General features: G+C 45.8%; 63 protein-coding genes and 4 tRNA genes (2 of these 67 only partly in view). 35 read left to right on the top strand and 32 right to left on the bottom strand.

Features of this window, described 5'->3' with window-relative positions:
* A protein-coding gene (locus UM402_RS06585; RefSeq protein ID WP_058579198.1) for a 6-carboxytetrahydropterin synthase crosses the window boundary here: on the bottom strand, nt 1–794 show its 5' portion. The gene continues 88 nt to the left of window position 1, outside the view; 794 of the gene's 882 nt are visible here — the first part of the coding sequence; it begins with the start codon at nt 792–794; its stop codon lies beyond the left edge, outside the window.
* Between the two features lie 60 nt (nt 795–854).
* Nucleotides 855–1,499 carry a LysE family translocator gene (locus UM402_RS06580; protein ID WP_053953613.1) on the bottom strand — a complete coding sequence of 215 codons (645 nt, stop codon included), beginning with the start codon at nt 1,497–1,499 and terminating at the stop codon, nt 855–857.
* Nucleotides 1,500–1,581: 82 nt separating this feature from the next.
* Here UM402_RS06580 and UM402_RS06575 point away from each other — a divergent pair, with 82 nt between their 5' ends.
* The 7 genes from UM402_RS06575 to UM402_RS06545 all read left to right on the top strand — a co-directional run bounded on the left by UM402_RS06575 (nt 1,582) and on the right by UM402_RS06545 (nt 7,357).
* Nucleotides 1,582–2,466 (top strand): LysR family transcriptional regulator, encoded by an 885-nt coding sequence (locus UM402_RS06575; RefSeq protein ID WP_273268574.1) that lies wholly within the window; start codon nt 1,582–1,584, stop codon nt 2,464–2,466.
* A 68-nt stretch (nt 2,467–2,534) separates the two neighbouring features.
* Nucleotides 2,535–3,068 (top strand): acyloxyacyl hydrolase, encoded by a 534-nt coding sequence (locus UM402_RS06570; protein WP_058579200.1) that lies wholly within the window; start codon nt 2,535–2,537, stop codon nt 3,066–3,068.
* A gap of 15 nt (nt 3,069–3,083) precedes the next feature.
* Nucleotides 3,084–3,683, top strand: coding sequence for a GNAT family N-acetyltransferase (locus tag UM402_RS06565; RefSeq protein ID WP_058579201.1), 600 nt, complete (start codon nt 3,084–3,086; stop codon nt 3,681–3,683).
* Between the two features lie 16 nt (nt 3,684–3,699).
* Nucleotides 3,700–4,344: a DNA oxidative demethylase AlkB gene (alkB, locus tag UM402_RS06560; protein ID WP_058579202.1), complete on the top strand. Its 645-nt coding sequence runs from the start codon at nt 3,700–3,702 to the stop codon at nt 4,342–4,344.
* Nucleotides 4,345–4,354: 10 nt separating this feature from the next.
* Nucleotides 4,355–6,775 carry a YdbH domain-containing protein gene (locus tag UM402_RS06555; RefSeq protein ID WP_058579203.1) on the top strand — a complete coding sequence of 807 codons (2,421 nt, stop codon included), beginning with the start codon at nt 4,355–4,357 and terminating at the stop codon, nt 6,773–6,775.
* Nucleotides 6,776–6,787: 12 nt separating this feature from the next.
* Nucleotides 6,788–6,973, top strand: coding sequence for a YnbE family lipoprotein (locus UM402_RS06550; RefSeq protein WP_058579204.1), 186 nt, complete (start codon nt 6,788–6,790; stop codon nt 6,971–6,973).
* Nucleotides 6,974–6,991: 18 nt separating this feature from the next.
* Entirely contained in the window at nt 6,992–7,357 is a 366-nt protein-coding gene (locus UM402_RS06545; RefSeq protein WP_058579205.1) for a YdbL family protein, read from the top strand.
* Between the two features lie 366 nt (nt 7,358–7,723).
* On the opposite strand, the gene UM402_RS06540 is transcribed toward UM402_RS06545, so the two are convergent.
* Together UM402_RS06540 and UM402_RS06535 are read right to left on the bottom strand one after the other, a co-directional pair.
* On the bottom strand, nt 7,724–7,942 hold the full coding sequence (locus UM402_RS06540) for an addiction module protein (protein ID WP_058579207.1): 219 nt from the start codon (nt 7,940–7,942) through the stop codon (nt 7,724–7,726).
* 196 nt (nt 7,943–8,138) lie between these two features.
* Nucleotides 8,139–9,293, bottom strand: a complete 1,155-nt coding sequence (locus UM402_RS06535) for a hypothetical protein (protein ID WP_322295268.1) — start codon at nt 9,291–9,293, stop codon at nt 8,139–8,141.
* A gap of 147 nt (nt 9,294–9,440) precedes the next feature.
* Here UM402_RS06535 and UM402_RS06530 point away from each other — a divergent pair, with 147 nt between their 5' ends.
* Nucleotides 9,441–10,685, top strand: coding sequence for a hypothetical protein (locus UM402_RS06530; protein WP_322295267.1), 1,245 nt, complete (start codon nt 9,441–9,443; stop codon nt 10,683–10,685).
* Here UM402_RS06530 and UM402_RS06525 read toward each other — a convergent pair.
* On the bottom strand, nt 10,680–10,895 hold the full coding sequence (locus tag UM402_RS06525; protein WP_322295266.1) for a hypothetical protein: 216 nt from the start codon (nt 10,893–10,895) through the stop codon (nt 10,680–10,682). The two genes, UM402_RS06530 and UM402_RS06525, sit on opposite strands and share 6 nt — an antisense overlap.
* A gap of 57 nt (nt 10,896–10,952) precedes the next feature.
* Between UM402_RS06525 and UM402_RS06520 the strand changes: the two genes are divergently transcribed.
* Nucleotides 10,953–11,624: a YagK/YfjJ domain-containing protein gene (locus UM402_RS06520; protein ID WP_322295265.1), complete on the top strand. Its 672-nt coding sequence runs from the start codon at nt 10,953–10,955 to the stop codon at nt 11,622–11,624.
* Nucleotides 11,625–11,712: 88 nt separating this feature from the next.
* Here the strand turns inward: UM402_RS06520 and radC are convergent, their stop codons facing one another.
* A complete protein-coding gene (gene radC / locus UM402_RS06515) occupies nt 11,713–12,186 on the bottom strand; it encodes a RadC family protein (protein ID WP_286682648.1) in 474 nt (157 codons plus the stop codon).
* Nucleotides 12,187–12,320: 134 nt separating this feature from the next.
* Between radC and UM402_RS06510 the strand changes: the two genes are divergently transcribed.
* The 7 genes from UM402_RS06510 to UM402_RS06480 all read left to right on the top strand — a co-directional run bounded on the left by UM402_RS06510 (nt 12,321) and on the right by UM402_RS06480 (nt 15,437).
* Complete coding sequence (locus UM402_RS06510; protein WP_322295264.1) at nt 12,321–12,527, top strand: AlpA family transcriptional regulator; 207 nt, start codon at nt 12,321–12,323, stop codon at nt 12,525–12,527.
* 51 nt (nt 12,528–12,578) lie between these two features.
* Complete coding sequence (locus UM402_RS06505; protein WP_322295263.1) at nt 12,579–13,133, top strand: hypothetical protein; 555 nt, start codon at nt 12,579–12,581, stop codon at nt 13,131–13,133.
* Between the two features lie 114 nt (nt 13,134–13,247).
* On the top strand, nt 13,248–13,958 hold the full coding sequence (locus UM402_RS06500) for a hypothetical protein (protein WP_322295262.1): 711 nt from the start codon (nt 13,248–13,250) through the stop codon (nt 13,956–13,958).
* Nucleotides 13,959–14,143: 185 nt separating this feature from the next.
* On the top strand, nt 14,144–14,407 hold the full coding sequence (locus tag UM402_RS06495; RefSeq protein WP_322295261.1) for a hypothetical protein: 264 nt from the start codon (nt 14,144–14,146) through the stop codon (nt 14,405–14,407).
* Between the two features lie 236 nt (nt 14,408–14,643).
* Nucleotides 14,644–14,811 (top strand): hypothetical protein, encoded by a 168-nt coding sequence (locus UM402_RS06490; RefSeq protein ID WP_322295260.1) that lies wholly within the window; start codon nt 14,644–14,646, stop codon nt 14,809–14,811.
* A 46-nt stretch (nt 14,812–14,857) separates the two neighbouring features.
* The gene (locus tag UM402_RS06485) at nt 14,858–15,100 is read left to right on the top strand and encodes a hypothetical protein (RefSeq protein ID WP_322295259.1); all 243 of its coding nucleotides are present in this window, start codon (nt 14,858–14,860) and stop codon (nt 15,098–15,100) included.
* 142 nt (nt 15,101–15,242) lie between these two features.
* Nucleotides 15,243–15,437 (top strand): carbon storage regulator, encoded by a 195-nt coding sequence (locus UM402_RS06480; protein WP_322295258.1) that lies wholly within the window; start codon nt 15,243–15,245, stop codon nt 15,435–15,437.
* Nucleotides 15,438–15,446: 9 nt separating this feature from the next.
* Here the strand turns inward: UM402_RS06480 and UM402_RS06475 are convergent, their stop codons facing one another.
* Nucleotides 15,447–15,779 (bottom strand): LytTR family DNA-binding domain-containing protein, encoded by a 333-nt coding sequence (locus UM402_RS06475; RefSeq protein WP_322295257.1) that lies wholly within the window; start codon nt 15,777–15,779, stop codon nt 15,447–15,449.
* Between the two features lie 11 nt (nt 15,780–15,790).
* A complete protein-coding gene (locus UM402_RS06470) occupies nt 15,791–16,168 on the bottom strand; it encodes a hypothetical protein (protein ID WP_322295256.1) in 378 nt (125 codons plus the stop codon).
* A gap of 196 nt (nt 16,169–16,364) precedes the next feature.
* On the opposite strand from UM402_RS06470, the gene UM402_RS06465 reads away from it, so the two are divergent.
* The 7 genes from UM402_RS06465 to UM402_RS06435 all read left to right on the top strand — a co-directional run bounded on the left by UM402_RS06465 (nt 16,365) and on the right by UM402_RS06435 (nt 25,316).
* Nucleotides 16,365–16,568 (top strand): AlpA family transcriptional regulator, encoded by a 204-nt coding sequence (locus tag UM402_RS06465; protein ID WP_322295255.1) that lies wholly within the window; start codon nt 16,365–16,367, stop codon nt 16,566–16,568.
* Nucleotides 16,569–16,728: 160 nt separating this feature from the next.
* Nucleotides 16,729–18,264 carry a type I restriction-modification system subunit M gene (locus UM402_RS06460; RefSeq protein ID WP_322295254.1) on the top strand — a complete coding sequence of 512 codons (1,536 nt, stop codon included), beginning with the start codon at nt 16,729–16,731 and terminating at the stop codon, nt 18,262–18,264.
* Nucleotides 18,254–19,363, top strand: coding sequence for a restriction endonuclease subunit S (locus UM402_RS06455; RefSeq protein WP_322295253.1), 1,110 nt, complete (start codon nt 18,254–18,256; stop codon nt 19,361–19,363). Before UM402_RS06460 ends, UM402_RS06455 begins: the two co-directional genes overlap by 11 nt.
* Nucleotides 19,360–20,241, top strand: a complete 882-nt coding sequence (locus tag UM402_RS06450) for a GIY-YIG nuclease family protein (protein ID WP_322295252.1) — start codon at nt 19,360–19,362, stop codon at nt 20,239–20,241. Before UM402_RS06455 ends, UM402_RS06450 begins: the two co-directional genes overlap by 4 nt.
* Nucleotides 20,242–20,397: 156 nt before the next feature.
* Entirely contained in the window at nt 20,398–23,679 is a 3,282-nt protein-coding gene (locus UM402_RS06445) for a type I restriction endonuclease subunit R (RefSeq protein WP_322295474.1), read from the top strand.
* Between the two features lie 3 nt (nt 23,680–23,682).
* On the top strand, nt 23,683–24,465 hold the full coding sequence (locus UM402_RS06440; RefSeq protein WP_322295473.1) for a SprT family zinc-dependent metalloprotease: 783 nt from the start codon (nt 23,683–23,685) through the stop codon (nt 24,463–24,465).
* 41 nt (nt 24,466–24,506) lie between these two features.
* Complete coding sequence (locus UM402_RS06435; RefSeq protein WP_322295472.1) at nt 24,507–25,316, top strand: FRG domain-containing protein; 810 nt, start codon at nt 24,507–24,509, stop codon at nt 25,314–25,316.
* A 10-nt stretch (nt 25,317–25,326) separates the two neighbouring features.
* Here the strand turns inward: UM402_RS06435 and UM402_RS06430 are convergent, their stop codons facing one another.
* Nucleotides 25,327–25,758, bottom strand: coding sequence for a hypothetical protein (locus UM402_RS06430; RefSeq protein WP_322295471.1), 432 nt, complete (start codon nt 25,756–25,758; stop codon nt 25,327–25,329).
* Between the two features lie 367 nt (nt 25,759–26,125).
* Nucleotides 26,126–26,686, bottom strand: a complete 561-nt coding sequence (locus tag UM402_RS06425; RefSeq protein ID WP_322295470.1) for a tyrosine-type recombinase/integrase — start codon at nt 26,684–26,686, stop codon at nt 26,126–26,128.
* A 216-nt stretch (nt 26,687–26,902) separates the two neighbouring features.
* Between UM402_RS06425 and UM402_RS06420 the strand changes: the two genes are divergently transcribed.
* Nucleotides 26,903–29,473, top strand: a complete 2,571-nt coding sequence (locus tag UM402_RS06420; RefSeq protein ID WP_322295469.1) for an EAL domain-containing protein — start codon at nt 26,903–26,905, stop codon at nt 29,471–29,473.
* 56 nt (nt 29,474–29,529) lie between these two features.
* On the opposite strand, the gene UM402_RS06415 is transcribed toward UM402_RS06420, so the two are convergent.
* The 13 genes from UM402_RS06415 to UM402_RS06355 form a co-directional block, all read right to left on the bottom strand.
* The gene (locus UM402_RS06415; protein ID WP_322295468.1) at nt 29,530–30,597 is read right to left on the bottom strand and encodes a methyl-accepting chemotaxis protein; all 1,068 of its coding nucleotides are present in this window, start codon (nt 30,595–30,597) and stop codon (nt 29,530–29,532) included.
* A gap of 139 nt (nt 30,598–30,736) precedes the next feature.
* Complete coding sequence (istB, locus tag UM402_RS06410; RefSeq protein WP_416182886.1) at nt 30,737–31,459, bottom strand: IS21-like element helper ATPase IstB; 723 nt, start codon at nt 31,457–31,459, stop codon at nt 30,737–30,739.
* 22 nt (nt 31,460–31,481) lie between these two features.
* On the bottom strand, nt 31,482–32,975 hold the full coding sequence (gene istA, locus UM402_RS06405; protein ID WP_322295311.1) for an IS21 family transposase: 1,494 nt from the start codon (nt 32,973–32,975) through the stop codon (nt 31,482–31,484).
* Between the two features lie 202 nt (nt 32,976–33,177).
* Nucleotides 33,178–34,488 (bottom strand): tyrosine-type recombinase/integrase, encoded by a 1,311-nt coding sequence (locus tag UM402_RS06400; RefSeq protein WP_322295467.1) that lies wholly within the window; start codon nt 34,486–34,488, stop codon nt 33,178–33,180.
* Between the two features lie 161 nt (nt 34,489–34,649).
* A tRNA-Leu gene (locus UM402_RS06395) sits at nt 34,650–34,736 on the bottom strand.
* A gap of 24 nt (nt 34,737–34,760) precedes the next feature.
* Nucleotides 34,761–34,834, bottom strand: a tRNA-Cys gene (locus UM402_RS06390).
* A gap of 6 nt (nt 34,835–34,840) precedes the next feature.
* Nucleotides 34,841–34,916, bottom strand: a tRNA-Gly gene (locus UM402_RS06385).
* Between the two features lie 96 nt (nt 34,917–35,012).
* On the bottom strand, nt 35,013–35,561 hold the full coding sequence (pgsA, locus tag UM402_RS06380) for a CDP-diacylglycerol--glycerol-3-phosphate 3-phosphatidyltransferase (RefSeq protein WP_058579208.1): 549 nt from the start codon (nt 35,559–35,561) through the stop codon (nt 35,013–35,015).
* Nucleotides 35,562–35,585: 24 nt separating this feature from the next.
* The gene (gene uvrC, locus UM402_RS06375; RefSeq protein WP_058579209.1) at nt 35,586–37,421 is read right to left on the bottom strand and encodes an excinuclease ABC subunit UvrC; all 1,836 of its coding nucleotides are present in this window, start codon (nt 37,419–37,421) and stop codon (nt 35,586–35,588) included.
* Nucleotides 37,418–38,068, bottom strand: coding sequence for a LuxR C-terminal-related transcriptional regulator (locus UM402_RS06370; RefSeq protein WP_053953601.1), 651 nt, complete (start codon nt 38,066–38,068; stop codon nt 37,418–37,420). Before UM402_RS06370 ends, uvrC begins: the two co-directional genes overlap by 4 nt.
* A 212-nt stretch (nt 38,069–38,280) precedes the next feature.
* On the bottom strand, nt 38,281–38,874 hold the full coding sequence (locus UM402_RS06365; RefSeq protein WP_058579579.1) for a DNA-3-methyladenine glycosylase family protein: 594 nt from the start codon (nt 38,872–38,874) through the stop codon (nt 38,281–38,283).
* A 4-nt stretch (nt 38,875–38,878) separates the two neighbouring features.
* On the bottom strand, nt 38,879–39,673 hold the full coding sequence (locus tag UM402_RS06360; RefSeq protein ID WP_058579210.1) for a thioesterase family protein: 795 nt from the start codon (nt 39,671–39,673) through the stop codon (nt 38,879–38,881).
* 126 nt (nt 39,674–39,799) lie between these two features.
* Nucleotides 39,800–39,891, bottom strand: a tRNA-Ser gene (locus UM402_RS06355).
* Nucleotides 39,892–40,123: 232 nt separating this feature from the next.
* Between UM402_RS06355 and UM402_RS06350 the strand changes: the two genes are divergently transcribed.
* The 5 genes from UM402_RS06350 (at nt 40,124) to UM402_RS06330 (ending at nt 42,134) form a co-directional block, all read left to right on the top strand.
* Nucleotides 40,124–40,792, top strand: a complete 669-nt coding sequence (locus tag UM402_RS06350; RefSeq protein WP_053953598.1) for a Bax inhibitor-1/YccA family protein — start codon at nt 40,124–40,126, stop codon at nt 40,790–40,792.
* Between the two features lie 77 nt (nt 40,793–40,869).
* A complete protein-coding gene (gene tusD, locus UM402_RS06345) occupies nt 40,870–41,214 on the top strand; it encodes a sulfurtransferase complex subunit TusD (RefSeq protein ID WP_058579211.1) in 345 nt (114 codons plus the stop codon).
* Between the two features lie 4 nt (nt 41,215–41,218).
* Complete coding sequence (locus UM402_RS06340) at nt 41,219–41,536, top strand: DsrE family protein (RefSeq protein WP_058579212.1); 318 nt, start codon at nt 41,219–41,221, stop codon at nt 41,534–41,536.
* Nucleotides 41,533–41,799 carry a hypothetical protein gene (locus tag UM402_RS06335; protein ID WP_058579213.1) on the top strand — a complete coding sequence of 89 codons (267 nt, stop codon included), beginning with the start codon at nt 41,533–41,535 and terminating at the stop codon, nt 41,797–41,799. Before UM402_RS06340 ends, UM402_RS06335 begins: the two co-directional genes overlap by 4 nt.
* A gap of 5 nt (nt 41,800–41,804) precedes the next feature.
* Nucleotides 41,805–42,134 carry a TusE/DsrC/DsvC family sulfur relay protein gene (locus UM402_RS06330; RefSeq protein ID WP_058579214.1) on the top strand — a complete coding sequence of 110 codons (330 nt, stop codon included), beginning with the start codon at nt 41,805–41,807 and terminating at the stop codon, nt 42,132–42,134.
* An 8-nt stretch (nt 42,135–42,142) separates the two neighbouring features.
* Here UM402_RS06330 and serS read toward each other — a convergent pair whose 3' ends face one another.
* The 6 genes from serS to lrp form a co-directional block, all read right to left on the bottom strand.
* Entirely contained in the window at nt 42,143–43,435 is a 1,293-nt protein-coding gene (gene serS / locus UM402_RS06325; RefSeq protein WP_058579215.1) for a serine--tRNA ligase, read from the bottom strand.
* 7 nt (nt 43,436–43,442) lie between these two features.
* A complete protein-coding gene (gene crcB, locus UM402_RS06320) occupies nt 43,443–43,832 on the bottom strand; it encodes a fluoride efflux transporter CrcB (RefSeq protein ID WP_058579216.1) in 390 nt (129 codons plus the stop codon).
* On the bottom strand, nt 43,825–45,111 hold the full coding sequence (locus UM402_RS06315; RefSeq protein ID WP_322295466.1) for a replication-associated recombination protein A: 1,287 nt from the start codon (nt 45,109–45,111) through the stop codon (nt 43,825–43,827). Before UM402_RS06315 ends, crcB begins: the two co-directional genes overlap by 8 nt.
* Before the next feature lie 59 nt (nt 45,112–45,170).
* Nucleotides 45,171–45,773 (bottom strand): outer membrane lipoprotein chaperone LolA, encoded by a 603-nt coding sequence (lolA, locus tag UM402_RS06310; protein ID WP_058579218.1) that lies wholly within the window; start codon nt 45,771–45,773, stop codon nt 45,171–45,173.
* Nucleotides 45,774–45,776: 3 nt separating this feature from the next.
* On the bottom strand, nt 45,777–48,158 hold the full coding sequence (locus UM402_RS06305) for a DNA translocase FtsK (RefSeq protein ID WP_058579219.1): 2,382 nt from the start codon (nt 48,156–48,158) through the stop codon (nt 45,777–45,779).
* Nucleotides 48,159–48,231: 73 nt separating this feature from the next.
* Nucleotides 48,232–48,723, bottom strand: coding sequence for a leucine-responsive transcriptional regulator Lrp (gene lrp, locus UM402_RS06300; protein ID WP_058579220.1), 492 nt, complete (start codon nt 48,721–48,723; stop codon nt 48,232–48,234).
* Nucleotides 48,724–48,866: 143 nt separating this feature from the next.
* Between lrp and ald the strand changes: the two genes are divergently transcribed.
* The 5 genes from ald to infA all read left to right on the top strand — a co-directional run bounded on the left by ald (nt 48,867) and on the right by infA (nt 52,788).
* A complete protein-coding gene (ald, locus tag UM402_RS06295) occupies nt 48,867–49,994 on the top strand; it encodes an alanine dehydrogenase (protein ID WP_053953587.1) in 1,128 nt (375 codons plus the stop codon).
* A gap of 160 nt (nt 49,995–50,154) precedes the next feature.
* Nucleotides 50,155–51,114 (top strand): thioredoxin-disulfide reductase, encoded by a 960-nt coding sequence (gene trxB, locus UM402_RS06290; protein WP_058579221.1) that lies wholly within the window; start codon nt 50,155–50,157, stop codon nt 51,112–51,114.
* Nucleotides 51,115–51,121: 7 nt separating this feature from the next.
* A complete protein-coding gene (gene aat, locus UM402_RS06285; RefSeq protein WP_058579222.1) occupies nt 51,122–51,847 on the top strand; it encodes a leucyl/phenylalanyl-tRNA--protein transferase in 726 nt (241 codons plus the stop codon).
* Nucleotides 51,832–52,542 carry an arginyltransferase gene (locus tag UM402_RS06280; RefSeq protein WP_058579223.1) on the top strand — a complete coding sequence of 237 codons (711 nt, stop codon included), beginning with the start codon at nt 51,832–51,834 and terminating at the stop codon, nt 52,540–52,542. The genes aat and UM402_RS06280 overlap by 16 nt, the downstream gene beginning before the upstream one ends.
* A gap of 27 nt (nt 52,543–52,569) precedes the next feature.
* A complete protein-coding gene (gene infA / locus UM402_RS06275; protein ID WP_053953583.1) occupies nt 52,570–52,788 on the top strand; it encodes a translation initiation factor IF-1 in 219 nt (72 codons plus the stop codon).
* A gap of 50 nt (nt 52,789–52,838) precedes the next feature.
* Here the strand turns inward: infA and clpA are convergent, their stop codons facing one another.
* Nucleotides 52,839–55,106, bottom strand: coding sequence for an ATP-dependent Clp protease ATP-binding subunit ClpA (clpA, locus tag UM402_RS06270; protein ID WP_053953582.1), 2,268 nt, complete (start codon nt 55,104–55,106; stop codon nt 52,839–52,841).
* A 26-nt stretch (nt 55,107–55,132) separates the two neighbouring features.
* Complete coding sequence (gene clpS, locus UM402_RS06265; protein ID WP_053953581.1) at nt 55,133–55,441, bottom strand: ATP-dependent Clp protease adapter ClpS; 309 nt, start codon at nt 55,439–55,441, stop codon at nt 55,133–55,135.
* A 217-nt stretch (nt 55,442–55,658) separates the two neighbouring features.
* Between clpS and cspD the strand changes: the two genes are divergently transcribed.
* Nucleotides 55,659–55,874, top strand: a complete 216-nt coding sequence (cspD, locus tag UM402_RS06260; protein ID WP_053953580.1) for a cold shock domain-containing protein CspD — start codon at nt 55,659–55,661, stop codon at nt 55,872–55,874.
* 74 nt (nt 55,875–55,948) lie between these two features.
* Here the strand turns inward: cspD and yejK are convergent, their stop codons facing one another.
* Nucleotides 55,949–56,338, bottom strand: the end of a protein-coding gene (gene yejK, locus UM402_RS06255) for a nucleoid-associated protein YejK (protein WP_053953579.1). 654 nt of this gene lie beyond the right edge of the window; only the last 390 of its 1,044 coding nucleotides appear in the window; its start codon lies beyond the right edge, outside the window; its stop codon occupies nt 55,949–55,951.

Genomic DNA, 56,338 nt, shown 5'->3' with positions numbered 1-56,338 from the left:
GCCAGGTACTGCGCAATACATTCAACCGTCGAGTCACTTTCAATAACGTAGTTTTCGCTACGCGGCATAACCAATTCAAACAGTCCCTGAATTGAGGTGTAGCTGTAACCAATGTGAGTGTTTTCGTCTACGCCATTTGCAGCTTTCGACAGCGTCATTTCATTAAAAGTCGCGATATCGTCTTCGGTGCCAATATAAATGTCTTCCCATTTATCGCACCAACTTTTCTCAAGCGCTGGTTGGCGAATACCGTCAATAAATATCTGTAGCTTTGAGCGATGCCCATGGGCAATACGCTGACAGTTGCCATCGTGCTTTTTTAAACCGTGAGTGTAGTGATAATAAAAACCGTCAATTTGCTCAGGCCGTAAGGTAAGTTTCAGACCTTCAACGTTCACCGGTAGTTCTTGTTTTATCACCGCTTTGACATAATCAGTAACCGTCTCAATACTGACTACTTCGGCATCGATAAAGGCAAAAGAGTCTGACGGACAAAACAGGTGTATTGAACGGGAGTTGTCACGCTCAAAGTCGACCCAGTAAGAGCTGTCGTCTTCGTTATGAGTGACCTTAGTGTACGGATGGTCGCCAGGAACCAACAGCTTGTGATCGACCGAGTCATCAATAATGGCTTTCACTTGCTTTTTGACCTTACCAAAGTCAAGCACCATGGACTGTTCGTTCAGGTTACCATCAAGAACAATATCGACAATCCAACTCTCCCCCACAATGCCGCGTTGCGGGCAAAGGTAAGAGCAATCAATAACGGTAAGGTCGTTCACAAATAACTGCATATAAAAAGTGACTCTTTGCTGTTCTCTAAAATTTTACTCAGTATAACCCGAAAGCCCGGCTCAGATAAGCTCGATAAGTAAAAACCATTCCCAAAGTAACTTAGCAGACAACAATATAAGCGCCAGCCCCATGGCTCTGTCTACCCAATGGCTGTAACGCCAAACCCGTTTAAAAATAGCGGGCTGAGTTAGTAGCCAGGTTAAAAACAAAAACCAGGCGCCGGTTGCTATAACCAAATAAACCCCATAACCAAACTTAACTGAAAAAGGAGTTTCTGGTGCGATAATAGTCGTAAATAACGTCAGGAAAAACAGAGTTGCCTTAACGTTCAAACCGTTAGTGATAAAACCGACAATAAAAGCTTTGCGCTTTTTCGGCTTTATGGCCTCAAATTCGTCGCTGGACATTGTCGTTCGCGGCTTTGCTTTTATCGCTTGGGTACCAATAAACCCAAGATACAACGCGCCTACCACCAGCAAGGTCTGATACAACCAGGGAGTTTGGTGAATAATGAGTGCCACACCGACCAGCGAGTACGCAACGTGAATAATAATACCGGTAGCGATACCCAGCGCTACCCAGTAACCCGCTTTTCTGCCAAAGCTCAAGCTGTAGCGCGACACAACCGCAAAATCGGGGCCCGGACTTGCGACAGCAAACAAATGAATTAACGCAATAGTTAAAAACTCACTCCAGTACGACAACGTATTCCTTCCTTGTTTTCCAGTAACTTACCTGCGAGAATCAAAGTTACATTTTGTTAATTACAAATACCAAATAATTAATATGAAAAAAGCAAAGTTTCCTTCACTTAATGCACTTCGAGTCTTTGATGTTGCGGCCAGAAGCGGGTCTTTTAAGCAGGCTGCACAACAACTTGGAGTGACTCAGTCGGCCGTTACCCGTCAAATTCAAGCGCTTGAAGAGCAGCTCGACATGCGACTTTTCCAGCGTGATAACCGAGTACACTCATTAACACCGGTAGCGCTTGAGTTAGCCCCACAAATTGAACAAATATTTGATCAATTAGAGCGTGCTATAGAGCGTACCCGAAGTTTGAGTGATAACACAACAACTCAGCTGACCGTTGCTATAAGCTCTGAACGTTTCCGCTTTTGGTTAGCCGATAAGCTCGAGGACTTTCATGCCCTTTACCCGCATATACAATTAAACTTTACCCGCTGTGCTGACTACTTTGCCGGTGAACATGCCGCTGACATGGTCTCTGCCGTACAACATCAAAGTTGGGATATTGCTATTGGCTATGGTCAGATAAACGACAAACACTTGCAAAGTCAGCGTTTATCGAAAAATGATCTTGTTCCGGTATCGGCTATCTCAACCAATGACACGCCATATCACCAAAGCTGGATAATTAACCCAGATAATCCGGAACATACCAAATTGGCCGAAGCAAACCAGTCCAAACTTAAAAACCAGCGTATTATACATTGCGATGACTTTTACATGTCCCTGGACTTAGCTCAAACAGAAAAAGCCGTGACCTTAGTCGATAGCAGCCTGTTAACCGCTCAACTATCTCATTTAACGCCTTTCCGTGAGTATGCACAGCCAATTAAGTCGCCACTCTCGGTATTTTACAAAAAACGGAAGCGCCAGTCAGTTGCCCTAGTCGCTTTTATTAAGTGGTTACAATTAATTAACCAATAAGTCATTTACATACATTCATGGATGTATGTAAAATAAAGGCACTTTTAATCAACCATTAAGAGAGCGACATGTTAAGACGTATTTCGCTTCTAAGTGCCTTATTATTATCAAGTAGTTTAGCTTCAACCTCTACGCTGGCTGATGAAGTCAGTTTTACGGCTTCCTATTCAACCGATCAATTCCGTGGCGCTCGTGTGGCCTATCGCTTTACCGACATTCCTATAGAAATGCCAGGCTTTTTTGGTTCGCCTAAGCTTTATGTGGATATGGGGTTAAACCATTGGCAGGACTCGAATGATACATCTGACAACATTACGGCGTTTACAATAAGCCCTGTTGCTTCCTGGCATATAGCCGGCTCAGAGCGACCGCTTTATTTAGAAGCGGGTATTGGCGGCAGTTATTTCGATAAGACCAGCCTCGGTAACAGAAAGCTCTCAACCAAGTTTCAGTTTGAAGATCGTATCTCGTTGTCCTGGCAGTTCAGCAAAGACTCTGACGCTCGCATTGACTTTGGCTATACTCATTATTCTAATGCAGACATTAAGCGCCCTAACGACGGCCTCGATTTTTTCTGGCTTAGCTGGGTTCACCCTTTTTAACTAATAAAGGCTATTATGAGCAGCGATACACCTTCACGAGACAGAGTTTATCAAGTATCCAGTAACAGAGAGAGCGCCTCTCATAAACTCCGTTATGTTGAAGGCTCTGCGCCGGCTTCCGGCGAGTGCCGGCTGTGCGTCGGCTCGCTGGCACAAGCGGGTAAAAACGATGTACCTGTGACAGTACAAAGCGCAGCTTCTGACGATATTGCCCGGCTCGCTTTTTTTGAAAAGCAGCTTTATGACAACGACGCCTACTCCAGCTTGTTTTTTTACCAAGCCCTACGACAATGGCCTAGAGGTTTTTTAACCATAAAAAGTGACGAAAAAGTTGCCGGTTACAGCCTTATCGTGCCGCTCGATGGCAGCCGGGCAACCTTAATGTCTTTGCTTATTGGTAAAAGCTTTCAAGCTCAGGGGCTTGGCCGTATATTGTTGGAGCAGACTATTAAATCGGCGGCTAAAAGCAGTTGGAAAACACTGGAGCTCAGTGTGGCTCCGGACAATGCCGCTGCCATCAAATTATATAAACAAGCGGGCTTTTCAGTTATAGAAACCATTCAGGATTACTTAGGTCCGGGTGAAGATCGCCTAATTATGAGTCGTGCACTCTAACCGGATTTGGTGAGCTATGGCATCACTCGACTTATTTGCAAGCGAGAAACAGGAGGTTACACAGTTTAGTGAACGTGCCTACCTACTTCATGGCTATGTCGAACCTCAGGCAGATACTATTTTAAGCCACCTCAGGGACGTTATTAAACAGTCACCACTAAGACAGTTTGTGACGCCCGGGGGCGGTAAAATGTCAGTACGTACCAGCAGCTGCGGCGACTTTGGCTGGATAACCGACAAAAAGGGCTATCGCTACACAGACACAGACCCAATAACTGAGAAGCCCTGGCCGCCTATGCCCGAAACGCTAGAAACACTTGCTGAAAAGGCAGCGGCAAAGTGTGGATTTGAATCGTTTTCTCCCAATGCCTGCTTAATTAACGTTTACCATCCCGGCGCTGCTATGGGACTTCATCAGGACAAAGACGAGTCCGACTTTTCACAGCCTATTGTATCTTTCTCGTTTGGCTTACCCGTTACTTTTCTCTGGGGAGGCCTCAAACGAGGTGGCAGTCCACAAAAAGTGACGTTGCAACATGGTGACGTACTTGTCTGGGGCGGCCCCGATCGTCTTCGTTACCACGGCGTAAAAAAACTCGCTAACGGCCAACATCCACTCACCCGCAATGTCCGCGTGAACTTAACCTTCAGAGTAAGGTAAGGGTCGGTAAATGCCTGACATTAAGCCCATGCTTTGGCGTCTATTAGCCATTACCGGCAGTGTCTTACTGACACTTGTCCTGTTTATTGGCATTGGGCTATTAATCGGCCTGTCGATAGCTAACCGTGAATTGACAAAAGTCGGTGTCGAGGACTGGTCGATAAGCATCGGTTCGCTGTCCAAAGAGCGAGTGGTCATTGAACAGTTAAGTGTGACAGTGAACGAGTTACCGTCATCCTCCACGTCGAACTCAGCTGCCACACCGCTTACCATTAAAAAGCTACTAAACACGCCTGTACCAAGCTGGCTTCCTGAAACGGTTATTCTTAAAAACGTCACGCTGAAAGGCGAACTTTTTAAAAGGTATTCACCGCTTCAGGGGGAAGTAACATTAAACACAAAGCGCCCTAACCTCAGTTTAAGCCTTTCTCATCCTGAGGCACTCGCTATTCATCTCTCTCGCGACAACTCAATTTTATCGATCGATATAGAGCATAACCTTGGCCACTTCAACGCCAATTACGAGCTTATTAGTGGTGAATGGAGTATTGAAGGTTCAGCAAAGGTTCCAACCGAGCAACTTGCTCAAGCATCTGAGTTTGTAAAAAACGAACGCATTGCTCTATTGCTTAATGCCGAAGGCTCGTTTTCACCAGAAACCGAATTAGCCGATGCAGAAGGCCTCATTAACGCGACTTCCGGCAAATTCACCTTAAAATTACAGCAGCCTGTGAGTGTCGCTGCGTCAGGCGTTACATCGGTTGCTGACGGAAGTATGCTTTTCAACGTTAAAAGCGGCGTTATTGAAAACTATGACTTAAGTCTCAGTGGCAACCTGACACAGTGGCCAGCTCTGCCTTTAGAAATAAGCACGGTAAAGTGGCAACTTACCAGTCAGGACTCTTTAGCGCTTGAACCATTAAGCTATCAACAAATATTGAATAAAACAGCCTGGCCGGTTCAGCTGAGTGCAGCGCTTGACGGCAAAGACGTCTCTCGCGCTAGGGTAACTATGGCGGGTCACTTCGTTCAAAATGACGCTCAGTTTGTTCGGCTTGAACTCCCAAAAACTAATCTAAGTGCCGACAGAATTGTAGTACATAATATTGACGCCATAAGTCCACTCAAACTTAATACGTTAAGTGACTTAGCCTTAAACGCTGACATAACGCTCAAGAGCGATAAGCTGATGATTAGCTCAAAGCCCCCCTCTTCGTTTTTCGCCGAATCAGAATTTGCCAATGCTGACTTCTTAATTCCAACGTTCTTTGCAGAAATACCTTTTACCGCCCCCGAAACGGCAACAGCAAACCTGACAACGGAAGTTAATAATGTTGCGATAAAAGTAGCAGGCTTTCAGAGTTTAAAGCCTCAACTCTCGCATAATATCCATTACAAAAACGGCCGTGTTGACGCCGAAGGCACTATTGAATTAGCTCAGGGCGCGGCATTCAATCATAGCAGCACACTGACAGAAGATTTAAGATTGACCTCGAATATAGATATAAACATTCATGACTTAGCGCAAGCAGACTTACAGGCACAATTGTCACCGCTGATACAAGACACTCTCCCATTATTAACGCTAAACAAAGGCACCGCTACGGCGGGCTTTAGGCTGTCAGGCAATTTAGAAACAGGAAAATGGAGCATTGATGAAGGAGACGCAAACTTACAGTCCATCGATGCCATATATGACACAACGTCTGTGACCAACGCTAATTTGAACACTCAATTTAACGCGACTCCAGAGCGTTTGAGTTTTCAACAGGCAAGTTTATACCTCGGCAGTATCCAGCAAGGGTTTACTATTGGTCCTGTAGAAGCTGAGCTTGCCGGCGTCATTCCTTTCAAGAACCTGCGAAACAGTACAGTGCAGCTCAATAGCCATAGCATTAAAGCACTGGGAGGCTCGGTTAGAATATCAGAGCAAACTTATCAGTTTACCGACGAAATGCGTGTACCTATTGTCTTCGAGCGTATCAACCTCGGTGAACTCATGCGCCAGTACCCAAGTAACCGAATTGCGATAGAAGGCGAAATTTCGGGAACCATCCCCCTTGTTTGGGACTCTCAGCAGTTAACGGTGGAAAAAGGCTATTTAAGTGCTGTCGCACCTGGCGGGCATTTGCAGGTAGACTCTTCGGCGTTGCGTTCTGCCGTTGGTACAAACCCAAGTCTGAAAACACTTGCCAGCGTACTGGAGGACTTTTACTACCAAGAGCTGTCGAGTGTCGTTGGCTATGACAAGAACGGTGAGCTAACCTTAGAGTTACAGCTGAACGGATATAATCCAGCCGTTGAAAATGGTCGTAAGGTAAAATTAAACGTCACTTTAGAGGAAGACCTGCCTGCGCTCATTAAAGGCATACAGCTGAGTAATAGCGTGAGTGATGTTATTCGTAAACGGATCCAGCAACGGGTCAATTAATCAGAGGACGATATGAAACAATTGCTTGTCATTACAGCATCGGCGTTGCTCATGTCCGCCTGCACCCCTACGGTTCAGGTGGCAGCTCCGAAAGAGCCAATAACCATTAATTTGAACGTGAAAATTGAGCATGAAATTTACGTCAAAGTCGACAAAGCACTCGACGACGTTATTTCAGAGTCGAGCGGTTTATTTTAATTTTCAAAGGATTGTGACATGAAAAAACTAACGATTAGTGCGTTCGTCGCCCTACTTTCTATTTCAGGCATGAGCGTGCCAACAGCAAGTTACGCACAGGAAATAACCTTACAAGAAGCCATGGACGAGCTGTCATCAGCCAAAGATAAAGGCTGGGTTGGCGAGCAGCCTAATGGTTATTTAGGCGTTGTTAAGCCCTCTGCGCAGGCAAAGCAAATAGCAGAACAAATAAATGAAGCCAGACGTCAGGAATATGCCCGCATAGCAGAAGAAAACGACATTGCCGTTGCTGATGTTGAGCTACTGGCCGGCAAACGCGCCATTGAACGCACACAGCCAGGGCATTTTGTGAAGGTTGATGGTCAGTGGAAGAAGAAGCCTTAACAACGGTAGAACCTATAAAGTATAAGGAGTGCGTTGAAGAGGCGAGGAATTTTTTCCTCGCTTTTTACCTATTGAGCCCTACTATGCCAATACCCCGGCTTCCGCCTGTTATTCATAACCGCTATAACAAAGATGGAGTCACCTTTTACACTAAAGATGATGGAAAATGGGAACCTGTTGAGTACATAGCGCTTAAAACGAGAGTAAAAAGTAGGCCAAGCTTCTGGGTATTCAGATATGACTTTATAGGAGGCTTCCAACTCTGAGAAAAAGTCATCCCCCAAGCCCTTTTGCATGGCTTTCATACCAATGATACGCGGCACCAACTTCGTGAGCTACATTAGGGTGAAAGGTAAGAGGCTTCAATTACTTGCCTTTTACTTGCTCTTTAATTTCGGACCATGAAACGCCTTTTACTGCCCCGCTATTAAGTTGAGACAGTCGCTCTTCGGCCAGTTCTGCCCAAGCGCCATCGACATTATCATCTTGAGCTGTATCTAAAGAAGAGATCAAACAATGAGCAAGCTTAGCTTTGTCGTTGCCGGACAAATGCTTAGTGCTTTCAAGGATGTCTTTGATGTCCATAATGAAACGCCTTGTACCAATTAGATACAAAAGAGTTTAGCATCAAATTTATTTATTTTATACGGAATTGGTGCCCGGGGCCGGAGTTAAATTATCGCCCTAAGGTTATGATTTAATAATATAAATCAAAATAAATTCTTAAGTGTAGCACCGCATATAGCACCACGGATTATAAACCAAAAATGAAATGGTATACTTAATTGTCGTCACCGTTTGGTGGCGTTCTTGTTGCTGTCTTTTTTCGCCACTTACCATAGTTAGCCATTCGCTTCGCACCCGACTGCACTTTAGTCAATTTTGAGCGTTGGCCACTTGAGTTGCCTGGCTCACAATCCTCAACGCTTTCGCCATCCAAGTTAAGTTCACGGCTTTCCCTCACCTTTTCTTTTACCTCTTTAGTGATTGGGTTTGGGTCATCTACAGGCTCTACATCACCGTTATCATTCATCGACTCATCACACGATAAATCCTGAGAAACATTATCATTGCTACTGACCGCTTTGGACTCATCATGGTCCTCCGCTGCTTGGTCTTCCAAACCGTTTTCATCATCAGAAGCGTCACCCCCACCTGTAGTCATGTAATACCCAGAATTAAGTTTAGAGCGTTTAGATTTGATTGCGGTCAACCGAGACTTAAAGTCCTTAGACATATCGACTCTGACTTTGTCATTATCAATCTGCTGATACGCTTGGCTAACATCGATACTACTCTCTGCCAGGACAATGGCTTGCAAACGATTATGTACTAGCACGTCTAATAGCTCAGCCTCTAAATCGGCATTTAACTGTTTCAGCGTGGTCATCTCTGCTTCAAGCCGCGTGACTTTTTCTTGACGTTTATCAAGCTGCTTTTGCAGTCGGTCCTTTTCTCTTTGATGTTTATCGCCAAGTCTCATTTGGGTTAGCTCATCACCACGGTCATTGTAACGCTTTAGCGACTTGCGAAGCTCGCTGTCGTGCTGCTGTATCGTACGCGCCTCTTCAATCAGCCTGGTTATAACCTCAGACATTGAGCCAGCGCCGTAGGCTTCAGATTTATAGAGCGTCTCTAAGCTCTTTCGCTGTTTGGCATTCAACTTAACAGGGAAGTACTCTCTTGCCTTACTTTTCCGGTTGTACCAAGCACGCTTTACGTCTTTGGTTATTTCCCTTAAGTCACCCTCTCCAACGTTTTGTCGGTACAGCTCAACAAGCTCTGCGACTGACTGTTGTTTGAGCTCAGCAGCTGGTCGATGATCACGTATTACTGGTATCAGGTGGTCCTTTGCCAGGTCCTCTCTTTCGCTCTTCTCTTTCTTATTTTTTTGGCACCAAAAAGCCAACTCTTCAGGCTTTCTTCCTTTAACCATCTAGTTTTCCTTTCTATATCTTTAATATATAAACTAATTTATCAACGGAAGCTATAAACGTCACTATAAGTAGATGTATATCTTTAAGATGTATATAGTTATAATCTGAACATACAAGAAATTGATACTATTATAATGACAATCCAGATGCACCCACATACTACAATCAGTTTGATACGAGACAATACGCTTAAGCAGACTGACAGATTAATGCTAATCCGCCTAACTGATCAACTGCAGGGTTCAGATCATTTGGATATTTCTCTCGACCAAATGAGCCGTCAAATGGGGATTCCACGTGTAACGATTCAGCGCAGTTTAAAGCGTTTAGTCCAAGCTGATTATTTACTGCAAAGCTATACTCGTCCGCCAGGGAAAAAGCGTTTGTTGAGCATTAACGAAACCAAGTTAAAGGAGATGGTAAGCCTGTCACGTAAACCGACGGTGGCAGCGTCTCAAAGAGTTATTTCGCTATATAAGACCTGGCTAAGATTTTCAGGGGAGCAGAGTAATGGAGTGCCAGAGAATCTAGCCACTGCTTTTAACAAGAATACAGCCTTACTCGTATTGGCCGCCTTGACGGTCCAAGCCGACGAGTACCAATGTGTTCGTGGGGTATCTACTAGAGACTTGAGTAAGTTAACAGGCGCGAGCATTGAGTACATTAACCAAACACGCCGACTATTGGTTCACCTCCGTTTGATTTCTGTATTGCCTGGGTGGCACCAGAAAGGGATCATGGATCGACCTACATCGACTTACATGTTGCTTGAGTGTGACACCTTAAAATCAACTATCCCGCCGGATACGCGAGTCATTAATGCAAAATTCATTGATTTTGTGCTTCAACCTTTAAAAGTAGCCAATCTATTCAGCCTAAAGCGACCTAAGCATTTGGTTCATTCCGAATTACCCAATATAGAGAAGACGAGAAACTTACAGGCATTGGACCGCGTTCGAACAGCTGCCGCTAATGCTGCAGAGCTGGCGCTTTTTATTTACTCTAAACATAAGGGGATCAATTTCACATGGATCAGCATCCCCCAAAAGCTTGACGCTTTCTACCGCGAGTATGCTGAACTTTTAGATAACGTATACAAGTCACTGGGCAACTTAGACAAGGACAGTTCGCAGTTACTCGAGTCCATAAGCAAGACATACACGGAAAGTATGGAATCCTTTGATACGAAATTTATAGAGTCGCTCAGCTTTGATGAGAAAAGCTATTTACGGTCCCTCGCAATCCTCGTTTGTGAGATTCTATTACAATCAGGTTGGAAGCACCTCGAATCGGGTTTAAAGGAGATGCCGAGGGTGCATGAAATACGCCTAGCAAATTTCCCATGCACAGGGGCTCGATTTCAACTATTGGTCACTCCTGATGAGCTATAAGCTAGATATTAACTTCCCCGGACGACCAACACTGCTTTTGACTCCGGAGTACTGATCATTCGGCATTAGCTCCACCGCATGTTTCTTACCCTCGCAATGTCGGTAATAGTAATACTTATAACTACTACTGTGTACATCATTCATTGGTACGTCTAGTAACCAATGCACAGCCGGTGATAGGTAAGCCCCCAAGCTTACCGTCTGACTCATGGTTAAAAATTACAGCATCAGATCTCTTATGAATCCATCGTGATCAAAGAGGTAAGAATGAGCGAATACATCCGTAATCCATTTAACCGTAACCAACGACTTTATAACCAAGCGACCTTCAAGGGAGTGTCCTTATGGAAGCAACACAGTCCTTATATCGAGGAAGGGCTTAATGCGCTTCACAGCACGATTAAGAGAGCTCTGGATGACCATCCCAGGACGTTAGCAGTCCGATTTGACCTGAAAGTGCCTGTTGCAGGTATGCCCGTTAGCGCTAAGTCTCCTATAGAGCGATTTATAGGCTCGGTGCAAGAGCGTATCAACACCAAAATCAAGCAGAAGCAACGAGAAGGCAAACGCTGGCATCGGTGCAACGTGCGTTACGTGCAGAAGGTCGAACAGACACCTGACGCAGTTCATGAACACTACCACGTCGTACTGTTTGTAAATAACGACATGTTCATGCGAGTTGGTCATCTTGGCCCTGGTGATAATTCGGAGTTAGCGATTATCATCAGAGAGGCCTGGCATAACGTCGTTGATGTTAGTGAGTGCACAACTGAATGCCTCATACACGGCACTACCCCGTCTTACTATCGTCTACACGGTCCGTTAAACTCTTTTGACCCTGACCATCAAAAGGCATTTCGACATTTCAGTTACTTATGCAAGGAAAAGACGACGCTTTATCGTCGGGGACGCCCTGCGTTCACCACAAGCCGCAAATAGGACAAAAAATAAAGCGCCACCATAAGGCACCAAGCAACGCAGAAGAGGCCCAGGGAAAACCTCTTCTACGCGCTTAGCGGCATTACAACTACAACAATCCCCTTTCAGCAAATGAAACCGTGTCTTGGCCTACTACGATGTGGTCAAGCACGGGGACGTCTATGTGATTGAGTGCGTCCTTGATACGCGTCGTCACACGCTTGTCAGCTTCCGATGGCTCGGTCACACCCGATGGGTGGTTGTGCGCCAGGATGATGGCTGCAGCGTTTTGCTGAAGCACTTCCTTCATCACCTCTCGGGGATACACCGGGGCGGCGTTGATAGTCCCAAAGAACAGCTCTTTGTACTCAATCAGCCGGTGCTGTGAATCCATCAACATCACAGCGAACACTTCACGCTTTTGATGCGCCAGCTTGTATCTCAGGAAGTCTTTTGCCGCAGACGGGCTGGTAAAGCCCTCCCCCTTCAAAAACTTCGTCTCCAAGATCTCAGACGCTTTATTCAGCACATCAACCTCAGTCATCGGCCCATTCGTTACATACTCAGCGTTTTGCTCGTGCATTTTGTGTCTCCATTTTTTCGATTCTTGAATGCACGTGCGTGATATAGGCCTGAAATTGATTGGATTCGTCGTTCATGGTTATTCGTTACAGACCCTGCGAATCCTCTGAGATAAACCAAACAGAGGTAATAACAATGAAATTTTTGAGAATCGAAGAAGTAAAACAACGTATTGGGTTAGGACGCACCACAATCTACAAGATGGTTAATGAGGGTTCGTTTCCAAAGCCAGTAAGAATCCTCGGTAAAAAGGTTGCCTGGATAGATGCTGAAGTCGACGAGTGGATGATGCAGCGTATCGCTGATGAACGCGGCGATGTCATTCCTGAAATGCATTGTTAATCCCATTCTGAATGGCGGCATCCCGCCGCCACTTATCTACTGGAGACGAATATGATTTTACGCCTAATCATGCCAACGGATATTATCAACATACATCAAGCCATGCACCGTGAGACTACTCACCCACCAAACTACACCCAACTGTTCGATGTATGCGAAGCAATTGACCGAGAGTACTGTGATTCCGAAGTGAACTTAGACTCGGTGTTTTTTATTGCAGCTGAGTATGGAGTTCGCTTGACTCACTCTTATTGGACGGAGGACACTAACCGGGCCGCAGAGACTGCATTTGCTGTAACCATGCTGTTTCTGAATCAATACGGCATACCGATGCGTGGCGATAACCAAATATTGTTTAACGTAATGCGCGATGACTGGACTACCGCCGATAAATTCGCACCGCGACTCATGCGCGAATATGCACAGACCATCATTGATAGTTCAGAAGAGTATCTAACAGCTGGTAACGCGTTTAAAGTCGCAGAGCAGTCAATGCAGTCGCCTATCAGATTCGGGCCGATTACACGCGGTTTAGAGAGCCTACGAAAACACTTTACTGTGTCGGGCTGCAAAGGCATTCAATGGGACAACCTTGTAAACGACTAAGCCATTGAATCTGCAAAAGTAAGAAAGTAATGTCACCCTCTCGCACTGGGGTAATTAATCATCACTAATTATCAATTCGATTACTCCAGTTCACCCAAAACAAGGAGTAACGTTTTGAAATTCGATCCACAAGAAGGCTATGTTGATACCGGTTTTCGTAGAGCATACATGCCACTCGTTTCTGTCTACGACCATGCATCAAAGGAAATGCGCCAAGTTCGACTCGATGATGCGTATGAAGCAGGTGTACCGATAGAGGAACTCAATGTAACACCTATTACCAGAGAATTATTAGAGGCTGTGCAAAGCTCCTTAGACTCTTCGGCCTGGGATACAGACTGCCAACGGGTAATGAAAAATCACTTACGGTCTATAATACGTTCGCATTTAATCGCCGCTACGGAAGCGCCAGACCCTTTCGTTTACATTGCGTCATTCGCGTATCAAGCCGCTCGGTTAGCACCGGAAAAACCAGAGTCAGCTGAGCGTTTCTATAAATATCTAGCGCGTGTTGTAACCGTCTATTTGAAGTCACATGGCTACTACATGCCTGACAAAATTTATCCTCTTCTATTCAAAGCGATTGAAACAACTTCAGCGACTAAAATAGATAAAGTAGTAAAGGGGTTACACATTCAAATTCCAATTGGCTCCCTGGATAAATACATCAATAGTTACGTGCAACTCAACGATGGCAAAATGGACATCACTTCCAATAAACGCATCGCAATTGACCACGCTATCCCCCTTGCGGAGCAGCTCAGTGTCACTAACAAAAACTCGGATAAGAAAAAGGAAGATCGAGATAAAGACAGCGATAGCTAAACGCCCGGAGCTGACTAAACCTAAAGTCAGCTTCAACCTACGCTCTTTTGACAGGTTTCAAAACTAGTCAGTGACGAGAAAACCAAAAATACTGACAAATCTTACGGATAAAAAGACCTACCATTGAAAATCAAGCTCACCTCAGCTAGCGTTAACAGTTCCTAGAAATGTAAAAGGAGTACTACATGGAACAGTTTGCGTGCGACAGTTGCAAGAAGACCTACACCAAGCGGCAATTACTAAACGCTATCGGAACCTATCAACCAGTCGAAGCTGATACAAGTGGTGTTGGTGAAGCAACGTACGTCAAGGGCGATGGAGTGTTCAAGTGCGAATGCGGTCAAGAAATCTCCGTTCATCATGCCCACTGGGACTTCCCCGTTGGCGTTGAACAGAACATCAATGAAGATGAGCAATTCTCGGTTGACGGTGCTACCCGCCTACAATGAATAGTTCAACTGGCCCATGTCATTATCATGGGCCCCTACGTCCCATCCTCGAAACTTCTCACCACTAAAAACACCTGAAAAAATTTTTAGGGATTAACTACTCAATTACGATGACTGAAAACACATAAAATATCACCAACCCATCACCCTCAAAACCACGCCACACAAGGCCTGTTGACTGTATTAGTGAAATGTTGAGAAGCTACTCAAGCAACTGATATTAAACGGAGATAATCATGTCGAAAGTCAACTGTCCTGAGTGCCGTGGTCGCGGTGAAATTCCTTGCCCGTTAGACCACGGTGGTGGCCCTCATCCAGAAAGCTGTCCCACCTGTGGAGGCGATTCCCGTGTACGCATCGAATGCCCGTACTGTGATGGTGATGGCAAGGTCGATGACGAATGAATACTGAAACAGAGTGATTAGACTGCTTTTTTGTGAGGGACTATAAATGGGATTTTGGGATACGGTATTTAAGGTTGGCAAGGAAGTTATATCGACTGCGTCTGAACATGCCTCAGAGGTAACGGATGAGGTAAAACGGCTTCGAGGTAAGAGTGACAAGGAACTCCTTGATATAGCCAACAAGCCAGCATGGAAGGCTAAAGGCAAGGAGCAAAGCATAGCTAAAAGTATGCTCCGAAAGCGTGGTTATTCAGAACGAGAAATAAACTATAAGAACTATCACACTTGATGCGTATAGCCAGCTTAGCCAAGCGCTTTAGGTGCTGGCTTTGCATGGCTTACATTTACTAAAAATTATCTATTGTGTCCATGGCATCAGCGTCGAAAGGTAGGTATGCTTTTAGTCTGAATTGACTGAAAAGGACTTCAACATGCTTATTCTCAGCCGAAGGACATCCGAAAAGCTAACAATAGGTAATGACATAACCGTTACTGTTTGCAGCGTCAAAAATGGCCAGGTAAAGCTTGGTATCGATGCGCCAGCAGACGTCGTCGTTATGCGAGACGATGCTGTCGTCACACAGGCACCTAAGACAAAAAATAAGCCCAGGGTCGACACACCCTGAGCTAACTCATTACAATCCAAGTTCGGTCATTAGCTGGCGCTTATAGTTGCCGCCAAGCGGAAGCACTGTCTCGTCAGCTAATTCAACTTCTTGGTATCGACCTAGCTCTGACAGCAGCTTTCGCAAATGGTCACGTTTTACAATATGGCTTCGGTGGATGCGAATGAATCTATCATCCAGTATGCCTTCCATATCCGATAGCGTTGCTCGATGAAGCACCCGTTCGTTACCGAAGTAAATCTTCACGTAATTACCAAACGCTTCCACACGCTCGATGGATGCAACAGCGACAAAGCGAACCTCACCAGGGCGCGTTTTAACAGCGATAATGTTTCGTCTCATGCTACCCATACCTAGTCCCTTTCCATGACCAGGTCGGCATCGATGCTATTACCACCAGCCAGTCGAATCGATGTTCGTCCTTTTATTGAATAGTCATTGTAAATAGCAAATAGCAACGTCGTGCTGAGCCCTATCGTTACGATGGCAGTGATCAGTGAACCAGTAGATAAGGTTCCGATAATACCTGAGCCCCATCCCAGCGGATTCCAGAAGTTGGTAGCAAAGACTCCAGCTGAACCGACAGCTAACGCAAAGGCACCAGATGATGCTGACTTAACTGTTTTCACGTCATCAGCCAACGAAGCGCTTTTTACAGCTATGGTTTTGTCTTGCCTTTCGATAGCTCGTTCTAGTTCAGATTTGGTGTATACGACCGTTACGTTCGACATAAATGTTCTCCTAATTGACAGTTAATTAACTGCAGCCGTAACTGCCATTAAGTGATATAGGTTTGATTATTTTTTCCTTGAATGTGAACACAGGCGAACAGGCACGGGCAGCTAACCCGGGGGTCTCCGAAGGCATGAGGCAATGTAAAAAATTACAGCCCTACATCATCATCTGACACAAACAAGGAGAAGCACTATGAAATTAATGAAAGTAAAAGAAGTCATGAACGTAACCAGCCTGGCCCGCCCTACTATCTACAAATACATGGCTAAAGGACAGTTTCCCAAACCAGTATCACTCGGAGGGCGCGCAGTAGCCTGGGTAGCGGAAGAAATTGATGATTGGATTATGCAGTGTATCGCTGAGCGTGATGCGGAAGAAGAAAAGAACGAGCAATAGTCGAGCAAAGGTCGTGAGTCACTTGTTGGTTTGCGACCTATATTGTCGCAAAAAGCATTTAAGCTTGAACCCGTGACATCAATGTTATCCGTGGCATAATGAAGCCACTTATGGATATTTGAAACGCTTACAATCAGGTTGTAGGGGGACGTTAAAGACAATGACAACGATTAGCCAGGACAGCATCAATAAAGCACTTTGGAACGCTTGTGACACCTTTCGCGGTACAGTCAGTGCCGACACCTATAAAGACTTCATTCTGACCACCCTCTTCCTCAAATACATCTCGGATGTATGGCAGGACCATTACGACCAATACGCAGCGCAGTATGGTGATGAACCCGAGCTCATTGAAGAGATGATGAAAAACGAGCGCTTTGTGTTACCGCGTGACGCCAGCTTTTATGCACTTTACGATCGTCGCTACGAGCCGGGTAATGGTGAGCGCATTGATCAGGCCTTGCATGCCATTGAAGAAGCCAACGGCACCAAGCTAAAAGACGCTGGTAAAAGTGTGTTCCAGGACATCAGCTTTAATACCGATAAGCTCGGTGAAGAAAAGCAGAAAAACGACATTCTGCGTCATTTACTGGAAGACTTTGCCAAACCTGAGCTTAACTTAAAACCCAGTCGCGTGGGTTCACTGGACGTTATCGGTAACGCCTACGAATACCTGATTAAACACTTTGCCGCCAGCGGTGGTCAAAAAGCCGGTGAGTTTTATACCCCACCTGAAATATCCGACTTAATAGCAGAACTACTCGACCCACAACCCGGTGACAGCATTTGTGACCCGGCCTGTGGCTCCGGCTCATTATTGATGAAGTGTGGCCGTAAAGTTATCGCAAATCATGACAGTAAAGAGTATGCCCTGTTTGGTCAGGAGGCCATTGGCTCTACCTGGTCGTTAGCCAAAATGAACATGTTCCTGCATGGCGAGGACAATCATAAAATTGAATGGGGTGATACCATTCGCAATCCTAAGCTGCTGGATAAGAACGGTGACCTCATGCTGTTTGATATCGTGACCGCTAACCCACCGTTCAGTTTAGATAAATGGGGTCATGATGACGCTGAGAACGACAAATTCAGTCGTTTCCGTCGTGGCGTCCCACCAAAAACCAAAGGCGACTACGCGTTTATCCTGCACATGATAGAGACGCTGAAGCCCGCGTCTTCGTCAAAACTCGGGGGTCGCATGGGCGTAGTCGTACCACACGGTGTACTATTCCGAGGCTCGAAAGAAGGCAAAATTCGCCAGCAACTGATTGATGAGAACCTGCTAGACGCCGTTATCGGTCTACCCGAGAAGCTTTTCTACGGCACAGGTATCCCTGCTGCTATTCTGGTCTTCAAAAAATCAAAGTCAGATGAAAGCGTCTTATTCATCGACGCCTCGCGTGAGTTTAAATCAGGTAAAAACCAAAATCAGCTAAGCCAAGACAACATTCAGAAAATCGTCGATACCTACCGCCGTCGCGAAACCGTCGACAAATACTCGTACCTGGCTACACTCGATGAGATTCAAGAAAACGACTACAACCTGAACATCCCCCGCTACGTCGACACTTTCGAAGAGGAGGAAGAAATCGATTTAATGGCCGTGCGCACTGAACGCCAGAAGCTAAAAGCCGAACTGGATGAGCTGGAAAGCCAGATGGAAAAGTATCTGGAGGAGTTGGGTTATGGTGCCTGAGGGATGGGAGCTCATAAAGCTAATCGATATAATTAAGCTAAGTAGCGGCGACACTAAGCCTAAAGATATTAGTAAGACACCGACTGACTCGAAACCTTACCCTGTTTATGGTGGCAATAATATCATGGGGTATTCTAGCCGAACCAACTCTACCAAGCCTGTAATTCTGATTGGCCGTGTTGGAGAATATTGCGGAATAACACGGTATATAAACAAGAATTGCTGGATTACTGACAATGCCTTATACAGTAAGGAAGTAAATAAATCCATTGACATTGAGTTTCTGGCGCTCAAGCTCAAAAGTTATGATTTATCCCGACTGAGAAATAAGGGTGGGCAACCGCTAATATCCCAAAAACCAATTTATGGTTTGAAACTTTCAATTCCGCCGTTTTCTGAACAAAAGAAAATAGCCCAAATCCTCTCAACCTGGGATAAAGCCATCACCACCACAGAGCAACTGCTCGCCAACAGCCAGCAGCAGAAAAAAGCCCTAATGCAACAACTGCTCACCGGCAAAAAGCGACTACTGGATGAAAATGGTGTGCGGTTTAGTGGGGAGTGGCAAGAGAGTCTGCTAGGTGAATTAGCAACCATTACAACGGGAAGTTCAAACCGACAAGACTCAAGTTTGACGGGTGAATACACCTTTTTTGATAGGTCCATAGACGTTAGGACGAGTAATAACTACCTTTTCGATGCTGAGGCAATAATTGTTCCCGGGGAAGGACAGCAATTTACGCCGAAGTATTTTTCTGGCAAATTTGATTTGCACCAGAGAACCTACGCAATAATGGATTTTCCAAGTTGCTCCGGTAAATTTTTGTATTACTACCTGAGCCACTACAAGCAATACCTTCTATCACAAGCTGTCGGCTCGACAGTAAAGTCCCTTCGATTACCAATGTTTAAGAAAATGAAATTGAATATCCCGCCAATAGATGAACAACACAAAATAGCAAAAATGTTAAGTAACGCAGATTTAGGTTGTAATTTATTGATAGGAAAACTTGAGCATCTTAAGAAGGAGAAAAAAGCTCTAATGCAACAACTTCTAACCGGCAAACGTCGCGTGAAAGTTGATGAGGAAGCGGCATGACGGATAAGCAACCAAGAACCATCCAAATCTTTTTACCTAACGGCGACCCTTCCGGTATTCGTGTTGCAGAGGTTACAACCTCAATCGTTCGATTAATCGAAGTACCTCGCAACCAAATTGGTGAGTTTCTTAAAATGCCGGAAGCGCACCAGGTGGGACTGTACCTTCTTGTCGGCAGAGAAAACCAGGATGAAGTTTATATTGGTCAGTCCGGTGACGTCGGGCACCGTTTAGGTCAGCACTTAAAGGATGACTCTAAGGACTGGGAACGAGCATTGGTTTTAATCTCACTCACCAATAACCTGACGCAAACGCACGTGCTTTACCTTGAGTCGTTGAGTATTGAAAAAGCACGCCAATGTGGACGCTACGAATTGGTTAATGGTAATCGAGGACAGAAACCTCATACGCCTATTCCGTTGAAAGCGGACTGCGATGAAATACATCGAGTCGGCTCATTGCTTTTAGCGACACTGGGCTATCCTATTTTTGAAGCGTTGGTCGATGCCGAAGAAGCAGCCACAGGGGAAGTCTTTTACTGTCAGCGCGGTGGTGTTGATGCCAAAGCCTATTACACCAATGAAGGCATGGTCATTTTAAAAGGCTCATCAGCGCCCTATGTTCCCAAGCGAAAAACAACGCAACCTCGGTTAATAGCCCAGCGTGACTCGCTGCTTGAGAAAGGCGTTTTAGCTAAGGACGGTGATAATGTGGTTTTCCAAAAAGATTACCTTTTTAAAACACCGAGCGGTGCATCCTGCCTTTTAGTACTTGGCGCTACAAATGGCTGGAAGGAATGGAAAACCAAACACGGTCAAACGCTTGATGATTATGTTGGGCGCGATAAAGCTATCGGCGAATCTCAAAACCAGGAGTGACAATAGCTGAACAGCCAATAGTCAACTTTGAGTTGATGACTGATTAGAGCTAAGTTGTTCGGTTTCGCCGAACAACTTAATCTGGTAGCTTATTTTTTGATTTAGAAAATAATAAAAGCGTCTGTTGCCATAAGGCGACTTCACGCGGAGAAGACAATGGAACAGTTTGCCCCAAAATTTCAGGAAGAATACGCCGCTAAAATACCGGCCATGACGCTATTAGCCGGTTTGGGGTGGTCATTTTTATCACCACAGGAAGCGCTGGCGCTGCGTGGTGGTAAACAGGATCGTGTGGTGCTGCGTGAAGTATTAAGTGATGTATTGAGCAAGCGTACCTTTCAGTATGCCGGTAAAAGCTATCCGCTGTCCGAAAACTCCATTGATAACATCATCTCGCATCTGTGCAGCCCGGCCCTCAATGAAGGGCTTCGCCACGCCAACGAGGCGATTTATAACCATTTAATGTACGGCATTCCGGTGACGGAATTCGTTGACGGTAAAAAAGTAACGCCAACCGTCTCTATCATCGACTGGCAGAATCCGGACAACAACCAGTTTCACTTTACCGAAGAATATACAGTGACGCGTGCCGGTGGCTTTGACAGTCGCCGACCGGATCTGGTTTGTTTTGTGAACGGCCTGCCGCTGGTTGTAATAGAAGCCAAACGCCCGGACGGTAACGCGCAAAAAGGCCCAACGATAAACGAAGGTATTTCACAGAGCCTGCGTAACCAACGTCCTGACGAAGTCCCTCACCTGTTTGCCTATTCGCAACTGTTGTTATCGGTCAATGGCATTGATGGGCGTTATGGCACCGTAGAGACCCCGGAAAAGTTCTGGGCAGCCTGGAAAGAAGAGGATATCAACGACGCTGAAATGCTGGCGCTCAAGAATAGGGCGCTGGACGATGCTACCCTTCAACATCTATTCGACCACCGTGATAGGCGCGACTTAAGTTGGTATCAAAACCTGCTTGCCGGTGGAGAGCTCATGGTGACTGGCCAGGATAAACTGCTGATAAGCCTACTGTCGAAAGAGCGCCTGTTCGATATGGTGCGCTACTTCACTATTTTTGATAAAAAGATTGGCAAGATTGTGGGTCGTTACCAGCAAGTGTTTGGCATAAAACGGCTGCTCGAGCGCATTCAAAAACGCAACAGCAAAGGCGGTCGCGAAGGCGGCGTTATTTGGCATACCACCGGCTCGGGCAAGTCCTTCACCATGGTGTTTTTATCCAAAGCGCTGATTTTGCAAGAAGAGCTGAAACAATGCCGGGTGATTGTTGTGACCGACCGTGTCGATTTGGAAAACCAGCTGTCGAAAACCTTTGCTTCCGGTGGCGAGTTGTCCAGCAAAAAAGACAAAGAAGCCGCGATGGCAACCTCAGGTAAACGCCTCGCTCAGCAAATCGGTAAAGGCAACGAGCGCATTATCTTTACGCTCATTCAGAAGTTTAACTCCGCCACCAAACTGCCCGAGTGCCACAACGACAGTCCCAACATTATTGTGCTGATTGACGAAGGTCACCGCAGCCAAGGCGGCGAGAACAACATTCGCATGAACCAGGCACTGCCGAACGCATCTTTTGTGGCCTTTACCGGTACGCCATTGCTAAAAGACGATAAGACCACCAACAAATTCGGGCCTATTGTGCACGCCTACACCATGCAGCGGGCGGTGGAAGATAAAACCGTCACTCCCCTGCTCTACGAAGAGCGCATACCCGACCTGGATGTAAACGAGCGCGCTATCGACGCCTGGTTTGAACGTATGACGGACGGTTTAAGTGACGAGCAAAAAGGCGATTTAAAGAAGAAATTCAGTCGCCGGGGTCAGGTGTATGGCACCGACGAGCGCATAAAACTCATTGCGTATGACATCGCCCATCACTTTGACAAAAACATCGATGAAGGCTTAAAAGGCCAGTTGTGCTGTGACAGCAAAGCCTCCGCTATTAAGTACAAAAAATACCTGGACGAAGTCGGTCTGTTTGAATCGGCGGTGGTCATGAGCTCGCCCGATACCCGGGAGGGCAATACTTCTGTTGATGAAAAAACAATGCCGGAAGTCAGTAAGTGGTGGAAAGAGCATGTTGGCTCGTCTGATGAGCAGAATTACACCAAAGAGCTGATCGAACGATTTGATAAAGACCCTAAGCTAAAGTTGTTGATTGTGGTTGATAAGCTGTTAACCGGTTTTGATGAGCCGAAAAACGCCGTGCTTTACATCGACAAACCGCTAAAAGGTCACAACCTCATTCAGGCGATTGCTCGCGTGAACCGTCTGCACCCCGACAAGAAGTTTGGTCTGCTGATTGATTATCGCGGTATTTTGTCCGAGCTCGATACCACCATACAAGAATATCAGGACTTGGCTTCACGTACCCAAGGCGGTTACGACATCGATGATATTGATGGCTTGTATCAACAAATGAGTACCGAGTACAAGCGACTACCCCAGCTTTATAAAGAGCTATGGGCGATATTTGACGGTGTTAAGAATAAATCAGATACCGAAGCCCTGCGTCATGCCCTATTGCCTCGTATGGAAGAAATAAACGGCGAAATGGTCGATAAAAACCAAAAACGCCGCGAAGACTTTTACGAAGCACTCACAGCCTTTGCCACCTGCCTTAAAGTCGCACTGCAGTCGGCTACCTTCTTTGAAGATAAGAGTTTTACCGATAAGGATCGCCGACAATACAAAGAGACAGTGAAACAATTGTCCAGTCTTCGTCAAACTGTGCAACAGGACTCCGGCGAGCGTATCAGCTACGACGAGTACGCTCACGAGGTGAAAAAGCTCCTGAATAAACACGTCGTTGGTGTCGAAGTGCGTGACTCTGAAGGCGTATACGAAGTCGGTAAAATGGGCCAGAAACAAACACCGGAAGATTGGACCGAAGATAAAACCCGTAACGAAACCGATATCATTAAAACTCGTGTCACGAAGATGATTGAACAAGAGCTCGGTGACGACCCTTACGCTCAAGAAGCCTTTTCTAAGCTCCTGCGTGAAGCCATTGAAGAAGCGGAAAAACTTTTTGACCACCCGCTGAAACAGTACATGCTATTCCGTGAATTTGAGGAGCAGGTACAAGAGCGTCGCCTGGATGATATCCCTGAACGGTTGACCGGCAACCATCATGCACAAGCCTATTACGGCGTGTTCAAAAAGCACCTACCTGAAGCGTTTACAGTCATGGATGAACAAGCGCAGGATAAATGGGTAGAGATTGCGTTTGATGTCGATAACATCGTCAGTCAGTCTGTTGCTGAGAATTCGATTAACCCGAACAACATTGAAGCTGATATTCGTAAAAAGCTACTGCCGAAGATTTTTGCGGAATGCAAAGCCGTCGGCGGCGGTATCGAACAGGCGAAAAAGATTGTCGAAGCCATTGTGCAGGTGGTTCGTGTTGGACAATTGGGTCATTAAGCCATGAACGTTGCGATACGTTTTGCTGATGAGGTTGCTGAGAAGCGTCAGCCACACGGAGATAAGCTTAGTTTTTATTACGCCGACGAGCTGATTGAGTTTGATCGCGTTGCCGCTAAAAGCCCTGAGCGTAAAATCAAAATCAAGGTGTTGCCGGATTGCTCAGTAAAAGTCGCCGCACCTGAAGACAGCTCCGATGATGAGGTATTACGCGCTACCAAAAAACGGGCGCGTTGGATTTACCAGCAATTGCGAGAGTTTCGTAAGCAACTCACGCACATTACGCCACGCCGGTATGTTAGCGGTGAAAGCCATTACTACCTGGGCAAGCAATACGTACTAAAAGTGCTAGTGAAACCGGACCAAGCAGCCGGTGTTAAGCTGTTGCGAGGCCAACTTGAAGTGAACGTGCGAGAGTACACTACTGAGCGTATAAAGGTAGCATTAGAAGGTTGGTACAAGGTCAGAGCCAAAGACGTCTTCCACAAGCGTTTAGACGCCGTTTTAGAGCAAGCATTGTGGGTTGATAAGCGCCCTCCTCTGCGAATACTCACCATGCAAACCCAATGGGGCAGCTGCTCACCGAACGGACGTATTACCCTAAACCCTCTGCTGGTTAAAGCACCCCGAGAGTGCCTTGACTACGTCATACTCCATGAACTGTGTCACATAGCCGAGCACAACCATAGCGAGCGTTTTTATCGGCTAATGGGACAAGTTATGCCGAATTGGGAACGAGTTAAGGATCGGCTGGATCAGATGGCTGGGCGGATTTTTAACGGGTGAACATTAAGCTTTAAAATCATTCTAAATGAAGGTAGTAAATAGTGCTGATTTCAACAATCGAAGATTACATCTCTGAGACAGGGAAGCATGAAGACGTTTGGTTTCGGGGAGTATCTTCGAAAAGCTACAGTCCAAAGCCAAAAGTTCATTGGGCAGGTATCTCCAGAGATCTAGAGGATGACCTTGTCTACAACTTTCTAAAAGATCATTTCAAATACCATTCACCAAAGAACGATAACCCCTGGTATTTATATTCTTTGATGCAGCATCATGGGCTACCTACCCGCTTACTAGATTGGACTAAATCTCCATTAGTGGCTCTTTACTTTGCTCTAACTCAGCCAGAGGAAAAAAAACATAATCCTCGAGTTTGGTTACTAAACCCTTATCGATTAAATAGTACCGTCCTCGGATATGAGAGGGTGTACTGCCCCTCTCAGTCCAACTTACGCTACATTAAAACCAAGAACTATTTCTGTACAAAAGAGCTTGAGCTTAAGCCTTACAAAGCGGATGTTAGCATTAAATTACTATTTGATTCATATCTACCAGCAAACTTAGTCTCAGACGAAGTCCACCGTAGGCTCGACTTCCCAATTGCTATAGACACAATACCTTTAGATGCCCGTATGTCCGCACAACAAAGCGTTTTCACTATTCATGGAAAAGATTCTTTTGATCTGGCAAAACACAGCTCGGACCACCTTATTGATTACATCGATATCGATTACTCTGCCAAAGAAAAAATATTACAGCAGTTGTTCAAGTTAGGATTCAATGAGGATTCGATCTACTGCACGCTGGACTCTTTAGCTCAACGAATATGTCGAGAGCGGTTAAGCGAACTCTGAAGTAGCAATACTAAAAAGCTTCAACAAAGGACTCGTAATCGCCGTCTTCAAAATAACTATTGCAGGAATAGCATCGCCATGATCCTTTAGCGTGGACCTGGAGCCTTATTAACTGCACTTCTTTGTCGTAACATCGCTGACAAAATGGGCCATCTTTTCCATCTACTTCATTCACCCAATACGAGGGAGCTTCCCAGAAAACGCTTTCTTTCAGCTCTAGAGCTTTTTTTAAATCGGCTAGCTCCTGGTCTTTCGAGATAAGGTCATTCTGAATACTAGCGACTTCTAATTTTGCATCTGCCAATGAACTAACTAACTCCGCTATTTGTAGCCTTGTTTCAGCTTTTTCCAGAGTTGAGCCACTTTCTTTTATAACCTTCGCTATATCACTCGCTGCTTTTATACTTCCCAACGCTGCCGTCACAGAGTTCACATCTACCATTGTCTTATCCCTCAAGAAAACTTTTCTAAAAATCATGGGGTGATATGGCGTCGAGAAACAGAAGATCTATCCCCACAAACTAAAGTATCAGTTAATTATGTAGCTTCAATTACTTTGGCCGGACCGGCCACCGTAGTTGTCGCTCAATATGTTGATTTAATATAATGCCCAAGTCGAATATACCATAGTGCCTCGAACACAGTTTAGCCCTATAAGAATCTAGACTCGGATATGACCTGAGCCACCACTTCTATTTTTATACCATTATACAACTGTTCAGCTAAGCTATTAGGCTAAAAAATCTAACTTATTCAGAGCGGAAAGATAACTGGAGTGGTGTAAACGAGCCTACACCACTCCGATTAGCTTATAACTCCAATTCGACAAAATCTCGGTCAACGTCTTCCTGAGTAATTCCTATATAACGCAAAGTTACAGCCTCGGAGCTGTGACGTAGCATCTTCATTACCCTGGCAATATCATTGGTGTTCTTGTAAAGATGGTAGCCTCTGGTTTTACGCATGGAATGCGTACCCAAGTCGATACCAACCTCCTCGCCTATTGTCGCAAATGCTTGCGAAACATAACGACGGCTTAGCGGTTTAGTCGGTCTATTTTTGGATCGTTGGTTGCGATAAGACTGAAAGAGATAAACGTGATCAGGATGTTCAGAGCGAATACGAGCGATAACCGCCCTCGCCTTTTCATTGAGTTTAATTGTCGCTAGCTTCGAAGTTTTGCCTTCGACTAGCAACAGGCGGTCGTGCTCGATATTTTCAAACTTGATGGATAGTAAATCTGAGATCCGCAACGCCAGGTTCAAGCCAACATCCCAAACATCAGCAATTTGCTGTCCGTAAGTTCGTTTGAGAAGGTAGCTGATGAGCTTTACGGTATCCAGATCCTTAACCGCTTGTACCTCGGCCATAATCTAGTTCCTTTTTTGCTGTAAAACGTGATTTTGAGTACTTAAGGGGGTATAAAGGGGGAAATAACCTGTTTTCAGTGGGTTTGCTTGTTCCCATTTCGTTAATTTGGGAACAAGATTAGGAAGGCACGTTATTGAGTAAATTCTTGTTTATAATGTATGTTTGAAATATCGATGATTTGACTTGTTGAGCCATACTTGCTGATGGCTTAGTGCATGGACAAAAAGGTAACAAAAGTGTCAAATACCAATCACCATCAGGATGTTCAGAGCATTCTCGAACTCTATTCACAACGCACTGAAGTTGGCTTATTACTTAACGCAGTAATTCAGTGGCTGGAAAACGAAATAGAAGGGTCTATCGCTTCTATTATGGTAGCAGACAAGCATAATAACGAACTTAGAATGCTCGGCAGTAAAAGCTTTTCAAACCACTTTATTTCAAACATGCAAAAGCTTGAGATTAAACATGGTAATGGAACCTGTGGTTCCGCCGCGTGTTTAAAAAGCTTAGTAATTACCGAGAACATAGAAAATGACACGACATGGCGACCGTATTGGAATTTAGCCAAATCAGAAGGGCTAGAGGCCTGTTGGTCTTACCCTATTATTGATGCAAATGGTGTATTTTACGGCACCTTCGCAACTTATTATAGGCAACCTCGGTCACCAGAAGCCGAAGAGATCGAACTTATAAAACGGTTAAGTCAGCTTACGGCTGTGATTTTTTCGTTTCACACTGAGCGCTCTAACTACCAATTACTATCATCCCGGTTTGGCTCACTGTTCACACAACATCCCGATGCAATTTTTGAGATAGATACAGAAGGCTATTTTCTCTTAGCTAACCAATCGACATTAAAGATAGCTGGTGTATCTGAGAATGAAATGCGCGGGACGCACTTTAATGAACTTGTCGTTGAGTCACATAGAGACAAAGCGGCGGACGCATTTCGAAAAACGTTATCAGGTCTCACTAGTAATTATGAGATATGTGTCGTTAATTCTGATAATGAACTTTTTTGGCTGGATGTTACAAATACCCCAGTAATCTCTGGTAAAACGATTACCGGGGTCTTTGGTATCGGTCGAGATATTACAGCTAAAAAGGAGCAAGAAAAGCAGCTTCAATTGTTACGCAAAGCCATTAATGACAGTCCGTATGGAATTGTGATGAACGAAGCGAATTCGCCTAACATGCCCATTACCTATGTGAATAACACATTTTGTGAGATGACTGGTTACTCAGAAGATGAAGCTCTGGGCCAAAATAGCTGTTCATTTTTACAGGGGCCTGACACTAACACCGACGTTTTACAAACGTTACGCTCAGCTCTTGAAAATAAACAAGAGGCTAGTGCAACCTTACGACACTACCGCAAAGATGGGACTTGGTTTTGGGACGAGCTATTCATTTCCCCTGTATTTAATAATGAAGAGCAATGCACTCACTTTATCTGCTTCAAACGAGATGTCTCAAAAGAGCGACAAGCCCAGGACTATATAGCAAACTATCGAAGGCTTGATGCATTAACAGGACTGTTGTCTCGTAGCTCTTTTGACCATCAACTGGCGTTAGAAGCAACTCGGTTTAATAAAGATGAGTTTAAATTAACAGTTCTGTATATAGATATTGATGATTTTAGCTCCATGAACGAGAGTTTAGGTCATAATTCAGCCGATATATTACTTAAAGCGATAGCAGATAGACTCAAGCATCTAACATCATCATCTGATACATTAGCGCGAGTCGCTGCGGATGAATTTATTTTATTAAGAGTCCATAACCAGAGCACAGAAGAGGTTGATGCTTTTGTAAAGCTTATTTTGACTAAATTAGAAGAACCTTATCACATCGAAAGTAACTCAATTCGTATTAGTGCCAGTATTGGCGTAAGCGAGTGTTTAAGCAAACAACCATACCACGAGCGATTAGTGTCATATGCATCATCCGCACGCCTGGAAGCTAAGCAACAAGGTGGTAACACTTGGTCTTGGTTTAATCAAACTGGCAGCTCTTTATTAGAGAGTGAGTATGCCACTATTCGTTTTGAACTTAGAGAGGCAATAGATCAAGAACAGCTTCGAGTATTTTATCAACCTATTGTGAGAACTCAGGATGAGTCTATTGCAAAAGTTGAAGCACTGATCCGTTGGGAGCATCCCAAAAAGGGCATGGTGCCTCCGGGGCACTTTATACCGTTAGCTGAAAAAACAGGGCAAATAATACCTATTGGCGAATGGGTATTATCTAAAGCTTGTAAAGATATTGCTATAATTAATAAAAAGTCTGAGAAAAATTACGGGGTTACTGTTAATATTTCACCACTTCAATTTCGTCGAGAAGGCTTTATACAGCAACTTAGAGCGGCATTAAAAGCAAGTAAGCTAGCCCCAGACTTGCTAACTCTAGAAGTGACTGAAAGTGTATTGGTTATGGGTGCAGACCGCACTATTGATATTCTTAATCAAATAAAGTCAATGGGCGTTAAAATTGCGATTGATGACTTTGGCACCGGTTACTCTAGTCTAAGTTACTTGCGAGATTTACCCGTTGACACACTTAAATTGGATCAAAGTTTTATTAAAGGGCTGCCTGATAACACGCAAGACGCTGCAATAGTAGAAGGAGTGATCAAGATCGTTCATCAGCTAGGTATTGATATCGTCGCCGAAGGGATTGAGAGTGTTCAACAAGCAAACTTTTTAAAAAAACTTAACTGCGACTACCTGCAAGGCTTCTACTATGCCAAACCCTCTGCTATCGATGAGCTATTTATAAATTAATTTTATGTAAGACTAGGCTCTTACTTTTTATACAAAAAGAGTAAGAGCCTTTCAACTTAGTCTTCAAGTTTATTCATCTGTTTAACAATGTCGTTACTAAGTTCGTTTAACTCGTCAGTGTTATTCGAAAGTGTTTCTGCTTGCTGAAAAGCTTCGTCACAAAGCTCACTTAATACTTGAGTACTATGACTGACATTCTCAACCGCGTCACTTTGCTGCTTGCTAGCCTCAGTGACTAAGTCAACTTCGGCATTTATATCCCTAACGGAGTTAACTACTCGACTAAATGATTCAATGGTTGATGTCGAAATTTCTCGTGCTTCTTTTGATGCTTCCAGCGCTTGGTCACTGATTTCCCCAGATGACGCTATCACATCACGCAGTTCACTCGTCATACTAACAATATCGCTTGTTGTAGCTTTAGTTTTTTGCGCTAATGAGCGCACTTCACTAGCTACTACCGCAAAACCTCTTCCGTGTTCCCCCGCCCGAGCAGCCTCAATTGCCGCATTTAGCGCAAGTAAATTGGTTTGCTCCGTCACACTTTGAATAAGCTCTACAAATGAACTTATTTTTTCCGCACTCTTTTCGACTAACTCAAAGCTAGTATCAAACTTTTCCACGGCATTGACTAGTTTTTGTAAACGTTCAGCAAGTTTGCCCATCTGTTTTTCAGCATCACTACTCACCTCTGTAACGGACTCAGTACTACCACTTATTCTTTCAATAGTTGAGGCCATTTCGGTCATACTAGCAGCAACTTCCTCAATAGTTGACGCTAAACCGCTGGACTGTTCACTAAGCTTCTCGCTATTGGTATGTGAACGATCTGAGATTGATGCTGTACGTTCCGCTAGATTACTTAATTTTTCTGTTGTATCGTCCACGTGCCCTAAAATACGACTAAATCGCTTTAAAGCACGATTTAAAGCGCGAGCAATCTGACCAAACTCATTGTCACTGCTTAAGCTCACTCTTGGATCAAGATTCCCATCGCTTACTTCTGTAGCCATACTTTTTAGTTCTTTCATGGCTAAATTTAAAAAGCGACGGGAAATGATAAAAAAGATAATAGCTAATATCGCAATTAATAATCCTGGGATAGCTAAAGCTTCCACAGACATTTCAATCACCAATGGGCTAGCTACTGTTAAAAGCAAAATGACAAGGAACAAAAAATTAATCTGGTTAATTCTTGCCTATGTAGCGTCAATTACCTTGGCCGGTTTTCCGGCAATTATCCTGGCCGGTTGATACCGATTTTTAACTACCGTTGCTCATTGCCATTTTGCGACGGTAACTTTCACCTTCACAATGAAGGATTGTCGCATGATGCACCAGCCGATCGATGGCGGCGATGGTCATCGTTGAGTCATCGAACAGTTCATCCCATTGCTCGAACGACTTATTTGATGTGATGATCATGCTGTGTCTTTCGTATCGATGTGCGATTAGCTCGAACAGCACACTGGTTTCCTGCTCGGTTTTGCGAACGTAACCTACGTCGTCCACGATAAGCAGGTTGTACTTATCCAGTTTCAGTAACTCATCCTGCAACCGAAGGTGCTGTTTCGCTTGTTGTAGCTGTTGCACGATGGCTGACGCCGCGATGAACTTAACCTTATAGCCCTGCTCGATAAGCCCGTAACCGATGCCACTGGCGATATGGGTTTTACCCAGTCCGCTGGCTCCGAACAGTAAGACGTTAGAGCCCAGTTTCAACCACCCGGGTTGGTTAACCAGATCGATGATCTGGTGTTTCGAGATACCGTCGACCAGATTAAAGTCGAAGTTGCCAAGGTTTTTTCCAGCCGGTAACTTTGCGTCTTTTAGCAGCCGCTGTAAGCGTTTGTCTTCACGGTTTGCCAGCTCGATATGGCAGAGCTCCGATAAGTATTGCTGGGGGCTCCACTGCTCTTTAACGGCTTTATTGCCCAGCGCATCCCACTCCTTAACCATGGTGGCCAGCTTAAGCCGCTTGAGCATGAGTGATAATGAGGCCGTTGTGTTATCCATGCAGACCTCCCGGTATCATACTGGCATACGAGCTTAGACTGTGTTGCTTGATGGTAAGTGATGGTGCTTTCGGCTCGATAACTAAAAAGCGCTCTTCGCATTCCCGGATGGCCGGTAATTGTCGCTGGGTAATTGACGCAGCAATAAATCGGCCTAATTGACGCTCACAGCCGCTTTGTTTGGCTAAATGAAGCAGTTTTACCATGTAATAGCTGGCTTTATCGGCCGTTAGCGTGTCGTCGACATACTCCCAGATGGTCTTGTAATTGTCGTCCGGTAATAGGTCATCGCGCAACTGTGAGTGGCGGAACGCACGCGGTTTCTTAGCCAGTGCATCAATAACATGCCGGTAATTGACGCTGCGGGCGCGACCACCTTTGTCGGCATAGACTCGCTCAAGCTCCATCACGAAGTCGGTGCCGTAAAATAGCGCTAACCGGTCATCATAAAGCCGTACCAGCAATCGGCTGTCAATAAGCCGTGATGGCACCGTGTAGGTGACGCGCTTGAGGCAAATCGTGCTTGTCCGCGACACCGTGACATAATGCTCGGTGTAATTGACGCTCATTGCCGTGGGCAGCGGCTGTAATTGCCGCTGCTCGAGTTGGTATTTGTCGCTGACGCGGCGATTACGCCGTGCTACCACACTGGCGACAAAGGCTTCATACGCATCACGGCTGTCGAAGTCATAACTGCCGCGGATTTTTAGTGCTTGCTCGACTTGGGACTTGGTGTGTCCGTGCGGACTTTCGATAGCACCGTTCTCATGCGCAACACCCGGATTATTGCGTGTTGCTTTAAAACCGTAATGCTTCACAAGGTCGTTGAAGCGCTCGGTTAAGTCATCAGCCGATGAGTGATTCTTATAAGCGGCACTCAGGCTGTCGGTACGGACTTCCCGAGGCACACCACCGGCAGCATGTAGCGCATTTTGTAATCCATCAGAGAAAGCCGCAAAGCTTTCACCACCGTAGATGACCTGCACGAACGCCCAGCCGCTGGCCGGCATCCGGTAATGAAACAGCATGTGCTTTAATGGCTCACCGGCAATGGTGACCGGCGATTTCACATGAGTAAAGTCGGTAATACCGAGCGCACCATATTCATGCGTTTGTATAAACACAACGTCTTTAGCAGGCCCGTGTAACGACCGCCATTTACGGATGCGGCGCTCAAGTGTACGACGCGAGCCGGGACTGAATTTATCAGTGTGATATTCGCAAAGGTGATCAAAAACGCCCACCGGCGTAATGTCATTATCCTGCTTGAGTATGGGAACAACAACGCTATCCCATACCGCTTCAAGCGGATCTTTGCGGGTGCGCCACTGGCGCTTACCGTCGTTCGTTTGTTGATTGGCTTTATCAAGGCGCCGGGCTGATCGCTCTGAAATGCCTGCCTTAGCAGCAGCGACAACTTGGCTATTTCGTGTTCTGTGTTTCATATAGATCATGACCTGTTGATCCGTGATTCGTGTTCCCGGCACAGTGAACTCCCTCCGTTCTGCTGTGCCGAACCTTATCAGATCAACCGGCCAAGATAATTGCCGCTAGACCGGCCACCGTAATTGTCGCTCAATACTTGCCAAAGAAAATTTAGATATACTCAAAAAACGTCCTCAAAAATATGCAAACCTTCATAAAAACTGGCGGAAATATACACTAATCTTCCATTTTTGCACTATCTTTTTAAAAATCAACTTTGTGTTGGGCTAGTAACTTCCCCCACCACTCCATCATCTCAACTCGTTCATCCCAATACTCAGCCTTATGCGAATAAGCGCCCTTCACCTTGTTTTGTTCAACGTGTGCCAATTGACGCTCGATAGCGTCAGAACGAAACTTCTGGTCGCTCTCATGCAGCGTTGACGATGCCATAGTTCTAAAGCCATGTGGCACGGCCTTCTCTTTCAAGCGTCCATCCGGGTAATGTGCATTGTCCTGATATTTAAGGTAGGTTTTGGCGACTCTGCCGTCTTTAGTGTCCTTCGCTTTGGGAAAGTAGCCCATTTTAAACATAGCCTGGCGCATTGTGTTATCGGACATGGGTTCATCCGGCTTAGTTTCAGACGGGAATAACAGTTCATAGTGGTCGGTAATGCGTTTGATGCGTTTAATGACATCAAGAGCCTGGGCAGATAACGGTACCTCGTGTGGCCGCTTCATCTTCATACGCTCTGCAGGAATCGACCAAACCCTGTTATCTAGGTCAAACTCCTCCCACCGAGCGCCTCTTAGCTCACCTGAGCGCACAAACGTCAGAATCAATAACTCGATTGCCAATGCGGTCAATTCCCTACCCGTCTGCGTATAATTAGCAAGATCCCGCATGAAGAATGGTAGGTTATTAATGTCCAGGGCTTCACGGTGAACAACCGGTTTGGATATAACTTTGACAGGCCGCAGCAGACGAATGTCGACATCATCTTCCAGTGAGTATTGATCGACTACGTATTCAAATAAACGCTGTGTATCGTCGGCTATGCGTTTGGCAGTCTCGTGGTGACCCTTGGCCTCAACATTCTCAATTAAACGTCTGATATCCTCTTTACGGACGTCAGTGATCAGCTTGTCGCCGAGTTTTTTAAGAATGCCGTTTTCAAGACGCTTCCATACCCTGGCCTTATGATCTTCAGACCAGGTTCGAGCTGTTGCCTGCGATTGGTACTCTAACCATTTGGCCGCATAAAAACGCAAGCTATTATCATTCGCATTTGCAGGTTTGGTATCACCAGGATCGATACCATCAGCCAACATGGCCTTGGCTTTGATAGTTGCGTCTTTTGCTTGCTTGAGAGTTACGTTAGGAAATACGCCCAGCGCCAGCGTCTTCTGCTTCTTATTGAAGCGATATTTCAAGCGCCAATATTTACCGCCCTGCTTTCTTACGAGCAGCCGTAAACCGGTGCCACCTGCTACCCGATACCATTCATCACGTTCTGAGGGTTTAAGGTGTTCGACGTGCTTATGCGTTGCTATGACTAGCTTGTCATTAGACATGGTGCTACATCCATATAACCGAATTGAGATAGCACCAAAAGTAGCACCACTTAATATCGATTTGCAACGATTTATTGTAGACAGAGATAATCAGGATTTTCCGTAAAAGCCAGTAAATTCAATGGCTCGCGGCATTTAATAGACTTTGAAATAATCGGAATTGGTGCCCGGGGCCGGACTTGAACCGGCACGCTGTTACCAGCGAGGGATTTTAAATCCCTTGTGTCTACCAATTCCACCACCCGGGCACTACAAGAAGTGTTCTCGAATAATGGAGGCGGGTCCCGGAGTCGAACCGAGATCCACGGATTTGCAATCCGCTGCATAGCCATTCTGCCAACCCGCCAGAATTTGGAGCGGGAAACGAGATTCGAACTCGCGACCCCAACCTTGGCAAGGTTGTGCTCTACCAGCTGAGCTATTCCCGCACCGTCATCTGCCGAGGCATTCTACTGTTTAATCTTTTTCAGTCAATGACTTTTTATCAAATTTATGACTGTTTGCGCAAATTTACGGCAAAGCTGCTAATTTCTAGTCAATTCCTTGCTGGCGCCACGTAAATATTCCCACATTGACCACACGGTCAGAACAAAGGCTGCGTAGAATAAAACAATAGAAATCCAGAAAATATAGATATTCGCGTTCCAAATTAAACCAATAAGCGCGACCATTTGCGCAATAGTTTTCAGTTTACCTAAATTTGATACCGCAACTTTACCGCGGTTGCCACTTTGCGCCATCCACTCACGTAAGGCACTTACAATAAGCTCCCGGCAAATCATGGTTAACGCAGGTATGGTTATGTAGGCCGCATTAAAGTCCTCAACTATCACCACTAACGCCGCCACAACCATGGCTTTATCCGCCACCGGGTCTAAAAACTCACCAAATTTAGTGAATTGATTAAAGCGACGTGCAACAAAGCCGTCTAATGCATCGGTAATAGCGGCAAGCCAAAAAATAAAGGCCGCCCAAAAACGAGCATCTTCAAAGGGCAAGTAAAACACCACCAGAAACACCGGAATCAGAAAAATCCGAAAGCTGGTCAAAATATTAGGGATATTCCACTTCATTATCCGCTGTTTCCTTATTTGGTTTTACTCATCCCGAAACGAGTAATAAATTTTTTCCGCCATTGCCTGGCTAATACCAGGTACGCTAGAAAGTTTACTAATACTAGCGTTTTTTACCTCTTGTAATCCACCCAGATTTTTCAAAAGCGTTTGTCGACGTTTAGCACCAATGCCTTCTATTTGCTCTAAAGTCGATGTTTTCTGCACTTTCGCGCGTTTCTGACGGTGTCCGGTTATTGCAAAACGGTGTGACTCGTCACGAATATGCTGAATTAAATGCAGCGCACTGGCGTCTTTACTTAACGGAATAGTCTCATGACTGCCCGCCATAATGAGCGTTTCAAGCCCCGGTTTACGGGACTCACCTTTTGCTACACCAATAAGCATCGGGGCATCACTGCCCCAGTCCTCGAAATACTTCTCAGCTTGTGACAGCTGCCCTTTACCACCGTCAATAAATAGAATATCGGGTATGTTGCCCTGCTCTCGCGCTTTATCATAGCGCTTTGCCAATGCTTTAGACATAGCGGCGTAGTCATCCCCCGGAGTAATTCCGGTAATATTATAGCGTCGGTAGTCGGACTTTTTCGGCCCGTTTTGATCAAACACCACGCAGGAAGCTACCGTCTGCTGACCCATAGTGTGACTAATATCGAAACACTCCATACGCTGAATGGGTACACCAAAATCCAGCACCTGCTGTAACGCCGACGTACGACGGTTCATGGTGCTTTGTTGGTTCAGACGGCTCTCCAGCGCATTCACTGCGTTTTTTGCCGCTAATTGCTGATACTGTTTCCGTTCACCGCGAACATTGTTTTGCATTTTCACCGAACGATTGAGCGCCTGCCCCATGACTTGTGCCAGCACTTCATCGGGCTCTACTGTGTCCGGCAGAATAATTTCACGGGGCGTTTTTCGGCCCGCATTATCTGATAAATAAAACTGCAGCAAGAAGGCACGCAAAACTTCCTCGTCACTGGTGTCCGCCGGCACTTTCGGGAAATAGCTGCGGCTGCCCTGTAAGTGGTTATCCCGTATAAACATCATTTGAATGGTAGTCATGCCATTACCTCGAGCCATGCCAATAACATCAAGCTCCTGCTGCGCACCGGTAACCGAGTTGCGCTCCTGAGTCTTACGCAAAGACGCTATTTGGTCGCGAAACCGTGCCGCTTTTTCAAATTCCAACGCCTCACTGGCTTGCTCCATTTTGGTCACCAGCTCATCAATAACTTGCTGATTTTTTCCATTCAGAAAATGCTTTGCCAACTGGACTTGTTCGTTGTACTCATCATCGGTGCATTTATTAACGCAAGGCGCCAGACAGCGTTTCAGTTGATACTGCAAACATGGTCTGGTACGAGCTCGGTAATAGGAGTCCTGACACTGACGAATCGGAAATAACTTCTGCATCAAATTAAGACTTTCGCGCACCGCACTACCATTTGGGAAGGGCCCAAAGTAGTCACCTTTCTCTCGGCGCGCACCTCGGTGAAAACCCAGTCGGGGGTGCTCATGGGAGGTCAAAATAATATAAGGGTAAGACTTGTCGTCACGCAATAAAACGTTGTAGCGCGGTCGGTATTTTTTAATAAAGCTGTTTTCGAGAATAAGAGCATCTGCTTCCGTGTCGGTCACAGTGACATCCATTGACGCTATTTGCTTAACCAAAACTTGAGTTTTGACGGCGTCAACTTTTTCTCGAAAGTAGCTGGAAACTCGCTTTTTGAGATCTTTCGCCTTTCCAACATAAATAACGTCGCCCGACTCATCATACATACGGTATACACCGGGTTGATGAGTCAGGTTCCGAAGAAAGTCTTTGTAATTAAAGGTTACTGAATTGCTATTTGTCATCTACCTTCAAACTGAATTAGGTCAACCAGACCCGATTGAATTGCCATATGTGACAATTGTACATCACCATCAATGCCAAGTTTAGAGAAAATGCGGTAGCGGAAGGTATTTATTGTTTTACTACTGATGCACAAATGTTTTGCAATTTCTCTAACCCGAATGCCGCGGCTTAGCATTTGTGCCACCTGCAACTCTCTATCTGAGAGAGCATCGACCATTCCCTGCTGCTTGCGACTGCGCGGGTTCCGCGCTAAGTATTCAGCAACCGGAGCGGCAACATAAATGCTTCCTGTTTTGAGGGTCTTTAGCGCTTGTACAAGCTCGTCACTATTAGAGGATTCCAGTAAATAGCCATCGACCTGACTAATACCGCACTGAAAGTTAAGAATATCTTGCTGGTTTCGGCCCCAGACAATTAACTGTAAGTCGACATGTCGCCTTTTAATGCGTCGCCAGTGCTCGACGGTTGCTACTCCAGAGAGTTGACTGCTCAAAATAACGAGTGCATCATCGTGTTTGTAACACGCTTGTCTCAGCGCGTTCATTGAATTAACCACTTCAATTTGCGTATGAAAGTGCTGTTGTATCACAGCCGCCATCCCTGCGCTGGTGATAGGATTAGGTATCGCTAAAATAATACGGTTCATTAGCCATGTTCCTTATTGCGTATTGGTTATATTATTGTCCTTAAAGTTGATGAACTCGTACCCCTCTGCCCGAATTCGGGAGCGAATATTCAGTGGTTTTCATTAGCCTCGCAACTTGCTTTTACAAATCTTTACAATAACCAGCAATTTTGCAGTATTCGTACGTCGATGGTTTTATGCGCTACTCTTACAGAGCACGTTTGGCGTGGGCTTTATCGTCTTGCTTGATCTAACATGTCCCACAAATAACAGGCTAAATAACTACGATACGGACTGGCTCTTTCAGGAATAATGTAAACATCCTGATCTTTCAGTTGGCTGATAGCTTTTCGTAATGAAGAGTCCTGAATGGGAAAAAGATCTTCATGCGCAAAGTGAAACATAGCAAGTATCGATGCAGTCCAGGGACCAATACCTTTAAGCTTAGTCACATCACTAACAAGCGCCTCTGATGTCATGCTTGCCCAATTTGCAATCCGCTCAGGCTCGGTTTTCTGGCAATGAGCAACGCTTTGAATTGCTGCCGCTTTTGTGCGACTCACGCCACAATTTAGTAAGCTATCGGTTGGCAGGTAAGCTATCGATTGTAGGTCTAACGACTGTGCAGCTTGCTCCGCACGTTCAATAATGGTTGCCGACGCTTTAAGCGACAGCATTTGCCGAATAATAATTCGCGGTAAGGCGTCAATGACCGGCGTATTTGAAGGTTTAAGAGGCGCACGCTCAGGCAATTGCAACAACACCAAATCAAACCCTGGTTGGGTATCAATAAGGTGTTGTTTTATAGATTGTGCCGTCGTTTGCATAAAGTTAAGCAAACACAGTAAAGGTTTGACGACTTATTGCCAATAACTCATCGTTGTCTGACCAAAGACCGGCCCGACTATGACCGTAACCGTTTTCAGCATGCTCGATAAAAGCTTCATACTGATACCAGTCATGAGTACTGAAGTCTGCTAACGGCTTATCAGGAAACTCAATAGTCCAGGTGAGCGACGATGCGGGCGCTGGCTGATTTAAGTGTGGTAACACGGCCGGTGGCCAGGCATCCACTAACGCTAAAATAGCCGCTATGGTCAGTTTCTGCTGCTCGTTTCTGAAGCGTACCCAACCACCGAAGGTTCTTCCAGGTTGTCCGCTAAACGGCATTCCTCCGGAGGTAATTCGATAATCAAAGTTCTTCGCAAATTCAGGGACAATATCAGCCTCTGGCAAGCCCGGGCCGTCGTTAACAGTCTTTAAGTCTGGCGGTGTTTCACCACTAACAGACACTGAAGACTGACGCCTTTTACCTAAGCTTGCTAAACCAGCAAGCATCACTTCATTATTTTGAGTGAGTTCAACGGCAACCTGCAATACCGAGGAACCTTGACGGAGCACTCGATAATTTAAAGTTGCATCTCCCGGCGTTGCCGGCGCAACAAAAGAAATAGCAAAGCTGCGCAGATGATAGTCTTCCGGAAACTGTTGCAGAAGAAATTGCGCAGCAACAGCGGCACTAAAACCACCAAAAAATGCCCGCCCCTGTGCCCAGCCTTCAGGTAAGGTAATGGTTTGGTTGTTCTTGTCACTCTCAATTAACGCTAAAGTCTCGTGAAACTGCATATCGCTTCCCTGTTAAACAACTGTTTGAATTACTGATTAGGATACTATTTAAAAAGGGAATGACAAGAATGTAATGGCAGAAATGAAAAAGCCCAACTCAATGAGTCGGGCTTTTTCATCTAAATTTGGCGGAGAGGGAGGGATTCGAACCCCCGGTGGGTATGAACCCACGCCTGATTTCAAGTCAGGTGCATTCAACCGAGCTCTGCCACCTCTCCGAATTGTTGTTTTCAATGACTGTGTCGTTGAAAACGATGCGAATATTAAAGACCTAAATTCCGCTTGTAAAGGAAAAATTTAAATAAAGGTACTGTTTGGGCGTTTATTAGACAAACTGTCTACTTTTTACTGGAAATTACTGCCCTAACACCCCATTTATGCTGTAGTATTTAGGAAACTTTTTTAATAATAAAGCGTCTTAACAGACAGTAGTTCAACACGGAGAAATCTATGAACAATCGCAGTCAGGTATATGTCGGTCAGAATGAATCGGCACTGGCCGTCAATAAAGTACTACGTAACACTTACACCCTATTAGCAATGACTTTGGCCTTTAGTGCCGTTGTTGCAGCTATTAGCAGTGCAATGAACTGGCCACACCCAGGGTTGATTTTAACCCTAGTTGGTTATTTTGGTCTGCTGTTTGGTGTTTATAAAACCAAAGACAGTGCTATGGGCTTGGTCTTCACCTTCGGCCTGACAGGCTTCCTGGGATACACCTTAGGTCCAATTATTAATATGGCCCTATCAATGCCAGGCGGCGGCGAAATGGTTGCTACGGCCCTCGGCGGTACCGCACTTACTTTTTTCGCTACCTCAGCTTATGTTCTGACGACTAAGAAAGACATGTCCAAGCTAGGTGGTTTAGTAACTGCCGGTATCATCATGGTTATTGTTGCCGCTATTGCTAACCTGTTCTTCCAAATGCCAGCTCTGCACTTAGCATTGTCAGCAATAATGATTCCATTGATGGCTATGCTGATTATGTGGCAAACCAGCGATATTATTAACGGTGGCGAGCGCAACTACATCTTAGCGACAGTTACTTTGTATGTGTCTATTTATAACCTGTTCGTCAATTTGCTAACATTACTAATGGCATTTGGCGGCGACGAATAATCGTCATTTACACATAATGTAATGCGCCCCGCAATGCGGGGCGTTTTTGTATATAGGCTATTAACTATTGGAAAAACGTGGCTAAACTCACTCTTATTTTGCAAAGCTCGGCGTCGAATCAGAAACGCTCACTGGATGCTCTAACCTTTGCAAAGAATGCTATTAAGCAAGGACATGAAATAACCTGCCTGTTTTTTTACCGACAAGCGGTTGATCATGCCGTTGCGCAAACACCTGCAGAAAACGAGAAGCTGATTCAGCAATGGAGTGATTTTAAAAACCAATCTGGCACCCCCTTGGTGGTTTGCCATACCGTGGCTGAGCGCATTGGTATAGATGAGTTTCATCCTAGCTTTGAAACTACAGGACTCACCGCCCTATCCAAAGCCATAGCCACCAGTGACCGGACATTACAATTTTAGTCCCATGAAAAAAATAGCCATAGTACAAAGCAGCAATAACCCGAACACAGCAACCGAAGCACTCGATGTCGCCCTCGCACTGGCGAGCTTCGACACACCGGTACAACTTATCCTTATTAACAGCGCCACTGATGTATTAGTGAAAGCACCGTCAAAGCGGTACGCTATGTTGGACTTATTAGATGCTGAGCCTATTGCTCTGTGTTCAAACTCAGACATAGACATTGATGCCCTTCCGGCAAATATTGAAGTGACCACTATTAAAACGGAACAGCTGAAACAACATCTGAATCAGTTTGACGAGGTGCTGCAGTTCTCATGAAAACTTTGCATTGGATACGGGACAATTCACTGTCAGCATGGTTAGAAATGCACAGCCATCTGCTTGGGCAAGACGATGCGTTTTTAGTGTCAGAACAAGCTCTAAAAACACTTCCTGACAGCTCGCCAGTAGCGCAAACTGTTTATGCTCGTAAAGGCGATATCGAGAGCTCAAAAGCGACCGAACCTAATTACCTTGTGGTAAAATCGGACGAAGAATGGGTTGAACTGGTTCTCAGTTTTCAGCAGCAAATGACCTGGTAGTCCGCATGATTGAATTTAACGGTAAAACATACGAAACCGACAAGCACGAGTATTTAGCCAATATTAATGACTGGAATGAAGAGCTGGCCCTGCATATTGCGGAGCTTGAAAGCATCGATATGACACCGGCACACTGGGAAGTGGTCAATTTTGTACAAGACTTTTACCGAGAATTCGATACCAGTCCGGCTATGCGTGTTTTAGTGAAAGCCATGAAAAAGCAGTTGGGAGAAGATAAAGGCAACAGTCGTTACCTTTACAAATTGTTCCCGAAAGGCCCGGCTAAGCAGGCCACACGAATTGCGGGCCTGCCGAAACCGGCTAAATGCATTTAGGGTTAACCTTAGCCCTTAATAACTTCAAGGCCACCCATATAAGGCCGCAGGGCTTCAGGCACAACTATTGAGCCGTCTTCCTGTTGGTAGTTTTCCAGTACAGCAACTAACGCCCGGCCTACTGCTAAACCCGAGCCATTCAATGTGTGCATAAGCTCTGGTTTCTTTGCACCTTTACGACGGAAGCGAGCCTGCATACGACGCGCTTGAAAGTCCTGCATATTTGAGCAAGAACTGATTTCACGGTACGCCTGTTGCGCTGGTAACCATACTTCTAAGTCGTAAGTTTTAGCGGCGCCAAAGCCCATATCGCCAGTGCAAAGCAATACCTTACGATACGGCAGTTCAAGCTTTTGCAGCACAGTCTCAGCATGCCCGGTCAGTTGCTCTAGCGCGTCCATTGATTCTTCAGGTTTTACTAACCAAACTAGCTCGACTTTATCAAACTGATGCTGACGGATAAGGCCACGGGTATCTCGACCATGAGAGCCGGCTTCACTGCGGAAACAAGGCGTATGTGCCGTAAATTTAAGCGGCAGTTCGTCTTCGTCGGCTATCTCGTCACGGTATAGGTTCGTTAACGGTACTTCGGCCGTTGGAATCAGTGACATTGGAATTTGGTCTTGTGACTCCCCTTCAATGTGGAATAAGTCTTTACCAAATTTCGGTAACTGCCCTGTTCCCAGCAAAGAATCCTGATTCACCATATACGGCACGTAGGTTTCTAGATAACCGTGCTCTTGTGTGTGCAAGTCCAGCATGAACTGAGTCAGTGCGCGATGCAGGCGAGCAATGCCACCCCGCATGACAACAAAGCGCGCCCCTGTTAATTTCGCGGCAGCTTCAAAGTCCATACCTTTAGCTAAGGCTTCGCCAAGATCAACGTGATCTTTTACTTCAAAGTCAAAAGACTTAGGTTCTCCCCAGGTCAGTACTTCCTGGTTTTCACTTTCATCTTCACCTTGCGGCACTTCGTCTGCTGGCAGGTTAGGCACACCCATAATAATGCCGTTAAGCTCTTCCTGAATCGCTTTAAGTTCTTCTTTCGCGCTATCCAGCTGGTCACCTAAATCACTCACCGCATCCAATAAAGGCTGTATGTCTTCACCGGCAGCTTTTGCTTTACCAATCGCTTTGGAACGACTATTACGTTCAGCCTGAAGTTGTTCAGTACGTACCTGTACCTCTTTACGTTGTTCTTCAAGCTTGCTGAGTTTAGCAACGTCTAAGTCGAAGCCTCTTTTAGCAAGTGCCTTTGCGGTATTGTCTAATTCCTCTCGGAAGTATTTAGCGTCTAGCATGAGTGTCCTATTTAACCGTTGTTGAGTACAACATCATTGCTGCAACAACAGCAGCAATACAGATAATTACGTTTAAGCCTATGTGTAAGGCGGCTTTTAGCATTTCGCCCTGGCTGGCCAGCGTCACAACCTCAACCGAGAACGTTGAAAAGGTTGTAAATGCGCCTAAAACCCCAACACCAAGGAATAAGCGGGTTGTTTCTGACAGCGATTGTTGTTGTCCATACGCCAGTAACAGTCCCAATAAAAACGAGCCTAATATGTTAACGGTCAGCGTCGCAAAAGGGAATGCCCGCAGCCCAAATGATTGCATCGCAAGGCTAATAGCGTAACGTCCCGAGGCGCCAATGGCTCCGCCGGCAGCAACGCAGAAAAAATGCAGCAGTAGGTTATTCATCGGGCTCCCTTTTCCAGTCTGACTTAGCGTCCATGTCCTGTAGCCAGCGCAGCTTTTCCTGCAACTTAATTTCTAAGCCGCGCGGCTCGGGCTGATAAAATTGCGTTTCAGCCAGTTCTGACGGCAAATAACGTTCACCGGGCACATAAGCATTTGGGTAGTTGTGCGCATATTGGTAATCAGCACCGTAGCCCTGCTCTTTATGCACTTTAGTGGGTGCATTGCGTAGGTGTTCCGGTACCGGCGCATCGCTGTGCTCTTTTGCCGCCCTGAGTGCCCCTTTAAACGCATTGTACACCGCATTACTCTTAGCAGCACAAGCACAATAAATAACAGCCTGAGCGATGGCTCTTTCGCCCTCTGCCGGCCCTACTCTGTGATACGTATCCCAGGCATTTAACGCTAACTGCAGGGCTCTTGGGTCGGCATTACCAATATCTTCAGAGGCAATAGCCAATAACCTACGTGCTATAACCAGAGCATCACCGCCACCTGTTAATAAGCGCGCGTACCAATATAAGGCACCGTCTGGCGAAGAGCCCCGTACCGACTTATGAAACGCTGATAGAATATCGTAATAATGGTCACCCTGATGGTCGAATGCGGTGGCCTTTTCACCAATAGCGGCGGTAATTAGCTCAGGCGTAATAGGCTGACTGCTGCTTTCAACAAAGTCGGCCACTACTTCAAGGTAATTCAGCAACCGTCGAGCGTCACCACCGGCTAAATCCAACAGCTTTGCCCGGGCTTCACCTTCTAACCTTAATCCACGCTGCCCCAGGCCTCGCTCTGTATCTTCCAGCGCTCGGTTTAAGGCCAGCTCAAGGTCTGCTTTTGAAAGCCCCTGCAAGCGATACACCCGTGCACGTGATAACAACGCATTGTTTAATTCGAAGCCGGGGTTTTCTGTCGTCGCACCAACAAACACAATGGTGCCGTCTTCAATATGTGGTAAAAATGCGTCCTGCTGACTTTTATTAAAACGGTGCACCTCGTCGACAAACAAAATCGTTCGGCGTCCCTGCTGTTGGGCAACCTGCCTTGCTTCTTCAATGGCTTGTCTTATGTCTTTTACACCGGAGGTAACCGCACTGATACGACTGACAGTGGCATTGGCGGTAGTAGCAATGAGCTCAGCTAAGGTGGTTTTACCGGTGCCCGGTGGCCCCCAGAGAATCATTGAATGCAAATGACCTTGTTCAACCGCCACTCGCAGCGGCTTTCCGGGCGCTAATAAATGCTGTTGCCCGACATACTCTTCAATGGTTTGCGGACGCATGCGCGCCGCGAGGGGTTTGAAATCAGGCTGAAAATCTAGATCAAGGCTGGCCACAACGATTAGCTTTGATCGTCCACATCGACACCAGCCGGCACTTTAAATGTGAATTGCTGGTCGTCAATTTGAGTATTTAATGCCACGTCGCTCAACATCAGTTCAGTACGCTCGCCATGCGCTTGTACCATAGTAATTTCTTTGAGCTTATTGCCGTCGAAAGCCAACTCTAACTGGCTGTTATCATTGTTATGCTTAACAAGATAACGTTCATCAGTATAAGTTACCGAGTAGTTCTGCCACTGGTTGGTATTACTGTCTAATACTAACAATAGCGGACTGTTATCAACCATGTCCTGTTGCGCATAAATAGTGACCTGATCTACGAACGGGTTGTAATACCAAACCTTCTCTCCGTTTGCGACCATCACCGTTTCATCGGGGCGCATTGTGTGCCAATACAAATTCGCCGGGCGCTTTAACGTCATAGTGCCACTTAAACTTTGCAGAACATTGCCCTGCTCGTCTTTCACTTGCTGTTCGAACTCTGCCGATAAACTTTGAGTTTGCTCTAACAGCTGCTGTAGCTCCTGTTTATCCGAGTTATTGTCGCTGGCAAATGCATTCATTGATACCGCCATAACGGCGGCGAACCATACTGCTTTCATGAATTAGTCCCTTGGTGGTTTAGGTGCCAGAACATCGCGCTGGCCGTTATTACCTGCACTACTTACGACACCGCTCATTTCCATTTGTTCGACAATGCGTGCAGCGCGGTTATAACCAATACGGAATTTTCGCTGAACACTCGACACCGACACTCGTTGCGTCTCTGTGACGAAAGCAACCGCTTCGTCATAAAGCGGGTCTGACTCGGCGTCATCCATTTCCTGTTGCTCGCCCGGCAATAACGCTTCTTCGCCTTGATCACCTGAGAGAATTTCTTCCAGGTAGTTAGGACGACCGCGCTTCTTCCAGTCTTTCACCACGGCATGCACTTCATGATCATCAACAAAAGCGCCATGCACTCGTATTGGGGAGCCACTTCCTGGTGGTAAGTAAAGCATATCGCCCTGCCCTAATAACTGGTCAGCGCCGGGCTGGTCCAAAATAGTACGAGAGTCGACTTTTGACGACACCTGAAACGCAATACGCGTTGGAATATTCGCTTTGATTAAACCGGTAATAACGTCGACTGACGGACGCTGTGTTGCCAAAATAAGATGAATACCGGCAGCACGTGCTTTTTGAGCAATACGGGCAATAAGCTCTTCGACTTTTTTACCAACAATCATCATCATGTCGGCAAATTCATCAATAACCACAACAATGTTGGGTAGCTTTTCTAAAACAGGCGGTAACTCATCCATTGAGTCACCCGGCTTCCAGATAGGGTCCCGCAGCGGCTCCCCTGCTTCCTCTGCCGCTTTTACCTTAGCGTTATAGCCTTTTAGGTTACGTACCCCTAAGGCTGACATCAGCTTATAGCGGCGTTCCATTTCTCCGACACACCAACGCAGCGCATTGGCCGCATCTTTCATATCGGTAACCACTTCCGTCAATAAGTGTGGAATGCCTTCATAAACTGACAGTTCAAGCATCTTGGGGTCTATCATAATCAGGCGAACGTCTTCCGGAGTGCTCTTGTAAAGCAAGCTAAGAATCATGACGTTCACACCCACAGATTTACCCGAACCGGTCGTACCCGCAACCAATAAGTGCGGCATTTTAGCCAGGTCGACAACCACAGACTTGCCGGCAATGTCTTTACCGAGAATCATTGTCAGTGGCGACTGACTATTACCGAATTGGTCACTATTGATAACTTCGCTCAGCTGCACAATTTCGCGGTGCTTATTCGGTAATTCTAGCCCTACGTATGACTTCCCGGGAATAACCTCGACCACACGCACGGCAACAGCCGACAAGGTTCGGGCAATGTCCTTAGCCAGGTTAGAAATTTTAGACACTTTAACGCCCGGCGCTAAGTCCAGTTCAAAGCGAGTAATGACCGGCCCTGGCTGAACATGCGCTACGCGAACATCGACACCAAAGTCCTTTAACACGGTTTCAACCGTTCGCGATACTTGGTCAAGTTCATCCTGCGTAATAGGGTTTTCTTTTTTATTGGGACGGTCCAGTAACTCAATTGACGGCAAAGGTGGTAACACCTCGGGGTCAACATCGCTTTCTGCGACTTCAGGCTCGTCACTTTTATCATCCTGTTTTGCGGCTTTCGCCTGACTCTTGCGTTCGGCGGCCTCTTTGCTAAAGCGCGGTGCTTTTTCCTCTTCCACCACCTCTTCTTCGTCGACCGCACTAATTGACGGCAAGCTTAATACAGGCTCTTGCTTATCTGCGCCGAATAAATCACTGGTTAACGATTTTGTCTCTTTGTCTTCGTTATCAGTTAAAGCTTCCGTAGAGTTCTCTTCTGGCTCACCTTCGTCATCGTTGCTGTCACGTTTTTGCCAGGTCTGTTTCACTCTGTCGACCAACCACAAAACGCCGACAATAGCCCACTCTCCCAGCTTGTCAGCCACTTGCAGCCAACTAATACCGGTAACCAGAGTTATACCGGTGAAAAAAAACGTGAGTAATAATAAGGTACTGCCGACAAAGTTCAGGTACGGCAAGAGTGACGCGGCAATCACGTCGCCAATAACTCCGCCGGCGGAGAAGTAATAAATGTCGTCAAAGTTAATGGAAGAAAGCGCAGAAGCGCCAATGAGCGCTAGTAACGCCCCAATCATCCGAAGGCTGACCGCCAAATAATCCATTTCCAGTAAGTGGTAGGTTTTGCGGAACAACAAATAGCCTAAGCCCGCAAACCCAAAAGGAATAAGGTATGCAACAAAACCGAATGCAAACAACAGGACATCAGACACCCAGGCGCCAACCGCACCACCGGCATTATGAATACTGCCCTCATAGCCTGTCTGCGACCAACTAGGATCAGCCGGATTAAAGCTGACTAAGGACAAGAAAATAAAAATAGCTAAAGCCCCGCTAACAAGCAGTCCGGCTTCTAGAACTCTCTGTACACCTGTCATTATTCTGTTGTAGCGCCTTCGTTAGTTATTGTTTTTAATAATTACATGATTGTAGCGAATGTCAGCCCTAATGTTACCCCTTTACTAATACTTTATTTTCTTGTTTGACCTCTTCCATAACAACATAAGTACGAGACTCATCAACGCCTGGCATCATTAATAGGGTTTCACCAAGTAGCTTTCGGTAGGCCCGCATATCGGGCACGCGAGCTTTAATCAAAAAGTCGAAGTCTCCGGCAACCAAGTGGCACTCGAGAATCTCGCCAGTTTTACGTGCCGCTTCACTAAATTCAGCAAAGGCATCGGCCGATGTTCGTGTCAGTGTAATTTCAACGAACACCATTAAGTTAGCCCCTAATTTAGCAGGGTTTATTTTGGCATGATAGCTTTCTATAACTTGCTCACGCTCTAGCTTACGAACCCGCTCTAAACAAGCGGTTTGACTCAGTCCAACCCGCTTAGCTAACTCGACATTCGACATGCGGCCATCGTCTTGCAGCAGGCGTAAGATCTTCCTGTCTATTTTATCAACAGTGATTTCTGTGGGGATTTCAGCATTAAACATAATAAATCTCTGAAAAAGTAATTATTAATAGAATATCACACTAAAAAATAACTTAAAAAAAGTAACTCATGCACTTAGGTTTGCGTCTATAATTTGCGCCAAATTATTTCACCGAAAACCGTTAACTAAGTAAGAGGCAGACAATGCTAATTGGTGTACCAAAAGAGATTAAAAACCACGAATATCGCATCGGATTAACCCCTGCTGCAGTTCGCGAATATGTTGAAAATGGCCACGACGTTATTGTTGAAAATAATGGCGGCGCCGCTATTGGTTTTACGAACGAACAATACACAGAAGCAGGCGCAAGCATTGTCGATACGCCTGAAGAGATTTTTGAACGCGCTGACATGATTGTTAAGGTGAAAGAACCTCAGCCAAACGAGTGCAAAATGCTGCGCGAAGGCCAAATTCTTTATACCTTCTTACACTTGGCTCCTGACCCAACTCAAACTGAGTTATTGGGTAAGGCTGGTTGTACCGCTATTGCTTATGAAACGGTCACCGATAACCGCAACGGGTTACCTCTGTTAGCACCAATGAGTGAAGTTGCTGGCCGTATGTCAATTCAGGCAGGTGCACACTACTTAGAAAAAGCTCACGGCGGCAGCGGTACTTTATTAGGTGGCGTACCAGGCGTTGCTCCGGGCAAAGTCTTAATTATTGGTGGCGGTGTTGTTGGTACTAACGCAGCGAAAATGGCGATTGGCCTTGGCGCAGAAGTCACTATTTTAGACCGTTCACTGCCTCGTTTACGTGAGCTGGACGATATTTTCGCTGGACGCGTACAAACGGTTTATTCAACCGTTGATGCTATCGACAAATACTCGCGCGAAGCAGACTTAGTTGTTGGCGCGGTACTGATTCCAGGCGCGGCTGCTCCGAAACTTCTGACTCGTGAAAACATTAAAAACATGAAGCCAGGCTCTGTCTTGGTTGACGTAGCTATCGACCAAGGCGGTTGTTTTGAAACGTCAAAAGCGACGACTCACCAAGACCCAGTTTATGTCATTGATGATGTGGTTCACTACTGTGTTGCAAACATGCCGGGCGGCGTGGCTCGTACCTCAACTATCGCACTGAATAATGCAACCTTGCCTTATGGTATTGCGTTAGCAAACAAAGGCGTGAAAGCAATGCTGGAGAACGACCACTTGCTGAAAGGTCTGAACATGCACAAAGGTAAAATCACCTACAAAGCGATTCACGATGACTTAGGTGAACAGTTAGGCCTTGACTATCAAGATCCGCGGGAAGCGTTACAGGGTTAATAGATCCCTAACGACTCAGAAGCTTCTAAAAAGCCCTGGTGAATGCCTTCACTGGGGCTTTTTTATTTTTGACTTGTTCCACACGCTTGCAAACCCTACAATCAGTCCCCATACACTAGTTATCTTACATTAAAAGAATACAAGCAGTCAGGAGTTATCGATGGCAGACGCCAAGCATTGTAAGTTATTAATTTTAGGTTCAGGCCCAGCGGGCTATACTGCAGCAGTCTATGCGGCACGCGCTAATTTAGACCCGGTCATGGTGACCGGTATGCAACAAGGCGGTCAGTTAACCACCACCACCGACGTTGAAAACTGGCCTGGCGACGCTGAAGGTTTAACCGGCCCTGACCTGATGGTTCGCATGCAGCAGCACGCAGAGCGCTTTAACACTGAAATTGTGTTTGACCATATTAACAGTGTCGATTTCTCCAAGCGTCCTTTCCAACTGAAAGGTGATGTGGGTGAATATACCGCGGACTCAGTGATTATCAGTACTGGCGCATCAGCTAAGTATCTAGGTTTAGACTCTGAAGAAGCCTTTATGGGCAAAGGCGTATCAGCCTGTGCAACGTGTGACGGCTTCTTTTATAAGAAACAAAAAGTCTGTGTTGTTGGCGGCGGTAATACGGCGGTAGAAGAAGCCCTTTACCTGTCTAACATTGCCAGTGAAGTTCACGTTATTCACCGCCGTGATACGTTCCGCGCTGAGAAAATTCTGGTAGATCGTCTGCACGAAAAAGAGAAAAACGGCAACATCACCTTCCACTTGAACAAAACCTTAGACGAGGTTTTAGGTGACGACGCGGGCGTAACAGGTGTTCGTATTAAGGATACACAAACTGGCGGCACCGAGGAGCTGGACGTTGCAGGTTGTTTTATTGCCATTGGTCACCAACCGAACACCGGTATTTTTGACGGTCAACTGGAGATGCAAAATGGCTACATCACCGTCCAAAGTGGTTTAGAAGGTAACGCAACAGCGACCAGCGTACCTGGCGTATTCGCAGCCGGTGACGTTATGGATCATGTTTATCGTCAAGCTATTACGTCTGCCGGCACTGGTTGTATGGCGGCGCTCGACGCTGAACGCTATCTGGATGCGTTAACGAAGTCCTGATACGACAGTGATCGTTCAGCTTGATCCATTATCGATAAGCTTCCCTCCTGCAGCGACAGCACTACACGAGCCTAACGGGCTCCTCGCTGTTGGAGGCGACTTATCGGCTGAGCGATTACTCTATGCCTACCAACACGGTATTTTCCCCTGGTTTTCAGACAACGACCCTATTTTGTGGTGGTCCCCTAATCCGCGTGCTGTATTTTATCCGGACAATATTCATGTCAGTCGTTCGTTAGCAAAGGCGGCCCGTAAGCAGCCATGGCGAGTGACCATTAATAACCAATTCGCCGAGGTTATTGATGCTTGTGCCCGCCAACGTGCCGACAATGAAGGCACCTGGATAACGGATGAAATGATGGATGCGTATATCAACCTGCACCGTCTGGGCTGTGCTCATTCCGTTGAGGTTTGGCTGGATGAACAGCTAGTGGGTGGTTTGTACGGTGTCTCGGTTGGCAAAACGTTCTGCGGTGAAAGTATGTTTCACACCGCCACTAACGCCTCAAAAATTGCTTTGATTCAGTTTGCCAATGCCTTCCACAAAAGCGGCGGTGAACTGATTGACTGCCAGGTTGGCAACCCTCACTTATTTTCATTAGGAGCACGAGAACTGTCCCGTGAACGTTTTCTGGTTAAATTACACAGCTCTCAAAGCGCAACTATGCCTAGCCAATTCTGGTTGCCAAGAGTACTCGAGTTTTCAGAGGTAACCACATGCAGTTCGGATTAACACGGGAGTCTCACTGCAACTACCTGAGCGATAAGCAAGAACGGCTTATTGTCGCTGTGCCGGAAGAGCACCAGCGGTTAAACCCTGAAGCCTATGAGTACTTTATGGCGAACGGTTTTAGGCGTAGTCATAACGATGTGTACCGTCCGCATTGCCGGCTGTGCAGCGCGTGTAAGTCACTTCGGGTGATAGTTAACGAATTTGTTGCCAGCAAAAACCAAAAACGCATAGCAAACAAAAATAAAGATTTATCATTAAACGTTGTGCTTGAACCAACAAAAGAGCACAGCCGCTTATTTTGCGAGTTTATCGAGCAGCGCCACTCTGACGGCGAAATGTACCCACCCGACCCGGCTAACTTCTGGCGTTGGGTATCCTGTGACTGGATGACGCCACTTATTCTGGAATGGCGGGACAACGACGAAAACTTACTGGCTGTTTCAGTAGCAGATCAAACTCCTCATGCGCTATCAGCTGTTTATACGTTTTTTGATCCCGCGGCTCACAAGCGCTCATTGGGCACCTATGCCATTTTGCAGCTAATTGAATACAGTCGACAGCAAGAGCTTGAATATTTGTATTTAGGCTATCAAATAGATGCCTGTAATAAGATGAATTACAAAACTCGCTTTGCCCCATATGAACGACTGGTTGGCAATCATTGGAAAAAAGCGCTAAAATCGCACACACTTTAGGCTACTAACAGAAATCAGAGGATTTTAATGGCGAAAGAAGACAATATAGAGATGCAGGGAACGGTTCTGGAAACACTTCCCAACACAATGTTCCGCGTAGAATTGGAAAATGGCCACGTGGTTACTGCGCACATCTCCGGTAAAATGCGTAAACACTATATCCGCATTTTAACGGGCGACACAGTAACGGTTCAGTTGACTCCATACGACCTGACAAAAGGCCGCATCGTCTTCCGCGCACGTTAATCCGTTCGGGGTTAAGGCCGGCTCAACCGAACCGGCCTTAAGCACTTCTTCTAGCTCTCTACCGTTTCATTGTTGCTGTCGTAGTCAAATTTAAGTTCATCTTTGTCCGACGCACTCACTTTGACACTGCCACCTTTTGACAGCTGACCAAACAGAATTTCATTGGCTAACGGCTTTTTCAGGTGCTCCTGAATAACCCGGCTCATTGGTCTTGCCCCCATTTCCTTGTCATAGCCTTTTTCAGCTATCCAGGCATGAGCGCTTGGGTCAACTTCCAGTGATACACCTTTTTTATCCAGTTGAGCCTGCAGCTCGCAAATGAATTTATCAACCACTTGCTCCAGCACTTGCGGTGTCAGGTGGTTAAACCACACTACTCCGTCCAAACGGTTACGGAACTCTGGCGTAAAGGTGTTATTGATTTCCGCCATCGCATCGTGACTGTGGTCTTGCTGCTTAAAGCCAATGGATTTTCTTACTGTTTCACGAACACCAGCATTAGTGGTCATGACGATAATTACATTGCGGAAGTCTGCCTTACGGCCGTTATTGTCGGTAAGCGTACCGTTGTCCATAACCTGTAGCAGGATATTAAAGACATCCGGATGCGCTTTTTCCAGTTCGTCCAGCAAGAGAACACAATGCGGGTTCTTAATAACCGCGTCGGTCAATAAGCCACCCTGCTCATAACCTACATAGCCAGGAGGCGCACCAATTAAACGGCTGACCGCATGGCGTTCCATGTACTCCGACATATCGAAACGAAGTAACTCTATACCCATAGCTTTGGCTAGTTGTTGAGTGACCTCCGTCTTACCGACACCGGTAGGCCCTGCAAATAAGAACGAACCAATAGGCTGATTCTCGTTCGCCAAACCTGAGCGGGACAAGCGAATAGACGCTGTTAATTTATCAATAGCTTCGTCCTGACCAAATACCACCATTTTCAAGTTGCGGTCGAGCTGTTTAAGCGTTTCCTGATCAGACTGAGAGACCGACTGCTCAGGCACTCGTGCAATTTTCGCAATGATATTTTCAATATCAGATACACCCACCGTTTTGCGGCGCTTCGACGGTGGCAGCAAACGCTGTGATGCGCCCGCCTCGTCCATGACATCAATGGCTTTGTCTGGCAAATGACGTTCATTAATGTACTTAGCTGACAGCTCTGCCGCTGCTTTTATCGCTGGCTGGGTATAACGAATGCCATGATGACTTTCATAACGATCTTTCAAGCCCATCAGAATTTTTGTGGTGTCTTCAACGGACGGCTCTACAACATCTACCTTTTGGAAACGACGTACTAACGCACGATCTTTCTCGAAGACATTCTTAAACTCGTTATAAGTGGTCGAGCCAATACATTTTAGCTGACCGCTAGACAGTAACGGTTTAATTAGATTAGAGGCATCCAGCACCCCACCACTGGCGGCACCTGCCCCAATAATGGTATGAATTTCATCGATGAACAGAATTGCGTGCTCTTGCTTTTGTAGCTCTTTTAATAGCAGCTTAAAGCGTTTTTCAAAGTCGCCCCGGTATTTGGTACCGGCCAGCAAGTCGCCCATATCCAGCGAGTAAATTTTCGCGTCCAGCAATATCTCCGGCACGTCACCTTTGACGATACGATACGCCAAGCCTTCTGCAATGGCGGTTTTGCCAACGCCGGCTTCCCCCACCAGTAGCGGATTGTTTTTACGACGGCGACAAAGAATTTGAGCGCAGCGCTCTACCTCGTAATCACGCCCAATCAGCGGGTCAATTTTTCCTTCTTTGGCCTGCTCGTTTAGATTAGTGCAGAACTTCTGCAGATAACTTTGTTGCTCTTCCTGCTGAGTTTCAATGGTTTCATCTTCCAGCGACTCTTCCGCCGGCTCTTCATCGATACGCGAAATGCCGTGCGAAATATAATTCACGATATCCAAACGGGTAATATCGTTCTTATTCAGCAAATAGACCGCCTGGGACTCTTGTTCACTGAAAATAGCGACCAACACGTTGGCTCCGGTTACTTCGGCATTGCCCGACGACTGTACATGGAATACGGCACGTTGCAGAACGCGCTGAAAGCCTAATGTAGGTTGTGTGTCCGGCTCTTCTTCGTCCGGGCCAAATAGCGGTGTACTGCGGTCAATGTAACTCAACAACTCTTCTTTCAGTTGTTGAAAATTAGCCCCACAGGCGCGCAGCGCTTTTGACGCGTCTGGGTTATCCAGCAGCGCTACCAATAAATGTTCGACAGTCATAAGCTCATGACTGCGCTCTCGTGCCAGCCGAAACGCATCATTCAACGTCAGTTCAAGGGCCTTGTTCAACATACACCACTCCTTACCGTCTCACTCACTTACTCTTGTTCCATTGTGCAAAGCAATGGGTGCTGATTTTCGCGAGCGTACTGGTTGACTTGTACTACTTTTGTTTCGGCGATTTCCGCAGAATAAACACCGCAAACGGCCTTACCTTTATAATGCACCTGCAACATCGTATCTGTTGCTCTTTCCTGATCCATCTTAAAAAATTTCATCAACACTTCAATCACAAAATCCATGGGTGTGAAGTCATCGTTGTTCAAAATGACTTTATACATGGACGGTGGCTTGAGCTCTTGTTTTTCCTCTGTGTCGCTAAGATGTTGTTGGTCAAATTGACTCATTTGTTAACAACCTATCATAAATTGTAGTCTAAAAATTCGTAATTACTTGCAAAAATCCACTCAAAATTTTAACAACAGAGCGCATTTTTTAACCAAAAAAGCTTGACTAATAACTCATGTCACCTAGAGTTAAAGATGGTGTTTGAACGGCTTAATTTCAAGTTAACACCTCCAATAATAATAAACATAGTCTGTTGCAAAAGAAGGAAGTAGATGTATGGCTACCGGAAAAGTCAAATGGTTCAATAATTCGAAAGGCTTCGGCTTTATCGAGAGCGAAGATCGCGAAGGCGATATCTTCGCACATTACTCGACCATTGAAATGGAAGGTTATCGCACTCTGAAAGCTGGACAGCCTGTTGAGTTCGAATTAGAGGAAGGCCCTAAAGGCCTACACGCCTCCAACATTGTCCCCGGTTCCACTGAAAAATAACCGAGGTAACTCTAAACAAGATAAAGGCGCGGACTCACACTCTGCGCCTTTATTTTTGCTTAACTCGCATAACCCTAGCTGTCGATACCAAAATAGCGACGTAATTGATCACGCAAGTTCGGCGGTGTTCCATTTATAGTCAAAGTATCGGTTGCTGGATCATAATGAACTCGCTCACCCAATACTGTGTGGTCAAAACCGACACTGACACCACCGCCCTGACCTTGGAACTTAACTAATTTTCTTAGCGTCGACTTATCGGCCGGAAAGTCGTCGGCAATCTCTTTTTCGCGCTGCTCGGCAAACTCTTTAGAGAACATTTCAAAAGAGTTATCTGACGGATACTGTTCTGCAAACTGCTCCGACAAGTCTTTAATTTTTACCGAGTCGCCCTGCTTCCACTGTTCGTCACAATACTCATACGCTGTTTTATTTAATGCCTGGCGCTGTTCTGCTTCAAGCCC

The organism is Idiomarina sp. OXR-189 (assembly GCF_034373425.1).
In the GTDB taxonomy this organism is placed as follows: Bacteria; Pseudomonadota; Gammaproteobacteria; order Enterobacterales; family Alteromonadaceae; genus Idiomarina; species Idiomarina zobellii.
The sequence above is the reverse complement of the archived record's forward strand: the minus strand, read 5'-3'. Positions and strand labels throughout refer to the sequence as shown.

Coding starts and splice junctions, on each gene's coding strand:
- UM402_RS06575 (WP_273268574.1), top strand. CDS start 1,582: ATGAAAAAAGCAAAGTTTCCTTCACTTAATGCACTTCGAGTCTTTGAT.
- UM402_RS06570 (WP_058579200.1), top strand. CDS start 2,535: ATGTTAAGACGTATTTCGCTTCTAAGTGCCTTATTATTATCAAGTAGT.
- UM402_RS06565 (WP_058579201.1), top strand. CDS start 3,084: ATGAGCAGCGATACACCTTCACGAGACAGAGTTTATCAAGTATCCAGT.
- alkB (WP_058579202.1), top strand. CDS start 3,700: ATGGCATCACTCGACTTATTTGCAAGCGAGAAACAGGAGGTTACACAG.
- UM402_RS06555 (WP_058579203.1), top strand. CDS start 4,355: ATGCCTGACATTAAGCCCATGCTTTGGCGTCTATTAGCCATTACCGGC.
- UM402_RS06550 (WP_058579204.1), top strand. CDS start 6,788: ATGAAACAATTGCTTGTCATTACAGCATCGGCGTTGCTCATGTCCGCC.
- UM402_RS06545 (WP_058579205.1), top strand. CDS start 6,992: ATGAAAAAACTAACGATTAGTGCGTTCGTCGCCCTACTTTCTATTTCA.
- UM402_RS06540 (WP_058579207.1), bottom strand. CDS start 7,942: ATGGACATCAAAGACATCCTTGAAAGCACTAAGCATTTGTCCGGCAAC.
- UM402_RS06535 (WP_322295268.1), bottom strand. CDS start 9,293: ATGGTTAAAGGAAGAAAGCCTGAAGAGTTGGCTTTTTGGTGCCAAAAA.
- UM402_RS06530 (WP_322295267.1), top strand. CDS start 9,441: ATGCACCCACATACTACAATCAGTTTGATACGAGACAATACGCTTAAG.
- UM402_RS06525 (WP_322295266.1), bottom strand. CDS start 10,895: ATGAGTCAGACGGTAAGCTTGGGGGCTTACCTATCACCGGCTGTGCAT.
- UM402_RS06520 (WP_322295265.1), top strand. CDS start 10,953: ATGAGCGAATACATCCGTAATCCATTTAACCGTAACCAACGACTTTAT.
- radC (WP_286682648.1), bottom strand. CDS start 12,186: ATGCACGAGCAAAACGCTGAGTATGTAACGAATGGGCCGATGACTGAG.
- UM402_RS06510 (WP_322295264.1), top strand. CDS start 12,321: ATGAAATTTTTGAGAATCGAAGAAGTAAAACAACGTATTGGGTTAGGA.
- UM402_RS06505 (WP_322295263.1), top strand. CDS start 12,579: ATGATTTTACGCCTAATCATGCCAACGGATATTATCAACATACATCAA.
- UM402_RS06495 (WP_322295261.1), top strand. CDS start 14,144: ATGGAACAGTTTGCGTGCGACAGTTGCAAGAAGACCTACACCAAGCGG.
- UM402_RS06490 (WP_322295260.1), top strand. CDS start 14,644: ATGTCGAAAGTCAACTGTCCTGAGTGCCGTGGTCGCGGTGAAATTCCT.
- UM402_RS06485 (WP_322295259.1), top strand. CDS start 14,858: ATGGGATTTTGGGATACGGTATTTAAGGTTGGCAAGGAAGTTATATCG.
- UM402_RS06480 (WP_322295258.1), top strand. CDS start 15,243: ATGCTTATTCTCAGCCGAAGGACATCCGAAAAGCTAACAATAGGTAAT.
- UM402_RS06475 (WP_322295257.1), bottom strand. CDS start 15,779: ATGAGACGAAACATTATCGCTGTTAAAACGCGCCCTGGTGAGGTTCGC.
- UM402_RS06470 (WP_322295256.1), bottom strand. CDS start 16,168: ATGTCGAACGTAACGGTCGTATACACCAAATCTGAACTAGAACGAGCT.
- UM402_RS06465 (WP_322295255.1), top strand. CDS start 16,365: ATGAAATTAATGAAAGTAAAAGAAGTCATGAACGTAACCAGCCTGGCC.
- UM402_RS06460 (WP_322295254.1), top strand. CDS start 16,729: ATGACAACGATTAGCCAGGACAGCATCAATAAAGCACTTTGGAACGCT.
- UM402_RS06455 (WP_322295253.1), top strand. CDS start 18,254: ATGGTGCCTGAGGGATGGGAGCTCATAAAGCTAATCGATATAATTAAG.
- UM402_RS06450 (WP_322295252.1), top strand. CDS start 19,360: ATGACGGATAAGCAACCAAGAACCATCCAAATCTTTTTACCTAACGGC.
- UM402_RS06445 (WP_322295474.1), top strand. CDS start 20,398: ATGGAACAGTTTGCCCCAAAATTTCAGGAAGAATACGCCGCTAAAATA.
- UM402_RS06440 (WP_322295473.1), top strand. CDS start 23,683: ATGAACGTTGCGATACGTTTTGCTGATGAGGTTGCTGAGAAGCGTCAG.
- UM402_RS06430 (WP_322295471.1), bottom strand. CDS start 25,758: ATGGTAGATGTGAACTCTGTGACGGCAGCGTTGGGAAGTATAAAAGCA.
- UM402_RS06425 (WP_322295470.1), bottom strand. CDS start 26,686: ATGGCCGAGGTACAAGCGGTTAAGGATCTGGATACCGTAAAGCTCATC.
- UM402_RS06420 (WP_322295469.1), top strand. CDS start 26,903: ATGGACAAAAAGGTAACAAAAGTGTCAAATACCAATCACCATCAGGAT.
- UM402_RS06415 (WP_322295468.1), bottom strand. CDS start 30,597: ATGTCTGTGGAAGCTTTAGCTATCCCAGGATTATTAATTGCGATATTA.
- istB (WP_416182886.1), bottom strand. CDS start 31,459: ATGCTCAAGCGGCTTAAGCTGGCCACCATGGTTAAGGAGTGGGATGCG.
- UM402_RS06400 (WP_322295467.1), bottom strand. CDS start 34,488: ATGTCTAATGACAAGCTAGTCATAGCAACGCATAAGCACGTCGAACAC.
- pgsA (WP_058579208.1), bottom strand. CDS start 35,561: ATGAAGTGGAATATCCCTAATATTTTGACCAGCTTTCGGATTTTTCTG.
- uvrC (WP_058579209.1), bottom strand. CDS start 37,421: ATGACAAATAGCAATTCAGTAACCTTTAATTACAAAGACTTTCTTCGG.
- UM402_RS06370 (WP_053953601.1), bottom strand. CDS start 38,068: ATGAACCGTATTATTTTAGCGATACCTAATCCTATCACCAGCGCAGGG.
- UM402_RS06365 (WP_058579579.1), bottom strand. CDS start 38,874: ATGCAAACGACGGCACAATCTATAAAACAACACCTTATTGATACCCAA.
- UM402_RS06360 (WP_058579210.1), bottom strand. CDS start 39,673: ATGCAGTTTCACGAGACTTTAGCGTTAATTGAGAGTGACAAGAACAAC.
- UM402_RS06350 (WP_053953598.1), top strand. CDS start 40,124: ATGAACAATCGCAGTCAGGTATATGTCGGTCAGAATGAATCGGCACTG.
- UM402_RS06340 (WP_058579212.1), top strand. CDS start 41,219: ATGAAAAAAATAGCCATAGTACAAAGCAGCAATAACCCGAACACAGCA.
- UM402_RS06335 (WP_058579213.1), top strand. CDS start 41,533: ATGAAAACTTTGCATTGGATACGGGACAATTCACTGTCAGCATGGTTA.
- UM402_RS06330 (WP_058579214.1), top strand. CDS start 41,805: ATGATTGAATTTAACGGTAAAACATACGAAACCGACAAGCACGAGTAT.
- serS (WP_058579215.1), bottom strand. CDS start 43,435: ATGCTAGACGCTAAATACTTCCGAGAGGAATTAGACAATACCGCAAAG.
- crcB (WP_058579216.1), bottom strand. CDS start 43,832: ATGAATAACCTACTGCTGCATTTTTTCTGCGTTGCTGCCGGCGGAGCC.
- UM402_RS06315 (WP_322295466.1), bottom strand. CDS start 45,111: ATGCGTCCGCAAACCATTGAAGAGTATGTCGGGCAACAGCATTTATTA.
- lolA (WP_058579218.1), bottom strand. CDS start 45,773: ATGAAAGCAGTATGGTTCGCCGCCGTTATGGCGGTATCAATGAATGCA.
- UM402_RS06305 (WP_058579219.1), bottom strand. CDS start 48,158: ATGACAGGTGTACAGAGAGTTCTAGAAGCCGGACTGCTTGTTAGCGGG.
- lrp (WP_058579220.1), bottom strand. CDS start 48,723: ATGTTTAATGCTGAAATCCCCACAGAAATCACTGTTGATAAAATAGAC.
- ald (WP_053953587.1), top strand. CDS start 48,867: ATGCTAATTGGTGTACCAAAAGAGATTAAAAACCACGAATATCGCATC.
- trxB (WP_058579221.1), top strand. CDS start 50,155: ATGGCAGACGCCAAGCATTGTAAGTTATTAATTTTAGGTTCAGGCCCA.
- UM402_RS06280 (WP_058579223.1), top strand. CDS start 51,832: ATGCAGTTCGGATTAACACGGGAGTCTCACTGCAACTACCTGAGCGAT.
- infA (WP_053953583.1), top strand. CDS start 52,570: ATGGCGAAAGAAGACAATATAGAGATGCAGGGAACGGTTCTGGAAACA.
- clpA (WP_053953582.1), bottom strand. CDS start 55,106: ATGTTGAACAAGGCCCTTGAACTGACGTTGAATGATGCGTTTCGGCTG.
- clpS (WP_053953581.1), bottom strand. CDS start 55,441: ATGAGTCAATTTGACCAACAACATCTTAGCGACACAGAGGAAAAACAA.
- cspD (WP_053953580.1), top strand. CDS start 55,659: ATGGCTACCGGAAAAGTCAAATGGTTCAATAATTCGAAAGGCTTCGGC.